The following is a 57671-nucleotide window of genomic DNA, read 5'->3' on the forward strand; positions in this document are numbered from 1 at the left end:
CGATGTGCTGTTCGGCGGACGGGTGTCCTACGTCGCGCTCGCGGTGCTCGCCGTGCTGGCCCTGCTGATCGGTCTGGTCGGCGGTGTGGTCGGACGCAAGACCGCGGAGGTCGTCGAAGCCTTCACCACGTCGAAGGTGACGCTGTCGACCAACGGCAACAGTGAGGCTCCGGCCGGCAGGTTCGCCAAAGTGGCTGCCGCGGTGGCAGATTCGGTGGTGACGATCCAGTCGGTGTCCGACCAGGAAGGCATGCAGGGGTCGGGCTTCGTGGTCGACGGCCGCGGTTACATTGTCACCAACAACCACGTCATCTCCGAGGCGGCCAACAACCCGAGTCAGTTCAAGACCACAGTGGTGTTCAACGACGGCAAGGAAGTTCCCGCTCACCTGGTGGGCCGCGACCCCAAGACCGACCTGGCTGTGCTGAAGGTCGACAACGTCAACAATCTCTCGGTCGCCAAGCTCGGCGACTCCGACAAGGTTCGCGTCGGCGACGAGGTGCTGGCCGCCGGCGCCCCGCTCGGCCTGCGCAGCACCGTCACGCACGGCATCATCAGCGCGCTGCACCGCCCGATTCCGTTGTCGGGGGAGGGTTCTGACACCGACACCGTGATCGACGCGGTCCAGACCGATGCCTCGATCAACCACGGAAACTCCGGTGGTCCGCTGATCAACATGGACTCTCAGGTCATCGGCATCAACACCGCCGGCAAGTCGCTGTCCGACAGCGCCAGCGGCCTAGGCTTCGCGATCCCGGTCAACGAGGCGAAAGTCGTTGCGCAGACGCTGATCAAGGACGGCAAGATCGTCCACCCGACGCTGGGGCTGAGCGCCCGGTCGGTGAGCAACGCCGTCGCACAGGGCGCGCAGGTCGCCAACGTCAAAGCAGGCGGCCCCGCCGAGAAGGGCGACGTCAAGGAGAACGACGTGGTGGTCAAGGTCGGCAACCGCGGCGTGGCCGACGCCGACGAGTTCGTGGTCGCGGTGCGGCAGTTGACCGTTGGACAGCCCGCCCCGATCGAGGTGGTCCGCGACGGCCGCCACGTCACGCTCACTGTGACCCCGGGGCCGGACGGCGGCTAATGTTCGCCAACGTCGGCTGGGGTGAGATCCTGGTCCTCATCGTCGTCGGCTTGGTCGTCCTGGGGCCCGAGCGTTTGCCCGGTGCCATCCGGTGGACGACGACGGCGCTGCGGCAGGCGCGCGACTACCTGAGTGGGATGACCACCCAACTCCGCGAGGACATGGGTCCGGAGTTCGACAACCTGCGCGAGCCGCTCTCAGAGTTGCAGAAGCTGCGTGGCATGACGCCGCGGGCGGCGCTCACCAAGCATTTGTTCGACGGGGACGATTCGCTGTTCACCGCCTTCGAACAGCAGATCGGTAGCGCACCGGAAGTACCCACACCGAATGGGCCTGTGGTGCAACCGATCACCGCGCATCAGGCGAAGCCCGCTACGGGTCCGGCGCCGTTCGATACCGACGCCACCTGAGCTCAGCGCCGGCTGGTGTCCAGTCCCAGTGACATACCGGCCAACCCGCGACGCCGCGCCGACAGCGCGTCCGCGACCTTGCCCAGTTCTTTGCCGACGGGCGAATCGGGTGCACTGAGCACCACCGGCAACCCGGCGTCCCCGGCGGCGACCAGCGCGGGGTCCAACGGGATCTGCCCGAGCAGCGGCACATCGACACCCATTGTGCGGGAAAGTCTTTCGGCGACCTGAGCACCGCCGCCCGCGCCGAACACCTGCATCGTCGAACCGTCCGGCAGCAGCAGCCCGGACATGTTCTCCACCACGCCGATGACGCGCTGCTTGGTCTGCAGCGCAATGCTGCCGGCCCGCTCGGCGACTTCGGCCGCCGCGAGTTGTGGTGTTGTGACAACGATGATTTCGGCGTTGGGAATCAACTGTGCGACCGAGATCGCGATGTCGCCGGTGCCCGGTGGCAGGTCGAGCAGCAATACGTCGAGGTCGCCCCAATAGACGTCAGCCAAGAATTGTTGCAGCGCCCGGTGCAGCATCGGCCCGCGCCACACAACCGGGGTGTTCTCCTGGGTGAATTGGGCGATCGAGATGACTTTGACCTCGTGCGCGATCGGCGGCAGGATCATCGACTCGACCTGGGTGGGCCGGTCGGTGGTGCCCATCATGCGCGGGATCGAGTGGCCGTGGATGTCGGCGTCGAGCAGGCCGACCGCGATGCCGCGCGCGGCCATCGACGCCGCCAGGTTGACCGTCACCGTCGACTTGCCAACGCCGCCCTTACCGGAGGCGATGGCGTACACCCGGGTCAGCGACCCGGGCTGGGCGAACGGAATGACCGGCTCGCGGGAGTCGCCGCGCAACTGCTTGCGCAGCTCGGTGCGCTGCTCGTCGTTCATCACGTCGAGGCTGACCCGGACCGAGCCGGTCCCCGGGACGTCGGCGACGGCCTGGCGCACCCGGTCGGTGATCTCGCTCTTCTTCGGGCATGCCGCGGTGGTCAGGTAGACCTCGACGTGCACGTCACCGTTGGGGTCGATCTCGATACTTTTGACCATCCCGAGTTCGGTGATAGGCCGGCGCAGTTCGGGATCGATCACCTTGGCCAGCGCGGCACGAATGTTCGCAGTCGGATCAGACATCACGGTTGAGTCTAGTGCTGCGACGATGCAGGCGGATAACGCGCTTGGTCAGGCCGGGGGGCCTGGCGGCGTGCCGACGGGTTGCGCGGGTGCCGGGACCACCGCTGCAGCCGGGGGCACGGCGACGGGGGGCATCGGGTTCCCAGCAACGGGCGCCGGCACGATGGGCGCCGGCGCGGCGGGCTGAACAAATGCCGGCGGAACGAAAGCCGGCGGAACAAAGGCGGGCGGCGGGACCTGCGGGGGCAGGAACGCGGGGCCGAACGTCGGCGGCACCATCCCGGCCGGGGCCTGCGGTGCCAGCGCATCGGGCGTCGGGACGTTGATCTGGGCAGGTCCCGGTGCTTGCTGGCCGATGCAGATGACCGTGCACGACGGGCCGTAGCCGACCGGGCCCTGCGCCGCCCAGGGCTGGCCGCTGCCGGCGTTGCCGCTGAGATCGATCAACGGCGATCGGGCCATCGGGTCGCTGCCCGACAGTCCGTGCATGTTCAACGGCAGGTTGGGCCCGAGGCCTTCGGCGTGCTCGAGGTGCGCGTCGCCCAGTGGCGGCGCCGGCCCGGTCAGCGGCGGCAGGTCGACCGGCACGACGCCGGTGGCGTACGCCGCGGCCCAGCCGAGCACGTTCTGCGCGTAGGGCATCGAGTTGTTGTAGCGCAGGATCGACGACAGCACCTGTGACTGGTCGCGCAGGTTCAGCCCGCCGCTGCACAGGTAGCGGGCCGCCGCCAGGGTGGCGTCGTAGAGGTTCTGGGGATCGGCCGTACCGTCGCCGTCGCCGTCGGAGGCGTAGCGCGCCCAGGTGCCCGGCAGGAACTGCATCGGCCCCATCGCGCGGGCGTAGTTGACCCGGCCCTGCGCGCTGCTCTGGACGATCACCTCGTTGCCAGGCAGCGTGCCGTCCAGCGTCGGCCCGTAGATCGGCCGGACCGCGGTGCCGCGCGCGTCGGTGGCGCCGCCGTTGGCATGGCCCGACTCGATGCGACCGATACCCGCGAGCAGGTTCCAGCTGATGCCGCAACCCGGTTCCGAGGTGGCCAGCATCCGCTCGGCGTTGCGGTACGCGGTCAGCGCCATCGACGGAATACCCAGCGTCCCAGGCGTATTCACCACCAATGTCGGCGGCGGCGCCGACGCGGCGGCTTCGGCGACGTGGAAGCCGACCTTGGGATGCTCGACCGCGACGACCAGTGGGCCGGTCGGGTCGGTGGATGCCCGCGCCACCGCGGCGACGGGGGTGATCGCGGCGTCGCGCACCGTCGACTTGGTCAGCGGGAACGGCGGTGCGCCGGCCCCGTCGACGCTGGCGTAGACCAGGCAGGCGATCATCGCCACGCCGAACGCCGGTGACTTGGCGCCGCTGGCCAGTGATCGTTGGACGGTCGAGGTGGCGGCCCGTGCGGCGAACGCCACGGCGTCGTAGCCGTCCACCATCAGGTCGTAGGCGTAGAGGATGCGCAGGTTGTCCGCCGTGCGGAAAAGCACTCCGCCGACCGTTGAGGCCGTATTCCCAACGGCGGCAGGCATTTTCGGGGCTTTTGGCATGCGAAGGACTGGCTTTCGCATCTTTGCAAGGGCTGGACGTAAGCCCATGCGTCCCCCTACCCGCCTCGACCTGTCTTGTGCTCGAGAGCCTCGTGAACTACGTCACCATACATAACAGTGGTGACTCCAGTGACAACAATGACGGACTCGCTACCTGTGAAAACGCCGTGTCCGCGCCGCGGTGTCAATAAGCGGACTTGGCCCGCCGATCGGCCTCGTCGCCGGTGTCTTTCGGACCTTTCGAGACCCGCTCCTGCAAGAGATCGCGCAGGTCTTCGATCTCGCGGCGCAGGGACTCCCGGTTCTTGGCCACATCCCCGATCGCCAATCGCAGCGCGGCCAGCTCGCGCGCCAGGTATTCGGTGTCGGCCTTGGTTTCCTCGGCGCGTCGCCGATCCTGTTCCAGGGTGACCCGGTCGCGGTTCTCCTGACGGTTCTGGGCCAGCAGGATCAACGGGGCCGCATAGGCGGCCTGGGTGGAGAACGCGAGGTTGAGCAAGATGAAGGGATACGGGTCCCAGCGCAGGCTGACCGCGAAGACGTTGAGCAGAATCCACACCATCACCACGATGGTCTGGATCAGCAGATAGCTGCCGGTGCCGAAGAAGCGGGCGATCGACTCGGTGAAATTCCCGACGGCTTCGGCGTCCAGCCGCGGCGCCGAGAGCCGTGAGATGCGCGGGGTGTAGAGCCGCGAGCGCGGCGCGGACGACTTGCTCACGTCATGCCTCCCGCCCCGAGCGCCGGTTCCTCGGTGGAGTCGCGCCAGTCGTGCGGCAGCAGGTGGTCGAGCACATCGTCGACGGTCACCGCGCCGAGCAGGTGATGCTGTGCGTCCACCACCGGGCCGCAGACCAGGTTGTACGCGGCGAAGTAGCGGGTCAGCACCGGTAGCGACGTGTCGGGCTCCAGCCATGGCAGATCCGCGTCGACGATGCCGCCGACCAGCATCGACGGGGGTTCGCGCAGCAGGCGCTGCAGGGCGACGCATCCCAGGTACTGCCCGGTCGGAGTGGCCGTCGGCGGTCGGACCACCAGCACCAGCGACGACAACGCGGGCGTCAGATCCGGATCGCGGACCCGGGCCAGCGCCTCGGCGACCGAGGTGTCCGGCGTCAACACCACCGGCTCGGACGTCATCAACCCGCCCGCGGTGTCCGGAGAGTGCTTCAACAGCCGTCGCACCGGGTCGGACTCCTCGGGATCCATCTGTCGCAGCAGCCGCTCGGCCAGCGTCGGCGCCATCGTGCCGAGCAGGTCGGCGGCGTCGTCGGGGTCCATCTCCTCGAGCACGTCGGCCGCCCGCTCGTCGCCCAGCTGCATCAGCAGCTCGGCCTGCTCCTGTTCGGGCAGCTCTTGCAGGACGTCGGCGAGCCGGTCGTTGTCGAGGGCGGAGACCACCTCGTACCGCCGCTTGGGCGGCAGCTCGCGCACCGCGTCGGCCACCTCGATCGGCCGCCACTTCTCGAACTGGTGCAGCAGTTGGGCGACGCCCTGGCCGGGCATCGCCAGCGCCGACGGGGTCAGGCCGGACACGTTGCGCCAGCCGACGATGTGGGTGGCGCTGCGCCGGCCGAGCTTTCGCGGCATCCGCACCGAGACGCGGGTGGCCAACCAGTCCCGGGTGCGGGTCTGCTCCAGACCCAGGTCGGTGACGACGACGTCGACGTCGGCGAGCTCGGGCAGTTCGGGATCGTTGACCCGCACCTTGGTGTCGACGATCTGGCCCAGCACCAGGACTTCACCGGGCCGCTGCTGGAATCGCAGCATCGATACGTTGTTGGTGGTCAGCGTGACCGCGTTGGGCTCGATCGAGGACACCCGCAGGATCGGCACGAAAATTCTTCGGCGCGAGGCCATTTCGACCACGAGCCCGAGAACCCGAGGTTGCTGGCGAACGATGCTGATGCTGACCACGACGTCGCGTACCCGGCCGAGCGACTCGCCCATCGGTCCCAGGACCTGCATTCGCGCCAGTCGCGCGGCGTACACCCTGTTGATCGAGGCCATGGTTGAACAGGGTAGGAGTGAGGTGTGAACAACGCGTACCGGCCCCGTCGCACCTGCCTGTCCGTGCCGGGGAGTAGCCAGAAGATGATCGACAAGTCCAAAAGCCTTCCCGCCGACGAGGTGTTCCTCGATCTGGAGGACGCGGTGGCCCCGGACGCCAAGGCCGACGCCCGCGGCCGGGTCGCCGCCGCGCTGGCCGCGCCGGGTTGGGCCGGTCAGCTGCGCGGGGTGCGGGTCAACGACTGGACCACGCCGTGGACGCATGCCGACATCATCGAGGTGGTGTCCGCCGTGGGTGCGGCGCCCGACGCCAGACTCGACGTGGTGGTACTGCCGAAGGTGTCGGACGTCTCGCACGTTCAGGCACTCGGCCTGCTGCTCACCCAGTTGGAGACCGTGCACGGGCTGCCGCTCGGCGAGATCGGCATCGACGCGCAGATCGAGGACGCCCGGGGCCTGACCAACATCAACGCGATCGCCGCCGAGCCGCGGGTCCAGGCGCTGGTCCTGGGACCTGCGGACCTGATGGCGAACCTGAACACCCGCACGCTGGTGGTCGGCGAGCAGCCGGAGGGCTACGACGTCGGCGACGCCTATCACCACGTGCTGATGACGATCCTGGTGGCCGCGCGCGCCCACGGCAAAGCCGCCGTCGACGGCCCGTATCTCAAGGTGCGCGACGTCGAGGCGTTCCGGCGGGTGGCCGGCCGGTCGGCGGCGCTGGGCTACGACGGCAAGTGGGTGCTGCATCCCGACCAGATCGCCGCGGGCAACGAGATCTTCAGCCCGCGGCAGGCCGATTACGACCACGCGGAGCTGATCCTGGAGGCCTACGAGTGGCACACCTCGGCGGCGGGCGGTGCCCGGGGCGCGGTGATGCTCGGCGACGAGATGCTCGACGAGGCCAGCCGCAAGATGGCGCTGGTGATCGCCGCGAAAGGACGCGCGGCGAGTATGGAGCGTAAGTCCGACCCGTTCGAGCCGCCGACCGGTCAGGTCTAGCGGACGAACACCGGGATGTGCAGCGCCGCGGCGGTGTACATCGCCATGAACAGCAGCAGCAACGCTGCGGTGCCGGCGCCCACGACCACCGCGGCGATGGCGAGCCCCCGGCCCTCCTGACCCGTGCGCTTGATCTGGCTCAGCGCGACGGCGCCCATCACTGCCGCGGCGACCGGAATCAGCCAGCCGACAAAGCAGAAGATGGCCAGCGGAATGCCGAGCACCACGCCCGCGATCGAGGTGATCAGCGACGCCACCGCCAGCCCGTTGGTTGTCCGCGGGTTGGCGCCGTAGGCCTGGTACGGGTCGTACGAGTAGGGCGGCGGCGTGCCGTATCCGCCCGGGCTGCCATACGGCGACGGCGGCGGAACGCCGTAGCCACCGGGGCCGCTATACGGCGGTGGTGGCGGATAGCTGTACGGCGACTGCGGGCCTGGGTAAGGCGGGGCCGGCGGGTAGTCCGGGTAGTTCACCGGCTCCTGGGGATCGACCGGCGGATGCTGGTACTGCTGCCAGGGGTCCGGCTGATTGCGGTTGGGGTCACCGCCACCCGGAGCTGTCATGCTCTTCAACCTAGCGTGGCGGAACGCGTTGAGCCTGCGTGTGTCAGCTACGCGCGGTTCCGCGCCGCGGAGTCAGAGTCGACGGGTCGTCCGCGGGTGTTTGCGCAGGTGGCGGTCGGAGTTTGCCGGTGGCGCAGCTCCCGCGGCGGCCCAGCGCGCACAATGTAAGCCATGAGCAGCCCTTTTCAGCCCGGACAGGTTCCCGGTGCCGCCCCCGGCACCCCGGCCGGGAGTAAGCGTGCCCCGGGACTGCCGACGCCACCCAGAGGCTGGCCGGTCGGTTCGTACCCCACCTACGCCGAAGCGCAACGCGCCGTCGACTATCTGTCCGACCAGCAGTTTCCGGTGCAGCAGGTCACCATCGTCGGGGTCGACCTGATGCAGGTCGAGCGGGTGACCGGTCGGCTGACCTGGCCGAAAGTACTAGGCGGCGGCGTGGTCAGCGGGGCGTGGCTGGGCCTGTTCATCGGGCTGATGCTGAGCCTGGTGTTCTCCAACCCGCACCCGTTGGGGGCGCTGACCACCGGCCTGGTCGCGGGGGTGTTCTTCGGGTTGATCAGCTCCGCGATCCCGTACTCGATGGCGCGGGGCACCCGCGACTTCAGTTCGACGATGCAGTTGGTCGCCGGCCGCTACGACGTGCTCTGTGACCCGAAGAACGCTGAGCAGGCACGGGATCTGCTGGCCCGCCTGGCCATCTGAGCGTGCATCGCCGGTGGGGCGCGATCGCCGCTGCGGTGCTGACGGCCGCGTCGGTGCTGTCGGCGTGCGGCTCCCGCGACGACGGCCGGGTGGTCGGCTTCTACACCCCGGCCGGGGACGCGGCGGCGTTCGCCGCGCTGGCGCAGCGCTGCACCGATCAGCTCGGCGGCCGGTTCAGGATCCGGCACTTCAGCCTGCCGCGGTCTACCGACGATCAGCGCATCCAGTTGGCCCGCCGGCTCAGCGCCCATGACCACACCGTCGACATCATCGCGATGGACGTGATCTGGACCGCCGAGTTCGCCGAAGCGGGCTGGGCGGTGCCGCTGTCCGACGATCCGGCGCACCGCGCCGAGGACGATGCCCGCACCGACACGCTGCCGGGGCCGCTGTCCACCGCGACGTGGAAGCAACGGCTGTTCGGGGCGCCGGTCACCACCAACACCCAATTACTCTGGTATCGACCGGATTTGATGGACAAGCCGCCGACCACCTGGGACGGGGTCATCGCCGAGGCCACCCGCCTGTACGCCGGCGGCGGGCCCAGCTGGATCGGTGTGCAGGCCAACCAGAACGAGGCCGTGATGGTGTGGTTCAACACCCTGCTGGAAAGTGCCGGCGGACAAGTGCTTTCCGACGACGGCGGCACGGTCACGCTCACCGACACCCCGCAGCACCGCGCCGCAACGGTCAAGGCCTTGCGGATCATGAAGTCGGTGGCCGACGCGCCGGGTGCCGACCCCTCGGTCATCCGGTCCGACGCCGGCACCGCGCGGCTCGCGTTCGAGCAGGGCCGCTCCGCGCTCGAGGTCAACTGGCCCTACGCGCTGGCCTCCATGCTGGAGAACGCCGTGAAGGGGGGCGTGCCGTTTCTGCCGCTGAACCGTCGGCCGGATCTGGCCGGCAGCATCAACGACATCGGTTCGTTCGCTCCCACCGAGCAGCAGTTTCGCGAGGCAGATGAAGCCAGCACAAAAGTTTTCGGCTTCGCCCCCTACCCGATGGTGCAACCGGGTCAGCCCGCCAAGGTGACGATCGGCGGGCTCAACCTCGCGGTGTCCGCGACCAGCCGGCGTAAGGCCGAGGCGTTCGAGGCGATCCGGTGTCTACGCAGCCCGGCCAGCGAGAAGTTCGTCTCGCTCAGCGGCGGCCTGCCCGCGGTCCGCGCGTCCCTGTACACCGACCCGCAGTTCCAGGCGAGGTACCCGATGTACGACATCATTCGCCGGCAACTCACCAGCCCCGCGGTCCGGTTCGCGACACCGGCCTACCAGTCGGTCTCGACCCGGATCGCCGCGACCCTGGCCCCGATCACCCGGATCGATCCGGAGCGGACTGCCGACCAGCTCGCGGTGCAGGTGCGCAAGGCGATACAGGGCAAGGGTCTCTTGCCGTGAGCGGACATCGTTCGGGTGAAAAGAGATTGGCGTTCGCCCTGATCGCGCCCGCCGCGGTGCTGATGCTGGCCGTCACCGCGTACCCGATCGGTTACGCGGTCTGGCTGAGCCTGCAGCGCAACAACCTGGCCACCCCGAACGACACCCGCTTCGTCGGTCTGGGCAACTACCAGACCATCCTCACCGACCGGTACTGGTGGACCGCACTCGCGGTGACGCTGGCGATCACGGTGGCCTCGGTGTCGATCGAATTCGTGCTCGGCCTGGCGCTGGCGCTGACGATGCATCGCACGGTGATCGGCAAGGGTCTGGTGCGCACCGCGGTGCTGATTCCGTACGGCATCGTCACGGTGGCCGCCTCGTACAGCTGGTTCTACGCCTGGACACCGGGCACCGGGTATCTGGCCAACCTGCTGCCGCACAGCAGCGCGCCGTTGGCACACCAGTTTTCGGCACTTGGGGTGGTGGTGGTCGCGGAGGTGTGGAAGACCACCCCGTTCATGTCGTTGCTACTGCTGGCCGGTCTGGCGCTGGTGCCGGCCGACCTGCTGAAGGCGGCCGAGGTGGACGGGGCCGGCGCGTGGCGGCGACTGACGAAAGTCACGTTGCCGTTGATCAAGCCGGCGATCCTGGTCGCACTGCTGTTCCGCACGCTGGACGCATTCCGCATCTTCGACAACATCTACGTGCTCACCGGTGGCACCGGCAACACCGGCTCGGTGTCGGTCCTGGGCTACGACAACCTCTTCAAGGGGTTCAATGTCGGCCTGGGATCCGCGATTTCGGTGTTGATCTTCTGCTGCGTCACGCTGATCGCGCTCGTCTTCATCAAGTTCTTCGGCGCGGCGGCCCCGGGCGGCGGCGATGGCCGCTGAACGGATCGGCGCCCGGCGCGCGGCGGGCTGGTTGCTCGCTGACGCGCTGGTGCTTGCCTACGCGCTGGTGCCGGTGCTGTGGATCCTCAGTCTCTCGCTCAAGCCGACGTCAATGGTCAAGGACGGCAGGCTGATTCCGTCACACCCGACGTTCGACAACTATCGGGGCATCTTCCGCGGCGACTACTTCAGCGCGGCGCTGCTCAACTCGGTCGGCATCGGTGTGCTCACCACGGTGATCGCGGTGGTCATCGGCGCGATGGCGGCCTACGCGGTGGCGCGGCTGGAGTTTCCCGGGAAGCGGCTGTTGATCGGTGCGGTGCTGTTGATCTCGATGTTCCCGGCGATCTCGTTGGTCACGCCACTGTTCACCATCGAACGCCGGATCGGGCTGTTCGACACCTGGCCCGGGCTGATCATTCCTTACATCACGTTCGCGCTGCCGCTGTCGATCTACACGCTGTCGGCGTTCTTCCGGGAGATCCCGTGGGATCTGGAAAAGGCGGCCAAGATGGACGGTGCCACCGCGGCCCAGGCCTTCCGCAAGGTGATCGTGCCGCTGGCGGCGCCGGGAATCGTGACGACGGCGATCCTGGTCTTCATCTTCGCCTGGAACGACCTGCTGCTGGCGTTGTCGCTGACCGCCACCAGGGCGGCGGTCACCGCGCCGGTCGCGATCGCGAACTTCACCGGCAGTTCGCAATTCGAGGAGCCCACCGGTTCGATCGCCGCGGGCGCCATGGTGATCACGGTGCCGATTATCGTTTTTGTTCTAGTCTTCCAACGACGGATCGTCGCGGGGTTGACGTCCGGTGCGGTGAAGGGATAGCGGATGGCCGAGATTGTGTTGGACCGGGTGACCAAGAGTTACCCCGACGGCGCGCTGGCCGTGCAGGAGTTCAGCCTCACCATCGCCGAGGGTGAGTTCATCATCCTGGTCGGGCCGTCCGGCTGTGGAAAGTCGACGACACTGAATATGATTGCCGGGCTTGAGGATATCTCTTCCGGCGAGCTGCGCATCGGCGGTGAACGGGTGAACGACAAGGCGCCCAAGGATCGCGACATCGCGATGGTGTTCCAGTCGTATGCGCTTTACCCGCACATGACCGTGCGCCAGAACATCGCCTTCCCGCTCACGCTGGCGAAGATGAAGAAGGCGGACGTCGCCAAGAAGGTCGAGGACACCGCGAAGATCCTCGACCTGACCGAGGTGCTCGACCGCAAGCCCGCGCAACTGTCCGGCGGCCAGCGTCAGCGGGTCGCGATGGGCCGCGCGATCGTGCGGCATCCCAAGGCTTTTCTGATGGACGAGCCGCTGTCCAACCTCGACGCGAAACTGCGTGTGCAGATGCGTGGTGAGATCGCGCGACTGCAACGGCGGCTGGGCACCACCACCGTCTACGTCACCCACGACCAGACCGAGGCGATGACGCTCGGCGACCGGGTGGTGGTGATGCGCGCCGGTGTGGTGCAACAGATCGGCACGCCTGACGAACTGTACGAGCGGCCGGCCAATCTGTTCGTCGCCGGTTTCATCGGATCGCCGGCGATGAACTTCTTTCCCGCCACCCTGACATCGACCGGGCTGCGCCTGCCGTTCGGCGAGGTGACGCTGACCCCGCCCGTCCTCGAAGCGCTGGCCGCGCACCCGGCGCCGGAGAACGTGATCGTCGGCGTGCGTCCCGAGCATCTGAAGGACGCGGCACTGATCGATGCCTACCAGCGCATCAGCGCGCTGACCTTCGAGGTCAAGGTCGACATGGTCGAGTCGCTGGGTGCCGACAAGTACGTCTACTTCACCACCGAGGGATCCGCCGTACACGCCGAACAGCTGTCCGATCTGGAAGACGAATCCGGTTCGGGGGAGCACGAATTCGTCGCCAGGGTGCCGGCCGCGTCCAAAGCCGCCAAGGGCGCCACGATCGAGCTCGCCTTCGACACCACGCAGATCGCCGTGTTCGACCCCGACACCGGGGCCAACGTGACACTCGCGCCCGTGGCCACGTGACCCAGCCGTTGGACCGGGTCCGCGCCCACCTGGACGCGCACTTCGATGGTGCCGAACCCGACGTCGCCAGCGTGACCTTCCTGGGTGCCGACGCCATCGACGTGCTGCGGTATCGCCTCGACGACACCGTGCACTACGTCTCGCTGGGGTGCTCGCGCCGGCCGATGGTCGACCCGACGACGATGGTCGCCGACCCCGAACTCGGCCCGCGGGCCGAAGTCGTTCTGCGACTGCGCAATACCGAAGCCATCACCGGGCTGGCCCGCAGTCTGGCGATCGTGGCGGCAGCACCGGCCGTCGAGGGTCTGGTGTTGGTGCCGGACGCGCTGGTCGACCTCAGCGGTCCGCTGTGGAGCCACCCGTCGGCGAGGGTGCCGTTCACCGCGGTGTTGCTGGGCGACAGCGACATTGCCGAGCTGTCGCTGGAGCCGCCACGCGACCCGGTGCGCTTTCTGGCCGCGACGCCGATCACCGCAACCGAGGCCGCCTGGGTCCGGCTCAAGGGCGCCGACGCGATGCGGGAGGCCTGGCGTACCGACGGGGTCGACGTACTGGACCCCAATCGACCTGCCGCGCAACCGCATTGAGCGTCAACTCAGAAATGCGCCTGCTACAGCCAATCGTTGCGCCGGAAATTGCGGTGCAGCAGTAGACAGATCAGCGCGGTGCCGATGATCGTCGTCGGGTAGCCCCAGTGCCATTTCAGCCCGGGCATGTACTCGAAGTTCATCCCGTAGATGCCGGCGACCATCGTGGGGATCGCGAGCAGCGCCGCCCACGCCGACATCTTGCGCATGTCGGTGTTCTGCTGCATCTCGACCCGGGCCAGCGCCGCCTGGACCAGCGAGCTGAGGTTCTCGTCGTAGCTGGCGATCTGGTCAGCCGCGTGCGAGTGGTGGTCGCCGACGTCGCGCAGATAGCGCCGGACCTCTTTGGAGACCAGGTCCTTGTGTTCGGTCTGCAGCCGCGCGAACGGCACCGACAACGGGTTGACCGACCTGCGCAGCTCCACCACCTCGCGCTTCATCTGATAGATCGGCTCGATCTGGGTGCGGTGGTCGGGCGCGAAGGCCTCTTCCTCGATGGTGTCGATGTCGCCCTCCATCAGCTGGGTGACTTCGAGGTAGTGGTCGACCACCGAGTCCGCGATGGCGTGCATCACCGCGAACGGGCCAAGCCGCAAGTGGTCCGGATCCGAATCCATCCGCTTACGGACGTCCGACAGCCGCCCGTGATCGCCGTGCCGGATCGTCACCACGAAGTCGCGGTTGACGAAGACCATGATCTCGCCGGTCTCGACGATCTCGCGGGCCAGCAGCGTCGACTCGTGGGGCACGTAGTTCAGCGTCTTGAGCACCAGGAACAGCGACTCGTCGTAGCGCTCGAGCTTGGGACGCTGATGGGCGCAGACCGCGTCCTCGATGGCGAGTTCGTGCATGCCGAACGCGTCGCCGACCTCCAACATCTGATGCTCGGTCGGAGCGTGCAGCCCGATCCACGCGAAGGCCATCTGGCCGTCCAGCTGCAGGTCGGTCACCTTCGCCCGGGCTTCGGCGTACCCGAATGACCCGGGAAGTCGCACACCGTCGACGTAGATCCCGCAATCCACCACCGCGAGGTCGGCCGGCGGGTCGAACGGCGGGGGACTGGGAGGCTCGTCCCGTTCAGGCCGTGCCAGAGGACGCAGCGTTTCCGGGATATCGCGGAACGAAGGCATCCTTCACCTCCCGTCGCAGCTCGGATCGGATAAAGCCTCGGTCATGCTACGCCCGCTAAATGGCAATCGCCTGCCAGCAGATGGCGCAGCTCACAGCGAGGTGGGGTAGGGATTTCCCAGGTGCGCCGGTGCGCTAGTTTCGACGCGACGCATAGCGCATCAAGCTGCCCCACACTCCACTTAAGGAGCGAAAGCCCGTGAGCACTACACCCCTGAAGGTCGCCGTCACCGGCGCCGCCGGCCAGATCGGCTACAGCCTGCTGTTTCGCCTGGCCAGCGGCTCGCTGCTGGGCCCCGACCGCCCGATCGAGCTGCGGCTGCTGGAGATCGAGCCCGCGCTCAAGACGCTCGAGGGTGTGGTGATGGAGCTCGACGACGGCGCGTTCCCGCTGCTGTCCGGCGTTCAGATCGGCGCCGACCCGAACAAGATCTTCGACGGCGTGAACCTGGCGCTGCTGGTCGGCGCCCGTCCGCGCGGCCCGGGCATGGAGCGCGGCGACCTGCTGGAGGCCAACGGCGCCATCTTCACCGCTCAGGGCAAGGCGCTGAACTCCGTCGCCGCCGACGACGTCCGCATCGGTGTCACCGGCAACCCGGCCAACACCAACGCGCTGATCGCGCACAAGAACGCTCCCGACATCCCCAAGGAGCGGTTCTCCGCGCTGACCCGCCTGGACCACAACCGGGCCATCTCGCAGCTGGCCAAGAAGACCGGGGCGAAGGTCACCGACATCAAGAAGGTGACCATCTGGGGCAACCACTCGGCCACCCAGTACCCGGACATCTTCCACGCCGAGATCAACGGCAAGAACGCCGCCGACACGGTCAACGACGAGAAGTGGATCGCCGACGACTTCATCCCGACCGTTGCCAAGCGCGGCGCGGCGATCATCGACGCGCGCGGCAGCTCGTCGGCCGCGTCGGCCGCGTCGGCCACCGTCGACGCCGCCCGTGACTGGCTGCTGGGCACGCCGAAGGACGACTGGGTGTCGATGGCGGTCGTCTCCGACGGCTCCTACGACGTCCCGGAGGGCCTGATCTCGTCGTTCCCGGTGACCACCTCCGGTGGCGACTGGACCATCGTCCAGGGACTGGAGATCAACGACTTCTCCCGCACCCGCATCGACAAGTCGACCGCCGAGCTGGCCGACGAGCGCAAAGCCGTCACTGAGCTGGGCTTGATCTGACGCATCCGGTCACGTCGTCGATTAGGGCTACTAATGAGTAGTCAGTACGCTGGGCAGCGTGTCTGAGTTGGTTGAATCGATACAGACCCGCAACGACGAGGGTGCGATCACCGATGCGGAGATCTTCGAGGCGCACTCGGGCGGCAAGCTCTCCGTCGGCTTGACGACGGCGCTGGACACCCAACGCTCGCTGTCGATCGCCTACACCCCCGGTGTGGCGCAGGTGAGCCGCGCGATCGCCGGCGATCACACCCTGGCCGCCCGCTACACCTGGTCGGGCCGGCTGGTCGCGGTGGTCAGCGACGGCAGCGCGGTGCTCGGCCTGGGCGACATCGGTCCGGCCGCGTCGCTGCCGGTGATGGAAGGTAAGTGCGGGCTGTTCAAGGAGTTCGCCGGCCTGGACGCCATCCCGATCGTGCTGGACACCAAAGATCCCGATGAGATCGTCGAGACGCTGGTTCGGCTGCGCCCGACGTTCGGAGCGGTGAACCTCGAGGACATCTCGGCGCCGCGCTGCTTCGAGATCGAACGCCGCCTCATCGAGGCGCTGGACTGCCCGGTGATGCACGACGATCAGCACGGCACCGCGATCGTGGTGCTGGCCGCCCTGATGGGCGCCGCAACCGCGCTCGACCGCGACATGACCGCGCTGCGTGTGGTGGTCTCCGGTGCCGGAGCCGCCGGTGTGGCATGCGCGAATCTGCTTCAGACCAAGGGCATTTCGGATATCACTGTGCTCGACTCGCAAGGCATCCTGCACCACGAGCGCCCCGGTATGAACAGTGTCAAGGCCGAGCTCGCCGGGCGCACCAATCCGTTGGACCGCACCGGCGGCATGGTCGAGGCGCTCGAAGGCGCCGACGTCTTCGTCGGCGTGTCCGGCGGCGTGGTTCCCGAGGAACTGATCGCCACCATGGCGCCGCGGAGCATCGTGTTCGCATTGTCGAACCCCGACCCTGAGGTGCACCCGGACACCGCGGCCAAGCATGCCGCGATCGTGGCGACCGGGCGCAGTGATTTCCCGAACCAGATCAACAACGTGCTGGCTTTCCCCGGCGTGTTCCGCGGCGCGCTGGACGCCGGTGCCCGCCGGATCACCGAAGAGATGAAAGTGGCTGCGGCCGAGGCGATCTTCTCCATCGCCGCCGACGATCTAGCGCACGACCGGATCGTTCCGAGCCCGCTCGATCCGCGGGTCGAGCCGGCGGTTGCCGCCGCGGTGGCGGCCGCCGCCGATACGGCGGAGTGACGCGCAGCCGGCTCGGCGCGCTTGCGCTGACGGCTGTGCTGGCGACGGCGGGATGCGGCCACGCCGCTCATCGTCCGGCCGAGTTGGTGGTCGGAGCGCGTGCCGGTGTCGAGTCGACGGTGCTGGCCGACGTCTACACCGGGGCGCTGCGTTCCTACGGATTTCCGGCCCACACCGAGCAGGCACCAGACCCGTTGTCCAAGTTGGACTCCGGCGCGTTCGTGGTGGTTCCCAGTCTGACCGGCCGGGTGCTGCGGACCTACCAGCCGGAGGCAAAGGTGTGGTCCGACGCCCAGGTGTACAAGGCGATGATCGGCGCGCTGCCGGAGGGTATCGTCGCCGGCGACTACGCCACCGCCGCCGAGGACAAGCCCGCGCTGGCAGTGGCCGCCGCGACGGCGAAAGACTGGGGCGCAACCGATCTCGGCGTGCTGACCAAGCATTGCGACGGCTTGACGGTCGGAACACTCGCCGGCGCCGTGACGCCCACGGCCGTCGGTAGCTGCCGACTGCCCGGTGCGCGTGAATTCCCGGACGATGCAGCGCTTTTCGCGGCGGTGCGATCCGGTGAGGTGACGGCGGCGTGGACCTCGTCGGCCGAGCCGAACGTGCCTGTCGACCTGGTGGTGTTGAACGACGGCAAGCCGGCGCTGGTGCAGGCCGAGAATGTGGTTCCGCTGTACCGCCGCAATGAGTTGAGCACCCGCCAGCTACTGGCAGTCAACGAGGTGGCCGGTGTGCTGGACACCGCCGCACTGGTCGACATGCGCCGTCAGGTGGCCGCGGGCGCCGATCCGCAGGCGGTGGCCGACGCGTGGCTGAGCGAACACCCGCTCGGCCGCTGACGACGATGCAGACCGGGGCGGTCTGAGGAGGAGCAGCGTATTGGGTCCCGCTGACGACGATGCAGACCGGGGCGGTCTGAGGAGGAGCAGCGTAGAGAGTCCCGCTGACGACGATGCAGACCGGGGCGGTCTGAGGAGGAGCAGCGAAGAGGGTCCCGCTGACGACGATGCAGACCGGGACGGTCTGAGGAGGAGCAGCGAAGAGGGCCCCGCTGACGACGAGGGTCCCGTTGACCGCGCCGCGGAACGCCTAGCGTGACGGCGGCTTGAGTCTCGCGATGACGGGGGCGAACAGCCGCTGGTAGTTGGGGCCGCTGAGCCGCACCAACGCGTCGAGGACGACCGCATCCGGCCCGACCAGCACCCGCACCTTCTTCTTGCGAACGCCGTCCAGGATGATCTCGGCGGCCCGTTCCGGGGTGGTGTTGGCCAGTCGACGGTCGAACAGCTTCGCCGTCTTCTCGGCGTCCACCCCCTCGGCGGCCAGGCCATTGCGGGCGATCGCAGTCTTGATGCCACCGGGATGCACCGAGGTGACCCCCACCGGGTGGCCGTTGTGCGCCATCTCCTGGGCCAGCGATTCGGTGAACCCGCGCACGGCGAACTTGGCGGCGTTGTAGGCGGCTTGGCCCGGCATCGACATCAGCCCGAACAGGCTGGAGATGTTGATCACGTGGCCGTCACCCGAGGCGATCAGGTGCGGCAGAAAAGCCTTGGTGCCGTTGACAACTCCCCAGAAGTCGACGTCCATCACCTTTTCGATTTCTTTGAACTGGGTGATTTCGACGTCGCCGGTGAACGCGATGCCGGCGTTGTTGTAGATCTGGTTGACCGTGCCGTAGTGCTCTTTGATGTGGTCGGCGTAGACCTGGAAGGCTTCACGCTCGGTGACGTCGAGACGATCGGAGCGCACCGGCGCCGAGATCGCCTTGAGTTGTTCCTCGGTGTGTGCCAACCCTTCGAGGTCGACGTCGCTGATCGCCAGCGAGGCGCCCGAGCGGCCGAGTTCGATCGCCAGTGCCTGACCGATTCCCGAACCGGCACCGGTCACGACGGCTACTTTGCCGGCAAAGCCTTCCATGGACGCTCCTTGTCATGCGGTTGCCGTTCAGGCTAGCCGGTACCGGCGGTAACGCTCGCGTGCGGGTCGCCGCGGCGAGCTTTCACCTGACCCAGGGTCGTCGGAAAGCCGGCCGTCAATGGGGTAAGACGCGAAAACGCCGGCAGATCCGCGTGGTGCGGACGCTGCCGGCGTCTCGAAAGCCGTTCAACGCCAACGCAGTTGGCGCTGTGCGGGTGTCAGGCCCAGCTACCGCCGACGGCGGCGTCGGTGCTCGACATGTTGTTGCCGGCGGTCTGGACCTTCTGGCCGTGGCTGTTGGCCTGCTCGTAGATCACCTGGAAGTTGCGACCCAACGAGGTGATGAACTCCTGGCAGGCCACCGAACCCGAGCCGCCCCAGAAGTCACCGGCAGCCAGCACATCGCGAACGATGGCTTGGTGCTCGGCCTCCAGAGAAGCGGCCTGGGCGCGGATCAGCGCGCCGTGGGCGTCGACATCGCCGAACTGGTAGTTGATCGACATGACTTGTTCTCCTATGACGTTTCGTTGATCGGCTAGCTGGACAGGATCTGCTGCGAGGCCTGCTCTTGGCTCTCGTAGTTGTTGGCGTCGCGGATCAGACCGTCACGCACGCTGTGCAGCATGTTCACGATGTTGCGGAAGGCCGTGTTCATCTGGCCCATGGTGTCGTAGGAGGTGGCCTGAGCCATGCCGCTCCAGCTGGCCCCGGCGATGTTCTGGCTCGAGGCCCACATCTTGCGGGCTTCGTCCTCGACGGTCTGGGCGTGGACGTCGAAACGGCCTGCCATGGCCCGCATCTCGTGCGGGTCGGTCATAAAGCGTGTGGGCATGATTTTCTCCTTGTTTTAGGCGTGTTGGCAGTTATTACGTTGTGGGGCAGTGCTATCCGCCGGCTGGCGAACGCGGCATCACTTTGGCGGCCACCTTCGAACCCATGGCACTCATGCCGCGGCCGGCCAGTGCGCCCATCAGGCCCTGCGAGAACGGGCTGGTGGGCAAGCCGGTCGACATGCTGGGCGCGGCGACGCTGTTGGTCGGCAGCAGCGGAGCGGCACGGCTGAGCTCTCCGCCCGACGCGCCGGTGTGCCATCCGTGCGGCACCGAGAGTCCGCCGGCGTGCAGGGCATTGGACATCTGCGCCTGGATGCCGGCCTGAATTCCCGAGCCCCACTTGGACAGCTGCCCGGAGACACCGCTGAGCACCTGCTCGCCCTTTTGGTCGACCAGCTTGCCGACGTTGTCGAGCAGCGAGCCCTTCATGGTTTCCAACGTGTCGGCGAGACCGCCGCCGGCGCCGCTGCCGCTTCCTCCGCCGTTCATGAACATACGAGCGGGCGTGCTGCCCAGCATGCCCATGTAGTACGTGGCCTGAACGGGAAGCAGCGCGGCTGATGGGTTGGCCGCAAGAGCCGTGCCCACCGCCGGGAGAAAGGTCGACAATCCGGAGAGCGAAGTCAGCGTGCCACCTGGGGTGGCTGCTGTGATCCCGAACAGGTTGGCGACGCCCTGGATGGCCCCCACCAACACCGATTCCAGGCCGTTCGCCGCCGCAGGCGCTGCTGCCGCAGCAGCCGCCGGCGTCGGGTCGGCACCCGACGCCACCAACGGGGCCGCGGTTTGCGCGGGCAGTGCCCCGGCGGCACCGGTGGAATTCAGCTGGTAGGTGTCCATGCCCAAGGCGTCCTGGATCCACATCTCCAGGTACTCGGCCTCGTTCTGGGCGATCGCCCCGGTGTTCTGACCGAGGAAGTTGTTGGACACCAGCGTGGTCAGCGCGGCCCGGTTGGCTTCGATGATCGGCGGCGGGACCATGGCCGAGTACGCCGTCTGGTAGGCCGCAGCCGCAGCCTTCGCCTGAGCGCCGGTCTGTGCGGCCTCGGCCGCCGTGCTCTGCAGCCAGGCGATGTACGGCTCGGCGGCGGCGGCCATGTGCGCCGACGACGGGCCGAGCCACGTGCCGGTGGTCAGATTGGTGACCGCGGTCTGGTACTGGGTCGCGGTGGCTTCCAAATCGGCAGCCAACTCGTCCCAGGCCGTCGCGGCCTCCAACAACGGACTGGACCCCGCGCCGGAGTACATCAGCGCGGAGTTGATCTCCGGAGGTATCAGCGAGAAGCTCATCGACCTGCGCCCCGCCTAGTCGGCCGACGCCGCGTTGGCCGCTTCGGTCAACGCGTAGGCGCTGGCGCCGGAGCGCAGCGCGGCCACCAACTGCTCATGCACCTCGGCGGCCTGAGCGGCGATCTGCTGGTACGTCGCGCCATGCGTGGTGAACTGCGCCGCCGTCATCGCCGAGACCAGGTCGGACGCCGCCGGCGGTAAGCCCGTCGTCGCCCCGGCCGCAGCCGTGTTACGCGCGATCATCGCGTCACCGATCCCCGACAGCGTGCCTGCAGCCCCCTGCAACACCTCTGGCTGTGTGGTTACGAACACTTTCCAACCTCCTCCAACAACCGCGCCGAGACCGAAGACAACGTTACTTCAGACCGGGCGTTTGGATTGACCTCCCCTAGAGCGAATGCCACACGTGGTGGCGGGGAAATCGTAAGGCTTTTTCGTGATTTGCGATAGCCAAATCGAGAAACCGTGTCGGCGGCAAACGGCACAGCGTTTTCTTGGGTTTTTCACAGGTTTTATAGACGACAACTGAACAACGTTAACTCATATCGGTCACCGGGGCGCTCGACGCGCCCTTCCGGAGCCGGCCGGCGGGGGACTGTATCGTTGCCGCGTGACTGAGCAGCCACCAAAGCTCTACATCTTTCCGCATGCCGGGGGATCGGCCGAGTTTTATGTTCCCTTCGCCAAAGCCTTTGCCAGCGATATCAAACGCGTCGCCGTTCGGTATCCCGGGCGCGGTGGTAATCACGACCTCGGGTCATTCACCACCATCGGCGATCTGGCCGACAAGGTTTGCCAGATGATCAAGCCGCCGGAAGCGGGCGGCGAGAAAATCACCTTCTTCGGTCACAGCATGGGCGGGCTGCTGGCCTTCGAGGTCGCCCGGCGGTTCGAGCAGGCGGGCAGTCCGATTGCCGCACTGTTCGTCTCGGCCGTCGCCGCTCCGGGCCACGTCGGGTACGAGCACATCCCCGAGTCGGACCGCGGACTGCTGGACGCTGTGAGCGAGATGACCGGGGTCAATCCTGAGTTCCTGGAAAACGAGGAATTCGCGGCGAGCATCCTGCCGACCCTGCGGGGGCTCAAGGCGATCTCCAAATACGATTGCCCGCCCGGTGAGAAGTTGTCCTGCCCAATCGCGGCGTTTCTCGGCGACGACGACGAAGTGGCCACCCCGGAGAAGGTCCGGCCATGGGTCGATCGGACGACATCGGAGTTCACTATGAAAGTGTTTCCTGGCCATCATTTTTATCTGACCGATCACATCGCCGAGTTGGTCGGCGAGATCGAACCCAAGATCTTGTCCTCATGTAGAGGTTGAGCAACTCTCTATTGAAACGATTTGTCGCTAAATCCAACGTCCAAATCGGCGCTGAAAGTGGCAACTTCTTTAATTAGTTGAATGACTGGAATAGCCAATTAATTGGACCTCACTACCAATAAATCGGACGGCCTGGCTGCCCGGTACGGGTTAGGGGTACTCCCGACCTCCGGCGCGGCCGCTCAACTGGGGATCTTCGAAACAGAGTGAATAACGCCACACCCCGGCTTCGGTGCGGCGAAACCCAGCAAACCCCCTCTTGGGCGGAGGTTTCGCCGGTTCTGCGGCGTGCCGCATGGTGGCCTCGTCATGGTGACGTCCGCGGCGGCCAGCCGGCCCTGTTCCCAGCCCGCCGGCACCCCTGTCACCACGTAAAAGTCGCCACGAAGCGTTTAAGTATTCGGAGTTATGCGTTTCATCTGACCGTCCGGTAAGGTGAAGACGTCGTGACCAGGGACTGGACGCCTCTGGACGCGAGCTAGTTAGCAAACGAGCAGCCCCAGCAATGACGCTGGCGCGAACGGGTCGTCCGTTTGGTACACGTATTACATTCTTGGGTTTTTGGTCCGGGAAGTACGTGGCCCCTGTTAATCTCCTGCATCACAAGCGCCCGTCTAGTTTTTGTCCGGGGCTCTAGATCTTTAAGGGGTGGTGTCCCGATGGCCGTAACCGAAGCTTCTATTGCCGCACTACTGCGGGAATGGGCCCGGCAGCAACCGGATGCACCGGCTTACACGTACATCGACTACGACGTGGATCCGGCCGGGTACAGCCAGACGCTGACCTGGTCCGACCTCTTCGGCCGTGCCCAGGTGCTGGCGCGCGAGATCGGAACCGTGAGCGCACCGGGGGACCGCGCCGCGATTCTGGCGCCGCAGGGCCTGGAGTACATCGTCGCGTTCTACGGCGCACTGGAGGCCGGGCTGGTGGCGGTGCCGCTGCCGGTCCCGCAGTTCGGTGCCCACGACGAGCGGGCGTCCGCCGCGCTGCAGGACTGCGCTCCGACCGTGCTGCTGACGACCTCCGCTGTGGTCGACGACGTCGTCGGATGCGCGCGTTCGCTGCCCGGCAAGACTCCGGCCCTGATCGAGGTCGACAGCCTGGACCTCAACGCCGAGCCCGACTTCGACGCCGCTCCCGCGCCGCGCACCAAGAACGCCGTACTGCAGTACACCTCCGGCTCGACGCGTTCGCCGAAGGGCGTCGTGGTCAGCCACAAGAACATCCTGGCCAACTGCCAGCAGGTGCGTGACGACTACTTCCAGGAGGAAGGCGCGATGCCGCCGTCGGACACCACCCTGGTGTCCTGGCTGCCGGTTTATCACGACATGGGTCTGTTGCTGGGCGTCACCGGCGCGCTGACCATGGGTCTGCACTCGGTGCTGATGAGCCCGCTGTCGTTCCTGCAGCGGCCGGCCCGGTGGGTGCAGGCTTTGGCCACGAACACCCGCGTCTTCACCGCCGTGCCGAACTTCGCGTTCGAGCTGGCGGCCCGGCGCACCACCGACGAGGACATGGCCGGGCTCGACCTGTCCGGCGTCCACACCATCCTGTCCGGCAGCGAGCGCGTGCACGCGGCCACCATCCGGCGCTTCATCGACCGCTTCGCCGAGTTCGGCTTCCCGGCCAGTTCGCTCAAGCCGTCCTATGGGCTGGCCGAGGCCATGGTCTACGTCAACTCCTCAGGCCCGGGCCGCCCCCCGACCGTCGCCACGTTCGACTACGAGAAGCTGTCCGCCGGCCATGCCGAGGCCTGCGACAACGAGAGCGGCGTCGAACTGGTCAGCGTCGGCGTCCCGCGTGCGTCGACGATCCGCATCGTCGACCCCGAGACCCGCACCGAGAACCCGGCCGGCATGGTCGGCGAGATCTGGCTGCACGGCGACAACATCGCCTCCGGATACTGGCGCAAGCCGCAGGAAACCCAGAAGGCATTCGGTGGCCAGCTGGTCGACCCGTCCAGCGGCACTCCGCTGGGCCCCTGGCTGCGCACCGGTGACCTGGGCACGATCCACGACGGCGAGCTGTACATCATCGGTCGCATCAAGGACCTGCTGATCGTCGACGGACGTAACCACTACCCCGACGACATCGAAGCCACCACGCAGGAGATCAGCGGCGGCCGGGTCGCGGCCATCTCGATCGAGGACGGCCGCACCGAGCGCCTGATCGTCATCGCCGAGATGAAGGACAAGGGCAACACGTCGGAAATGCAGGAGCGCCTCCGTAACGTGAGAGCGCAAGTGACGTCTGCCATTTCGAAGTCCCACGGGCTGCGGGTGGCCGACCTCGTCCTGGTTCCGCCCGGCTCGATCCCGATCACCACCAGTGGGAAGATTCGCCGTTCTTCGTGTGTTGAGGTCTACCAACAGGACGACTTCAGCCGTTTGGATTCCACCGCTTAGTGGGGTCCCGACGGCTTTGCACCGCAGCGGGAGTAAAGCCAGTGTTGCCTGACGAATTCTTGATGTTCGCTGCACAGGGGGGGAGCGTTCGACACCGGTCATGTGGCGGTAACATCAGTCACTTCGGCTGGGTAGGACGTTGTGGGCGCGACGAGGCGAACCGACTGGACGCGCCCGGATGACACCGGTTGGCGAGGCTGCGGCTCTCGCGCCCGGTTCAGAACGACAACAACTTTCCGACAGACCGGGGGGAGCGCGATGACGGCTGCACCGTCGGATCGTCGAGCCATCATCACCGAGGCGTTGCGCAAGATCGACGACCTGACCGCGCGGCTGGAAATCGCCGAGCAGGGTGACACCGAGCCGATCGCGGTGATCGGTATCGGGTGCCGGCTGCCCGGTGGCGCTGACAGTCCCGACGCGTTCTGGCAGATGCTGCAGGACGGCGAGAGCGGCGTCGTGGAGGTTCCGGCGGACCGCTGGGACGCCGACGCGTTCTTCGCCGACGACCACTCCATTCCCGGGACGATCGTCAGCAAGCAGGGCGGTTTCCTCACCTCCTGGCAGCCGGACGAGTTCGACGCCGACTTCTTCGGGATCTCGCCGCGCGAGGCCGCGGCGATGGATCCCCAGCAGCGGCTGCTGCTCGAAGTCACCTGGGAGGCACTGGAAAACGCGGGCATCACCGCGCCGATGATCCGCGGCTCCCAAACCTCGGTCTTCGTCGGTATGACCACCCACGACTACGGGTTGTCGCTGTCCGGCCGGCTGCCACCCGAAGAGGTCGACCCGCACGTCCCGTTCGGCAACGCGGCGAACTTCGCGGCCGGCCGGTTGTCGTACTTCCTGGGTGCGCACGGACCGGCGGTGGTGCTGGACACCGCGTGCTCGTCCTCACTGGTGACCGTGCACCTGGCCTGCCAGAGTCTGCGGCGGCGTGAGAGCGACCAGGCGCTGGCGGCCGGTGTCAACCTGATGCTGAGCCCGGAGAACAGCGTGGCCACCTCGAGGTGGGGCATGCTGGCTCCCGACGGACGATGCAAGACGTTCGACGCCAGCGCCGACGGTTACGTCCGCAGCGAAGGCTGCGGCGTCGTGGTACTCAAACGGCTCAGTGACGCTGTGCGCGACGGTGATTCGGTGTTCGCGGTGGTTCGCGGGTCGGCGGTCAACCAGGACGGTCCCAGCAGCGGTCAGACCGTGCCGAGCGGTCCCGCCCAGCAGGCGGTGCTGCGGTCGGCGCTGAGCGCCTCCCGGCTGACCCCCTCGGACGTCGACTACATCGAAGCCCACGGCACCGGGACCGCACTCGGCGATCCGATCGAATTGGGCGCGCTGCACCAGGTTTTCGGCGAGCGCGACGGGTCGGCGCCGCTGGTGCTGGGGTCGGTCAAGACCAACGTCGGCCACCTGGAGTCGGCGGCCGGTATCGCCGGTTTCATCAAGACCGTGCTCACGGTCCAGCACGGTTACATCCCCCGGCACCTGCACTTCACCGAGTTGACGCCCAACGCGGTCGAGGGCGCGTCGGAGTTCACCATCGCCGCCGACGGAATGGACTGGCCGAAGGTGGGTCGTGCCCGCCGGGCCGGCGTCTCCTCGTTCGGGGTCAGTGGCACCAACGCGCACGTCGTGATCGAGCAGGCGCCCTTGGCGGAACCAGCGAAAAGCACTGCGCCGCAACCGGAACCGGCTGTCACCACGCTGGTGGTCTCGGGCAAGACCCCGGCCCGCGTCGCCTCCACGGCGGCGACGCTCGCCGACTGGATGATCGGAGCCGGCGCCGCGGTGCCGCTGGCCGACATCGCCCACACGCTCAACCACCACCGGACCCAGCACAAGAGTTTCGCCACCCTGGCCGTGCGTGAACGCGCCCACGCGGTCGCCGGTCTGCAGGCGCTGGCCGCCGACCAGTCGGCCATCGGCCTCGTCGCGCCGCACGAGGGATTGTGCAAGCCCGGAACGGTTTTCGTGTATTCCGGGCAGGGTTCGCAATGGCCCGGAATGGGCCGGCAGCTGCTGGCCGACGAGCCGGCATTCGCCGCGGCGGTCGAGGAGTTGGAGCCGCTGTTCCTCGAGCACATGCGGTTCTCGCTGGCGCAGGTGTTGACCGAGGGCCAGCGGGTGGCCGGTGACGCGCGCGTGCAGCCCGTGCTGATGGGTCTGCAACTGGCGTTGACCGCGCTGTGGCGCTCCTACGGTGTGGAACCCGATGCCGTGATCGGACATTCGATGGGGGAGGTGACCGCGGCCGTGGTGGCCGGGGCACTCACCCCGGAGGAAGGTCTGCGAGTGATCGGGATCCGGTCGCGGCTGATGTCGCGGCTGGCCGGTCAGGGCGCGGTGGGTCTGCTGGAGCTGGACGCCGAGACGGCCGAGACGTTTCTGGCCGACTATCCCGAGGTGAGTCTGGCGGGGTTCCTGTCGCCGCGCCAGACCGTGATCGCCGGCGAGGCGGCTCAGGTCGACGCGGCCATCGAAGCGGCCAGCGCGCAGGAGCGGTTCGCCCGACGCGTCAACATGGAAGTTGCCTCGCACACCTCGCTGATGGACCCGATCCTGTCCGAATTGCGTTCGGCGCTTGTCGATCTCGAGCCGAAGACACCTACCATCCCGTTCATTTCGACCGTCGCCGACCCGAACTCGGTACCGATCCTGGACGCCGACTACTGGGTGGACAACGTGCGCCAGCCGGTGAAGCTGCACCAGGCCGTCACGGTCGCCGCCGCGCAGCACGCCACCTTCGTCGAAGTCAGTCCGCACCCGTCGCTGACGCACGCGATCAGCGAGACGCTGGAGGCGGTGCACCACCACAGCGTCGGGACTTTGTCGCGCAAGGGCGATGACGCGGTGAGCTTCCACACCAACCTCAACGCGACGCACGTCATGCGGCCGCCGACCTCGGCCCACCCGCCCGAGCCGCACCCGGTGTTGCCGAGCGCGCCGTGGCACCACAGCAGGCACTGGATCGACGCCGACGAATTCGTGACCACCGCCGACTCGGCCCCGCAGCGCGGCACCCTGCTCGGACAGCACATTCCGGTCGCCGCGACACCGCCGACGCACCTGTGGCAGGCGCGGCTGACCTCCACCACCAAGCCGTATCCGGGCTCGCACCACAACAACGGTGTCGAGATCATCCCGATTTCGGTTCTGCTGCAGACGCTTTCACTTGCCGCTGACGAGTACGACGCGCCGGCGCTGTCCGACATCCGATTCGACTACCCGATCGTCGTCGGGGAACCGCGCGTCATCCAGGTGGTCGCCGACGGTGGCTCGGTCACCGTGTCGTCCAGCGCCGCGGGGCAGGGCGGCGCGTGGATCCGGCACGCCACCGCGCGCATCGCCCACGAAGGCGCCGCGGCCGGCCCGTCGGACGCGGTAGCCGCCCCGGGAGCTGCGGACGCCGACTTCACCGACGAGTCGGTGACCTCGCTGTGGCAGACCTGGGGCAGCGAGGGCCGGCCGTTCGGCTGGTCGATCGGTTCGGCCCACGCCAAAGCCGGCGAGCTGCACGCCGATGTCGAGCTGACCCAAGCCTCACCAGTTGCGTTGCTGGACGCCGCGATTCACATCGCTCGGTTGCTCGACAGCGACAACCCCCGGCTGATGGTGCCGGCCGCGGTCGCCGGCGTGCGGTTCGACGGTGAGCTCGCCGACCCGAGCGGCCGCGTCGAGGTACGCCGCCGTGGCGGCACCGACGAAGAGCTCGTCGTCGACATCGTGGCGACCGGCTCGGACGGCAACCCGTGCATCGAGGTGCGCGGACTGCGGTTCGCCGCGGTGGACTCGACCGCCACCGCCGGCCGCGGTGACGACCCCGCCGCGATGGTGCACGCCATCGACTGGCAACCGTTCACCCCCGACGAGAACCTCGACGGCCACACCGTCGGTGCGAGCACCCTCGCGGTGCTGGGCGACGACGACGTCGCCGGCGGGCTGCGCGACGGGCTGGCCCAGAGCGGTTACTCCGCGGCCGCCGTCGCCGACGCCCGCTACGTGCTGTACGTCGCCGAATCCCGTTCCGGTGAAAGCGATGTCGACGCCGCGGTGCGGATGTCGATGGAGCTGGTGGACCTGGTCCGCGGCCTTGCCGAGCGCGAGGAGAGTCACCCGGCCACGTTGTGGATCATCACCCGCGGTGTGCGCGAAGGCAGCTCGGACGCCGCCGTCACGCAGAGCCCGCTGTGGGGCACCGCCGGTGTGATCCGGGCCGAGCAGCCGCAGCTGTGGGGCGGCCTGGTCGACCTGCCGGACGACGCGTCGATCGGCTCGCTGGTGCCCGCGCTGGCCCCGCTGCTGCGCACCCCGGCCAAGTCGATCCTCTCGCTGCGCGACGGCGAGTTCAGCGCCCCCGGTCTGGCGACAGTCTCCGGTGCGCCGGTACGCGAGCCGCTGCGCTGCCGCCCGGACGCGGCCTACCTGATCACCGGTGGTCTGGGGGCGCTCGGTCTGCTGACCGCCGGCTGGCTCGCGGACCGCGGGGCCCGACGGGTGATCCTGGCCGGACGGACCGCACTGCCGCCGCGTCGCGACTGGGACAGCGACGGCAACGACGCCGCCACCCAGGGCAAGATCGACGCAGTCCGCGCGCTCGAAGCCCGCGGTGTGGCCGTCGAAGCCGTGGCACTCGACATCGGCTCGCTCGAGGCGATGCAGGCCCTGCTGGCCAAACGCGACGACGAGGGCGCGGTCCCGATTCGCGGTGTGGTCCACGGCGCCGGCATCACCGACGCCGAGCTGTTCACCGAGCTGGAGCAGACCCGGCTGCGGCGCACCGTCTGGCCGAAGATCGCCGGGGCGCAGGTGCTGCATCAGACCTTCCCGCCGGGCAGCCTCGACTTCCTGTTCCTGACGGCCGCGGCCGGCGCCGTGTTCGGCGTTCCCGGTCAGGGTGCCTACGCGGCGGCCAACGCCTACCTCGACGGCCTGGCCCAGGCACGCCACCGGCAGGGCTGCCACACCGTCAGCCAGGACTGGGTGGCGTGGCGCGGGCTCGGCTTCGGCGCCGAAGCGCAGATCGCGCTGCAGGAACTCGAGCGTCTCGGGTCCCGCGCGATCACCGCCGAGGAGGCCTTCGCCGCGTGGGAGCACCTGTCTCGTTACGACGTCGCGCAGGCTGTGATGGCGCCGATGGCTTCGAGTTCAGCCGCCGACGGATCAGATGCCGCCGAGCCGCACGCCGCGACTCCGGCCTGGTCGGAGATGCCGGCGGACGATGTCCGAGAGCAGCTGCAGACCGGGTTGCGGGCCATTCTGGCCCGCGAGCTGCACCTGGCCGAATCCGAGCTCGACCTCGACCGGCCGTTCGCCGAATACGGGCTGAACTCGGTGATGGCGATGTCGGTGCGCCGGGATACGGAATTGTTCGTCGGAATCGAGCTATCGGCGACCATGCTGTTCAACTACCCGACTATCGTTGCGCTCGCGGAGCACCTGGCGAAGAAGGTCTCGCCGCAGCCGGAATCCGACCGCGACATCGACATTCTGGACGATTCGGACGGCGGTGTGTTGAGTGAGCTGTTCGACAGCGTGGAGTCGGCACCAGCTGGCAGTGAAAGGGGCATCTGATGACGTCCTCGTATGACGAGGAAGCGCTACGGCACTGGCTGGCCGATTACCTTGTGACCACGGTCGGTTGCAGCCCGTACGACATCGACTTCGACGCCCCGATGAGCGACCTGGGCCTGGGCTCGCGTGACGCCCTGGTGCTCTCCGGCGAACTGTCCGAACTGCTCGGCCGCAAGATCTCGCCCGTCGAGTTCTGGCAGCACCCCACGATCGCCGACCTGGCCCGGTTCCTGACCGGCACCGAGTCGCTGGCCGCCGAGGCCGAGGTCGAGGCCAACCGGGGTCACCTCGACGAGCCGATCGCGGTGATCGGCCTGGGTTGCCGGCTGCCCGGCGGCATCTCCGGCCCCGACGAGTACTGGCAGTTCCTCTCCGAAGGTGGCAACGCCGTCACCGAGGTGCCGGCGGACCGTTGGGCGCCGTTCGACGACGGCACCCCGGAGGTCGCGGCGGCGCTGGCGACAACCACCCGCTACGGCGGTTACCTGGACAACCTCGACGCCTTCGACGCCGACTTCTTCGACATCTCCAGCCGCGAGGCCGCCAAGATGGACCCGCAGCAGCGCATGCTGCTCGAAGTCGCTTGGGAGGCACTGGAACACGCTGGTATTCCGCCGAGTTCGCTGCGCCGCTCGCAGACCGGTGTGTTCGCCGGGGCCTGCTACAACGACTACGGCGTCGTGGCTGCGCTGGACTTGCCCAACGTCGACGCGTGGAACAACTCCGGTGGCGCAATGAGCATCATCGCCAACCGGCTGTCCTACTTTCTCGACCTTCGAGGACCTTCGGTCACCGTGGACACCGCGTGTTCGTCGTCGATCGTGGCCCTGCACCTGGCTTGCCAGAGCCTGCGCATCGGCGACTCCGATGTGGCCCTCGCCGGCGGGGTGAACCTGATGCTGGCGCCCGCGGTGGTCCGCGCCTTCGATCAGACCGGTGCCTTGTCGCCCACCGGCGCCTGCCACGCGTTCGACGCCAGTGCCGACGGGTTCATCCGGGGTGAGGGCGCGGGCATGATCGTGCTCAAACGGCTGAGTGATGCTGTGCGAGACGGTGATCGGGTGCTGGCGGTAGTCCGAGGCACGGCGGTCAATCAGGACGGTCGGTCCAACGGTCTGCTGGCGCCCAACCCCGCCGCCCAGATGGCGGTGCTGCGCACGGCCTACGCGAACGCGGGCCTGCAACCGCAGGAGGTCGACTATGTCGAGGCGCACGGCACCGGAACGCCACTCGGCGACCCGATCGAGGCCCGCGCACTCGGCACCGTGCTCGGCCGCGGCCGAGCCGAAGACGCGCCGCTGCTGATCGGTACGGTCAAGACCAACATCGGCCACCTCGAAGGTGCCGCGGGGATCGCGGGTCTGATCAAGACTGTGCTCGCGGTGCACGCCGGAAGCATCCCGGCGAACCTGCACTTCGACGCCCCCAACCCGCACATTCCGTTCGATCAGCTGCGGCTGAAAGTTGTTGCCGAACAACAGGAATGGCCAGAGACCGGCCGGCCTCGCCGGGCCGGTGTCTCGTCGTTCGGGTTCGGTGGGACCAACGCGCACGCGGTGATCGAGCAAGCGCCCGCCGCGCTGCCGGTGATCCGCGAGGCCGATCCGGCGGTGACCACCCTGGTGCTGTCGGGCAAGTCGCCGGAACGGATCGCCTCGCAGGCCGCGTCGCTGGCGGCGTGGCTGCAGGGCGAGGGTGCCGACGTGCGGCTGGCCGACGCGGCGCACACGCTCAGCTACCACCGCGAGCGGCACGCCCAGTTCGCCACCGTGTGTGTCCGCGACCGCGAGCAGGCGATCGCCCATTTGCAGGCGCTGGCCGACGGCCGGACCGCCGAGGGTGTGGTGGGTCCGCACAACGGGCCGTGCAGCCCCGGAACGGTTTTCGTCTTCTCCGGGCAAGGCTCGCACTGGGCCGGCATGGGCCGGCAGTTGCTCGCCGACGAGCCGGTGTTCGCCGAAGCGATCGCCGAGTTGGATCCGATTTTCGTTGAGCAGGTTGGCTTTTCGCTGCAGAAGATCATCGCCGACGGCGACGCGATCAGTGGTGACGCGCAGGTTCAGCCGGTGCTGATGGGCCTGCAGTTGGCGCTGACCGAGCTGTGGCGTTCCTACGGTGTGCACCCGGACGCGGTGATCGGCCATTCGATGGGCGAGGTCACCGCGGCGGTGGTGGCCGGGGCGCTCAGCGTTGCCGACGGCCTGCGGGTGATCGCCATCCGGTCGAAGCTGATGTCCAAGCTGGCCGGTCAGGGTGCGGTGGCGCTGCTCAAGCTCGACCCCGAGGCAACCGAGGAGCTGCTCGGCGGATACGCCGAAGTCAGTGTGGCGGGCTATATTTCGCCGCGCGAGACGGTGGTCGCCGGACCGGTGGACCAGGTCGACGCGGTGATCGCGGCGGTGAGCGCACAGAACAAGTTCGCCCGCCGGGTCAACATGGAGGTGGCGTCACACACCGCGTTCATGGAGCCGATCCTGGGCGAATTGCGCACGGCGCTTTCGGATCTCAGCCCGGAGATCCCGACCATCCCGTTCTACTCGACGGTGCTGGAGGGCTTTCAGTCGCCGATGCTCGACGCCGACTACTGGGTGGCCAACGTGCGCCAGCCGGCGCTGCTCAGCCAGGCCGTGGCCGCGGCAGCCGAAGAACATGGCACCTTCATCGAGATCAGCGCGCACCCGATCCTGATGAATGCCGTCGGCGACACGCTTGATCCCGCCGAGCATCACCACAGCGTCGGAACGCTGTGGCGCGACGGCGACGACGCGGTCCGGTTCCACACCAACCTGAACACCGTTCACACCAGCCATCCGCCTCAGACGCCGCACCCGGTCGAACCGCACCCGGTGTTGCCGACCACGCCGTGGCATCACGACCGCTTCTGGCTCAACCCACGTGCGATCAAACCGTTCAGAAGCGTTGCCGACTCCCGCGGCGCCGTCCCGCAGTCCGACGGCCCGATCCCGTCGGAGTGGTACCTCGACCTGGCCTGGCCGGCCCGCCCGGTGGCCGCCACGTCGGCCGACGCCGACGCCTCGTGGCTGGTCATCACCGACTCCGGTCTGGGCGACGAGATCGGCCGCGTCCTCGACGACGAGTTCGCTGCGACCGTGGAGCCGACGTCGCTGCTGGCCGAGGGCGCCGACCCGTCGGCGATCACCGATGCCCTCGCCGGGGTGACCCATGTGCTGTACGCGCCACCGGTCACCGGCGGCCAGTTCGATTTCGCAGACGGCTACCAGCTGTTCAACGCCGCCCGACGGTTGACCGCCGCGATCGCCGAGATCGGGGTGCCGCCGAAGCTTTACCTGCTGACCCGCAACGCGCAGCCGGTCAGCGACGGCGACCGCGCCATCGCGTCGCAGGCGGTGCTGTGGGGCCTGGGCCGCACGCTGGCGCTGGAGCACCCCGAGTTCTGGGGCCGCGTCATCGACCTCGACGAGTCGGTGCCCGATGGTCTGGCCGCGTCCTACGTGGTCGACGAGTCGCAGGCCGACGACGACGAGGACCAGGTGGTCTACCGGGCCGGTCAACGTCGGGTTCCGCGGCTGCAGCAGGCCTACCCGCCGTCGAGTCCGCCCGCTGAATTGTCCTCTGAGCGTAGCTATCTGGTGATCGGTGCGACCGGAAACATCGGTCCGCACCTGATCCAGCAACTGGCCGACTCGGGTGCCGGCACCGTGGTCGCGGTCTCGCGCAACCCCGGTTCCAAACTCGACGAGCTGACGGCCCGGCTGGCGCCGTCCGGCACCACGCTGGTGACCGCTGCCGCCGATGCGGCCGACGAGTCCGCGTTGAGCGCGGTGTTCGACCGCTTCGGTGACGACCTGCCGCCGCTGGCCGGTATCTACGTCGCCGCGTTCGGTGGTGGTCCGATCACGCTGCTGGAGATGACCGAAGACGACGTGACGGCGATGTTCCGGCCGAAGCTCGACGTGGTCTCGGTGTTGCACCGGCTTTCGTTGCGGCACAACGTCGAGCAGTTCGTGCTGTTCTCCTCGATCTCCGGGCTGACCGGTTCACGCTGGCTGGCGCACTACACCGCGACCACCACGTTCCTGGACACCTTCGCGCTGGCCCGCCGGGCCGCCGGCCTGCCGGCCACCGCGATCAACTGGGGCCTGTGGAAGTCGTTGTCCGACGGCCAATCCGAGGAAGAGCGCCAGGTGACACTGGCCTCGGGTCTGGAGCCGATGGCCGACGATGTCGCGATCCAGGCGCTGCCGTTGCTCACCGGGCCGGGTGCCGCGTCGCGACCGACCGTTGTCGCCGCGGACTGGCCGTTGCTGGCCGTGGCCTACCGGACCCGGGCCGCACTGCGCATCGTCGACGATCTTCTCGACACCGGCGCCGGTGCCGGCGAAGCGGACGGCGCTGCCCGTAGCACCGAGTTCCGCGATGCGTTGCGGGACGCCGACCCATCGCGTCGCCGCGGCCTCCTGGTCGACCACGTCACCGCGCAGGTGGTCGGGGCGATGGGATTGGCGTCGGCGCAGTTGCTCGACCCGACCGCGGGCTTCTTCCAGTCCGGCATGGACTCGCTGATGAGCGTGACGCTGCAACGTGCCCTCTCGGAAAGCCTCGGCGAGACGCTGCCCGCGTCGGTGGTGTTCGACTACCCGACCGTCGAGGCGTTGTCGGAATACCTGGCCACCCTCCTTCCCGAGGTGGCCGAGGCCGCCGAGGACGACGGCGCCGACGACTACGACGACTTCAGCGATGACGAACTGCTCAAAGAGCTTTCGGAAAGGCTCGGTTGATCGGGATGAACGCACCGCCAGATCGTCGGGCGATCATCACCGAGGCGCTCCGCAAGATCGATGACCTGACTGCCCGGCTGGAGATCGCCGAGAAAGCCGACCTCGAACCGATTGCCGTGGTGGGCATGGCCTGCCGGTTGCCGGGTGGAGTCGACACCCCCGCCGACTACTGGGATCTCCTCGAGCAGGGTCGCAGCGGGGTGGTCCGGGTCCCGGCGGATCGCTGGGATGCCGATGCCTATTTCTCCGAAGACCACACCGTGCCGGGCACCATCTGCAACCGGGACGGTGGCTTCCTCACGTCCTGGCAGCCCGACCAGTTCGACGCCGAGTTCTTCGGCATCTCTCCGCGTGAAGCGGTGGCGATGGACCCGCAGCAGCGGCTGCTGCTCGAAGTCGCTTGGGAGGCACTGGAAAACGCCGGTGTCACGCCGAAGTCGGCCCGTAACAGCCAGACCGGTATCTATGTCGGGTTGACCACCTACGACTACGCACTGATGGCTGCCGACGGTCCGGCCCACGAGATGGACCCCTACATTCCGTTTGGCAGTGCTTCGAACTTCGCCGCCGGCCGGCTGTCGTATTTCCTCGGCGCGCACGGGCCGGCCGTGGTGGTCGACACCGCGTGCTCGTCGTCGCTGGTCGCAATTCACCTCGCCTGCCAGAGCCTGCGCCGCCGGGAGACCGATCAAGCACTGGCCGCCGGTACCAATCTGATTCTGACGCCGCACAACAGCTTCGCCTGCTCGCGATGGGGAATGCTGGCCCCGGACGGTCTGTGCAAGACCTTCGACGCCACCGCCAACGGGTATGTGCGCAGCGAGGGTTGCGGCGTGGTCGTACTCAAGCGGCTCAGCGACGCCGAGCGCGACGGCGACACCGTGCTGGCATTGGTGCGCGGATCGGCGGTCAACCAGGACGGCCCGAGCAGCGGGCAGACGGTGCCTAGCGGCCCGGCTCAGCAGGCGGTCATGCGTGCCGCCCTGGCGTCGGCGCGGTTGCAACCGTCGGAGATCGACTACATCGAGGCGCACGGCACCGGCACCGCGCTCGGCGACCCGATCGAACTCGACGCGCTGAGTGCGGTTTTCGGTCAGCGCGACGAGTCGGCTCCGCTGGTACTCGGTTCGGTCAAGACCAACCTGGGCCACCTGGAGAACTCCGCCGGCATCGCCGGCTTCATCAAGACCGTGCTGAGCATGAACCACGGCTTCATCCCGCCGCACCTGCACTTCACCGGCCTGACCCCGAACGCCGGCGCCGGCGCGTCGAAGTTCACCATCGCCGCCGACGGCATGCCGTGGCCCGAGGTCGGCCGGCCCCGCCGCGCGGGCGTCTCGTCGTTCGGCGTCAGCGGCACCAACGCCCACGTGGTGATCGAGCAGCCACCAGTCGTGGAAGCGGTTGGCGCGCAACCGGAGCCGGCGGTCAGCACGCTGGTGATCTCCGGCAAGACCCCGGCCCGCATCGCGCCGATCGCCGGGATGCTGGCCGACTGGATGTCGGGCGTGGGCGCGGACGCGCCGCTCGCCGACGTCGCGCACACCGTGAACAACTACCGCGGCCGCTACCGCAGCTTTGCCGCCGTCGCCGCGCGCAGCCACGAGCAGGCCGTCGCCGGTCTGCGGGCGCTGGCCGCCGGAGAGCCCGCGACCGGTGTCGTGGAGCCGACCGAGAAGCCGCACGGCTCGGGCACGGTGTTTCTGTATTCGGGTCAGGGTTCGCAGTGGGCGGGCATGGGCCGGCAGTTGTTGGCCGATGAGCCGGCGTTCGCTGCGGCGGTGGCTGAGCTGGAGCCGGATTTCGTTGCGCAGGTCGGCTTTTCGTTGCGCGAGGTGTTGCTGTCGGGTGAGCCGGTGGTCGGTATCGACCGGATTCAGCCGGTGCTGGTCGGTATGCAGTTGGCGTTGACGGCGTTGTGGCGGTCTTACGGTGTCGAGCCGGATGCGGTGATCGGTCACTCGATGGGTGAGGTGACTGCGGCGGTGGTGTCGGGTGCGTTGAGCCCGGCCGACGGGCTGAAAGTCATTGCGACGCGGTCGAAGTTGATGTCGCGGCTGTCCGGTCAGGGTGCGATGGCGCTGGTCGAGCTCGACGCGGCCGAGGCGGAAAAGTTGGTCGGGCAGTACCCGGACGTCACGGTGGCGGTGTACGCCGCGCCGCAGCAGACGGTGATCGCCGGGCCGCCCGAGCAGATCGACGCCGCGATCGCCGCGGTCGACGGCCAAGGCCTGCTGGCCCGCCGCGTCGAGGTGGATGTGGCCTCGCATCACCCGACCGTCGACCCGATCTTGGCCGAGCTCAAGGACGCGCTGGCCGACTTGAAGCCGCAGACGCCGCGAATCCCGTTGATCAGCACGGTCGGTGAGAGCGCCGCAACGCCGAAGTTCGACGCCGAGTACTGGGTGGTGAACCTGCGCAACCCGGTGCGGTTCAAGCAGGCCGTCACCACGGCGGCCGACACTCACACCACGTTCGTCGAGATCAGCCCGCACCCGCTGCTGACGCACGGCATCGGTGAGACGTTGGACGCGGTCTCCTCACGCGACCAGTTCGCCGTCACCGCGGCGATGAAGCGCGGCGACGACGAAACCCTGTCCGTCCACGAGCAACTCGCCACGATCGGCGTGACCGGTGAGCCGGGCGACGGCCGTCGTCGCGTCGAGATCCCGGCGTCGCCGTGGCTGCACGCCAGTTACTGGCAGGAAAAGAAGCCGACCGGCCGCACACCGGCCAACGTCCACCCGCTGTTGGGCGTCCACGTCGAGCTGCCGTCCGGTGACGAGCACGTGTGGCAGACCGACATCGACGTCGCGACGCTGCCGTGGCTGGCCGATCATTCCGTGCACGGCCAGGCGGTCCTCTCGGCGGCCGGCTTCGCCGAGATGGCCCTGGCCGCCGCCACCCAGGCGCTCGGCGAGGGCGCCGAGGTCAGTGCACTGACCATCGAACGACCGTTGGTCCTGGACGCCCAGACCCGCGTCACCACTCAGCTGTCGCTGGGCGCAACGGTGAATCGCGTTGAGATCCAAGCCCGTTCGGGCGCCGGCAAGTGGACGCGTCACGCCGTCGCCGACGTCGAGGTGACCCGACCGGTCGCTTCCGCCGTTCAGACCTCCGGATCGGGCAGCGAGATCACGCTGCCCGAGCACGTCTCCGACCACCCGGAGTACCGCATCCACCCGGTGCTGCTCGACGCGGCGCTGCAGCAATTGGCGGCCCTGGTCCCGTCCGAGGCCGAAGACGCGTCCTACCAAGCTGTTTCGGTGGCGGCGCTACGGGTGTTCGCCCCGATCCGCGGCCGGGCCCACGCGCATGTGGAATTGGCCGACGAGCGCGGCAGCGTCGTGTTCACCGACGCGGCGGGCACGGTGTTGGCCGAGCTGACCGGCATCGAGCTCGCGCCGGTCGACCTGGCCAGCGTGCCGTTGTCGCTGGAGCAGAAGATCTTCGATGCCGCCTGGGTGCAGAGCCCGGCGGCGCAGGGCGGCACCGTGCCGGACGGCACCTGGGTGGTGCTGGCCGAAAGTGGCCCCGACACCACCGCTCTCGCGGCGCAATTGACGGACAAACTCACCTCGGCGACCCGGCGCGCGGTCAGCGCGACGCTCGGCGACGAGTCGGCGGTGGCGGAGGTGTTCGCCAAGACCGCGGCCGACCCCAAGCCGGTCGGCATCATCGTGCTGCTGGCCGACCGCCCGTTCGACGGTGTCGACACCGAGGCCGCACTGCACCGGGCCCACGACCTGGTGGTGGATATCACGGCCGCGGCGCATGCGGCCGTCGACGCCTGGCCGAACGCCTCACCGAGGCTGTGGCTGGTCACCCGTGACGGACTGTCGGTCCACGACGACGAGCCGGGCGATCCGGCGATCGGCGCGCTGAAGGGCCTCATCCGCAACTGGCGGTTCCCGGGCGAGGCGGCCCGCGTGCTGGCCGGCGAACCAGACCTGGGCGCCACCCTGCTCGACGTGGGCAGCACCGACGTCGTGACGGCGCTGACCAACGAACTCGCCGCCTCGACCGGCGACGATGTGGTCGCCCTGCGCGAAGACGGCCGGCACGTCGAACGCCTGGTGCGCGCGACCCTGGACGCCGGACACGAAGCGGTGGTCCGCGCCGACGGCTCCTACATCATCACCGGTGGTCTGGGTGGCCTGGGCACCGTCGTCACCCGCTGGCTCGTGGAGCGCGGCGCGGGTCGCATCGTGCTCAACGGCCGCAGCGAACCCTCGGACGAACAACGCGAATACCTCGGCAACCTGGGCACCGATGTCGTGTTCGTGGCCGGCGACATCGCCGCCGCGGGCGTGGCGGAGCGCCTGGTGGCCGCGGCCGAAGAGACCGGGCACCCGCTGCGCGGGCTGGTCCATGGCGCCGGCGTGACCGGCGACGGCCTGGTGAGCGCGCTGACCCGGGAGGGTCTGGAGCGGGTCTGGGCGCCCAAGGTGGCCGGTGCCCTGCGGCTCAACGCGGCGACCGCCGACACCGAGATGGACTGGTGGGTCGGCTTCTCCTCGATGGCCACCATGCTGGGCCTGCCCGGCCAGCTGGCCTACACCACCGGTAACGCCTGGGTCGACGCGCTGATGACGTGGCGACGCGCGTCCGGCCGACCGGCCACCGCGATCAACTGGGGACAGTGGTCGGCCGTCGGTATGAGCAGCAAGCTGACCTACAGCGTGCTCGACCCGATCACTCCCGACGAGGGCACCGAGGCGCTGCAGCGGCTGGTCGGCGGTCCGCTGAGCAGGGTCGGCGTCGGCCGGCTGCGGCTCGACCGCGCGGTCGCCGCGACCCCTGAGTTCCGCGAACTCGACTACTTCGAGCGGATCGCCTCGGAATTCGAGGCGACCATCGCGGTCGTCGAACACCAGGCCGTCATCGAGGACGCCGCGGACGCGGTGGCCGAGGCGCCAGACTGGTCGACGCTGTCCACCGAGGACCGCCTCACCGAGCTGCAGACCCGTCTGCAGGCCATCCTTGGCCGCGAACTGCGGATGTCGCCGTCGTCGATCAAGCTCGACGCGCCGTTCCCCGAGCTGGGCCTGGACTCGATGATGGCCATGACCGTGCTCAAGGAGACCAAGAAGCTGGTCGGCCTGGACGTGTCGGCGAACATGCTGTTCAACCACCCGACCATCGCGTCGCTGGCCACCTACGTGGCCGGTCTGCTTGCACCGCCGGACGCGCCGGAGGAAGATACCGCCGAGCTGGCGGCCGACTCGGCGAGCAGCGTGTTGGATGAGCTGTTTGACAGCGTGGAGTCGGCTTCGGCCGGCAGTGAGAGCGGTCTTTTTTGATGGGAACCTTCCTCTGATGGCGACGATTTACGACAGGGTCTCGGCGATGCCCGGCGACAAGCGGGACGCCCTGACGCAGCAATTCGACAAGGCGTCGCGAATCGCCGCCGCCGAGCCGATCGCGGTCGTGGGGATGGGCTGCCGCTTCCCCGGTGATGCCAACGGCCCCGAGGGCTACTGGGACTTCCTGACCAAGGGCGGCGACGGCATCAGCGAGATCCCGGCCGACCGCTGGAACGCCGACGAGTTCTACGACCCCGACCAGTTCGCGCCCGGTCGGATGTCGTCCAAGTGGGGCGGTTTCCTGTCCGACGTCTCCGGATTCGACGCCGACTACTTCGGCATCTCTCCGCGGGAGGCCGAGGCGATGGACCCCCAGCAGCGGTTGATGCTGGAAGTGGCCTATGAAGCACTCGAGCACGCCGGTATCGCCACCGAAGATCTGTCCGGTGTCCGCGCCGCGGTGCTGATGGGCGTGTATTACGGGGAATACCAGACGATTTCGGCGGCCAACCCGGACGCCATCGACGCCTACTCCGCGACCGGCAACGCGCACGCCGTCGCCGTCGGGCGTATCGCGTATCTGCTGGGGCTGCGCGGGCCGGCCGTCGCCATCGACTCCGCCTGCTCGTCATCGCTGGTGACGATCCACCTGGCCTGCCAGAGCCTGCGGCTACGGGAGAGCGATCTGGCACTGGCCGGCGGGGTCAGCCTGATCCTGCGGCCCGAGACCCAGATCGCGATGGCCAAGTGGGGCATGCTGTCCCCGAACGGCCGGTGCTACTCCTTCGACTCCCGCGCCGACGGCTTCGTCCGCGGCGAAGGCTGCGGCGTGGTGGTGCTCAAGCGCCTGACCGACGCGGTGCGCGACGGAGACCGGGTGCTGGCGGTGGTGCGAGGTTCGGCGGTCAACCAGGACGGCCGCTCCAACGGCCTGACCGCACCCAACACCATTGCGCAGCAAGACGTCATCAAAGCCGCGCTGCGGAGCGCCGACGTGACCGCCGGCTCGGTGAACTACATCGAGGCACACGGCACCGGCACCGGGCTCGGCGATCCGATCGAATTCGAGGCGCTGGCCGACCAGTACGGCCGCGGCGAAGCCCAATGTGCATTGGGCGCAGTCAAATCCAACTTCGGTCACCTCGAGGCCGCCGCGGGTATCGCCGGCTTCATCAAGGCCGCCCTCTCCGTGCAGCGGGCGCAGGTGCCGCCGAACCTCAACTTCTCTCAGTGGAATCCGGCGATCGACCACAAATCCACCCGGCTTTTCGTGCCCACCGAGCCCATCCCGTGGCCGCTCGAGCAGGGCCCGCGCCGCGCGGCCATCTCGTCGTTCGGCATCGGCGGCACCAACGCCCACGTCGTCATCGAGCAAGGCCCGGAAACGGTTTCGGTCTCGAGCGTCGACGCCGCGCCACCGGTCACCACACTGACCGTCTCCGGCAAGAACGAGCAGCGGATCGCCTCGTGGGCAACCGCGCTGGCCGACTGGATGACCGGCCAGGGTGCCGAGGCGCCGCTGGCCGACATCGCGCACACGGTCAACCTGTACCGCAGCCGGCACAACAAGATCGCCACCGTCTCCGCGCGCGACCGCGCCGAGGTGGTGGCCGGGCTGCGGGCGCTGGCCGCGGGTCAGCCGACGCCGGGAGTCGTTGCCCCGCACGATGTCCCGCGCGGTAAGGGCACGGTGTTCCTGTATTCGGGTCAGGGTTCGCAGTGGGCGGGCATGGGCCGGCAGTTGTTGGCCGATGAGCCGGCGTTCGCTGCGGCGGTGGCTGAGCTGGAGCCGGATTTCGTTGCGCAGGTCGGCTTTTCGTTGCGCGAGGTGTTGCTGTCGGGTGAGCCGGTGGTCGGGATCGACCGGATTCAGCCGGTGCTGGTTGGTATGCAGTTGGCGTTGACGGCTTTGTGGCGGTCTTACGGAGTCGAGCCGGATGCGGTGATCGGTCACTCGATGGGTGAGGTGACTGCGGCGGTGGTGTCGGGTGCGTTGAGCCCGGCCGACGGGCTGAAAGTCATTGCGACGCGGTCGAAGTTGATGTCGCGGCTGTCCGGTCAGGGTGCGATGGCGCTGCTGGAACTGGGTGCCGCGGACGCCGAGAAGTTGGTCGGGCAGTACCCCGACATCACGGTCGCGGTGTACGCCGCACCCCAGCAGACGGTGATCGCCGGCCCGCCCGACCAGGTCGATGCGGCCATCGCGGTCGTGGACGGGCAGGGCAAGCTGGCCCGCCGCGTCGAGGTGGATGTGGCGTCGCATCACCCGACCGTCGACCCGATCCTGGCCGAGCTCAAGGACGCGCTGGCCGACTTGAAGCCGCAGACGCCGCGAATCCCGTTGATCAGCACGGTCGGTGAGAGCGGCGACGTGCCGAAGTTCGACGCCGAGTACTGGGTGGTGAACCTGCGTAACCCGGTGCGGTTCAGCCAGGCCGTCACCGAGGCCGCCAAAGCCCACTCCGCCTTCGTCGAAGTCAGCCCGCACCCGCTGCTCAGCCACGCCATCAACGGCACGCTGGAGTCGGCCAAGCCCCGTGGCGGTGCCCAGGTGTCGGGAACCCTGACCCGCGACAACCCCGAGACGCTGGCGTTCCACACCGCGCTGGCAACGGTTCGTCCGCCGTCGATTGCGGCCGCGCAGAACGTCAGCGGCCCAAAGAAACTCATCGATTTGCCGCCCACGCCGTGGCATCACGTCCGGTACTGGGCGGCGCCGACGGCGACCAACCGGCAGCCGGCCAGCGCCCACCCGCTGCTCGGCACGCACGTCGAGCTGCCGTCCGGTCGCGACCACGTCTTCACCGCCGACGTCGGGACCGACCTCGTGCCGTACATGCTCGACCACAAGGTGCACGGCCGGCCGGTCATGCCCGGTACCGGTTTCGGCGAGATCGCCTTGGCCGCGGCCAGTGCGGCGCTCGGCCTACCCGCCACGTCGGTGTCCGTCGGCGTCGAAGTCGAGCAGATGCTGCCACTCGGTCCCTCGACCCAACTCACCACCCAGCTCAGCCGTGGCGAGAAGGACGGCGACGAGATCCGCGTCGAAATCCACTCACGATCGGCCAGCGGTGCCTGGATTCGTCACGCCGTGGCGAAAGTCGAAGTGGGACAATCGCAATCACCGAGCGTGCCCGCCGCGTCCTCGGAGCCCGGCACCGTGCTCTCGCCCGCGGACCTCTATTCCGCGTTGCGTGCCACCGGTCTGCACCACGGGCAGGCGTTCGCCGCACTGACCCGCATCGTCCGGCGGCCCAATGGCACATCGGAGACCGAGATCGTCCTGCCCGACGAGGCGACCGGCCACCGCGGCTACCGCATCCATCCGGTGCTGCTGGACGCGGCGCTGCAGGGTCTGGCGGCCGCGCTGTCCAGCGAATCGTTGGCCGAAGCCGATGAGGCGACCTATCTTCCGGTGTCGTTCGAGAAGATCCGGGTGTTCGGTGAGGTGGGCCGTCGCGCCCGGTGCCGCGCCGAGCTGGTCAACCCCGGCGGTGACGGCGCCGGCATCAACGGCCGCGTCCTGATCACCGACGAGTCGGGCACACCCACCGCCGAGATCAGCGGCATCTACCTGCAGCGTGTCCAGCGCCGCAGCGTGCCACTGCCGTTGGAGCAGAAGATCTTCGACACCGAGTGGGTCGAGACCCCGGTCGACACCGCCGCGTCAGCGCCCGACGGCAGCTGGTTGGTGCTGACCGACGGCGCGGAGTCCGAAGCGGTTGCCAAGGAATTCACCGCCGCCTTCGCCGGCTCGACCCGTCGGGTGCTCAGTGCCGACCTGGGTCGTGAATCGGCGGTGCTGGAAGCATTCTCGCAAGTCGCTGGGGATGCCGACCTGCCGCCGGTGGGCGTGGTGGTGTTCGCTGCCCGCCAGTCGTTCGACGGCTCGGAGTCCGGTGACGCGCCCGGCCGCGGTCGCGACCTGACCTGGGGCGTCGCCTCGACGGTGCGGACGATCCTCACCGGGTGGCACGGCAAACCGCCACGGCTGTGGGTGGTTTCCCGCGACGGACTGGCCGTCGGCGACGGCGAGTCGGGCGACCCGTCGATCAGCGCGCTGAGTGGCCTGGTTCGCGTGCTGGCCTACGAGCACCCCGACTTCCGCACCACGCTGGTGGATCTCAGCGGCGACAGCGCCGCTCCGCTGGTCGGCGAGTTCGGACTGACCGGCGATGACGTGATCGCATGGCGGGGTGAAAAGCGTTACGCCAAGCGGCTTTCCCGCGCGACACTGGCCGCGGTCAAGACCGACGCCGCCGTTCGTCCGGACGGCTCCTACATCATCACCGGTGGTCTGCGCGGCCTCGGCCTGTTGATGGCACGCTGGCTGGTCGACAGCGGTGCCGGCCGCGTCGTGCTCAACGGCCGATCCGAGCCGTCCGACGAGGCTCGGGCCGCGGTCGAGGAACTGCAGCAGCGTGGGCAGGTTGCCGTCGTCCTCGGAGATATCGCCGCGCCCGGCGTCGCCGAGAAACTCGTCGATGCGGCCGAGGAGACCGGCCTGGTGCTGCGCGGCGTGATGCACAGCGCCGTGGTGCTCGACGACCAGATCGTCGCCGGCCTCAGCCAGGACAGCCTCGAGCGGGTGTGGGCACCGAAAGCCCATGGCGCGCTGCGCCTGCACGTCGCGACGGCCGGCAAGGAACTCGACTGGTGGCTCGGGTTCTCGTCGACGTCGTCACTGCTGGGCGCGCCGGGACAGGGTGCCTACGCCGCGGCCAGCGCCTGGCTGGACGGGCTGGTCGACTGGCGACGCGCATCGGGATTGCCCGCGACCACCATCAACTGGGGCCAGTGGTCCGACATCGGTGTGGCCCGGTCATTGACTTTCAGTGCGCTGGACCCCATTTCACCGGCCGAGGGCATCGAGGCGCTCGAAGCGATCCTGGCCGGCAACCCCACCAACATCGGGGTGGCCCGGCTGCGGCTGGACCGGGCGGCGGCCGCGTTCCCGGAGATCCAGCAGCTCGGCTTCTTCTCGAAGCTGGCCGAAGAACTGGACATCGACGACGAGGACGACGACTGGGCCGGCCCCGACGCGCTGCGCGAGCTGGACCCGGCCGAGGTGAGCCGGGTCGTGATCGGACGACTCGCCGCGCGCATCCTGGCGATCATGGGTTACCCCAAGGGGAGCACCCTCGACGCCGAGCAGCCGCTGACCGAACTGGGCATGGATTCGCTCATGGCGGTGCGAATCCGTAACACTGTTCGTGGCGACTTCGGTGTGGAACCGCCGGTGGCCCTGCTGTTGCAGGGCGCCTCGTTGACCGCGCTGACAACCGACTTGATCCGCCAGCTGGGCCTCGAGACCGACGACAAGGCCGACAGCGGCGGAGTGCGTGATCGAGCCAAGCAGCGTGCCGCAGCCCGGCAGCGAGCCGCGGCTCGGCGAAAGGTAGGAGATCGAGTGTGACCAGCAACAGCGAACTGCCGCCCAACGCGATCGCGGTGGTCGGCATGGCGGCCCGCTTGCCCGGCGCCAACACGCTGTCGGCATTCTGGGACAACCTGTGCCGTGGCGAGGAGTCGATCGTCACGCTGGCCGAAGACGACCTGCTGGCCGAGGGCATTCCCGAGAAGACCCTCTCGAACCACGCCTACGTCCGGCGCGCCGCACTGATGGACGGCATCGACGAATTCGACGCCGACTTCTTCGGATTCACTCCGCAGGCCGCGCGCTCGACGGACCCGCAGCACCGGCTGTTCCTGCAGACCGCGTTCCATGCGATCGAGGACGCCGGCTACGACCCGGCCGACATCGAGGGCACGGTGGGCGTCTACGCGACCAGCACCACCAGCGGCTACCTGTTGCACAACATCATGTCCAACCGGGACCCGAATGTGGTCATGGGACAAGGCATCACGTTCGACATGGTCGAACTGTCCATGCAGAACGACAAGGACTATCTGGCCACCAAGGTGGCCTACGCGCTGAATCTTCGCGGCCCCGCGCTCTCGGTGCAGACCGCCTGCTCGTCGGCGTTGGTCGCGGTGCACCTCGCCTGCCAGAGCATTCTCAACGGCGAGTGCGAGCTGGCGCTGGCCGGCGGTGCGTCACTGCGCATCCCGCATCACGTCGGCTATTGGTACGCCCCGGGTTCGATGGTGTCGCCGACCGGTCACTGCCGGCCGTTCGACGCGCGTTCCGACGGCACCATCTTCGGCAGCGGTGTCGGGGTGGTGGTGCTCAAGTCACTGCAGGACGCCGTCGACGACGGCGACCGGATCCACGCCGTGATCCGCGGTTCGGCGTTGAACAACGACGGCTCGACGAAGATGACCTACGCCGCCCCGACCGCGGCCGGTCAGGCCGACGTCATCGCCGAGGCACACGCGATCGCCGAGGTGGACTCCAGCGAGATCAGCTACATCGAGACCCACGGCACCGGCACCCCGCTGGGCGACCCGATTGAAATCGAAGGCCTGCGACAGGCTTTCGAGGTTTCCGAGGAGACCCGCTCCGGCCCGTGCTACGTCGGCTCGGTCAAATCCAACATCGGTCACCTGGAGTCCGCCTCCGGTATCGCCAGCCTGATCAAGGCAATCCTGTGCCTCAAGCACCGGGCCATCCCCGCAACCCTGCACTACACCAGCCCGAACCCCGAATTGCACCTCGACCGTGGACCTTTCAAGGTGCGCAGCGAATACGGCCCGTGGGAATGGGACGGCGTGCTGCGCGCCGGAGTCAGCTCGTTCGGTGTCGGTGGCACCAACGCGCACCTGGTGCTCGAAGAGGCCCCCGCCGTGGCGACACCGGCCTCGCCGGCCGTGTCGGGTCCGCAGGTGCTGCTGATGTCGGCGCGTAGTCCCGAAGCGCTCGAGCAGTCACGCAAGTCGCTGGCCGCCGAGATCTCCGGCGACGATGCGCTGAGCCTGGCCGACGTGGCCTACACGCTCGGCCGGCGCCGCAAAGAAAAGATCCGGATGGCCGCCGTCGTCAACGACGAGCAGCACGCCCGAACCGTGCTCGAGACGCTGGAGAACGACAACGTCGTCATCGGCGAATTCGCCGGCAGCGCCGACCATTCCGATCAGGTGGTCTTCCTGTTCCCCGGTCAGGGCGCGCAGCACATCGGGATGGCGCGCGGGCTCTACGACCACGAACCGGTGTTCGCCGAGCACTTCGACCAGTGCGCCACCGGGTTCGGCGACGAACTCGGCATCGACCTGCGGGCCGAGATCTTCGAGGGCACCGCCCGCAACCTGGAGCGCACCGACCGCACCCAGCCCGCGCTGTTCACCGTCGAGTACGCGTTGGCCAAGTTGGTCGAAAGTTACGGCGTCCAGCCCGCTGCGCTGGCCGGCCACAGCATCGGTGAATATGTCGCCGGCACCATCGCGGGGGTCTTCGACATCGAGACCGCTGTCAAGGTGGTGTCGATGCGTGCCCGCCTGATGCACGCCGCACCGCGCGGCGTGATGGTCGCGGTGGCGCTGAGTCCCGAGGCCGTCGCCGAATACCTGAACGGTGACGTCGACATCGCCGCGATCAACGAGCCCGGTGGCTGTGTCGTCGCCGGCTCCGAGGACGGTATCCGTCAGTTCAGCGAACGCCTCACCGAGAAGGGCATCGTCGCTCGCCGGGTCCGCACCTCACATGCGTTCCACTCGCGGCTGATGGACTCGATGATTCCGGAGTTCACCGGCTTCCTGTCCCGCCAGACGCTGCGCGAGCCGACGATTCCGTTGCTGTCCAACGTGACTGGAACCTGGCTGGCCGCCAGTGAGGCCACCAACCCGTCGACGTGGGCCCGTCAGGTGCGCTCGACGGTGCGGTTCTCCGACGAGGTCGACGTGTTGCTCGGCGAGCCGAACCGCATCCTGGTCGAGGTCGGCCCCGGTGGGACGTTGACGTCCTCGGCCGGCCGGCACCCCCGCTGGTCGAGTGGCCACCGCGCGGTGCGGTTGATGCGCCATCACGCGCAGAACCGCGACGACCGCGACGCTTTCCTGCTCGCGCTGGGTCAGCTCTGGTCGGCCGGCGTCGAGGTGGACTGGTCGCCGCTGCGTGGCGGACAGACCGGCAAGCTGATCACGTTGCCGGGATATCCCTTTGAGCGGCAACGGCATTGGATCGAGCACCGGACCAACGTGTGGACCGGTGATGCGGCAGCGACCAACGGTGCGGCCGGCGCGGCTGCGGCCGACGCCACCTCGGCCGCCAAGAGCGGCCAGTCGCCGATGGAGGCAGCGCTGCAGCGCATCTGGAGCCAGTGCCTGGGCCTGCCCACCGTCGAACGCAACGCGAACTTCTTCGAGCTGGGTGGCGATTCACTGGTCGCGATCAGCGTCGCGATGACGGCCTCCAACGAGGGCCTGGACCTCACCCCGCAGGATCTCTACGAGAACCAGACGGTCGCCGCGCTGGCCAGGGCGCTGACCGCCCGCTACACGGCAGGCGGCCTGGCCCGGCAGTCGCCCGGCGATGCGACGCATCCGCCGGTGCCGCCGAACATCTCGTACTTCCTCGAGCACGGCGTGCGTGAGCACGAGCAGTGGCGGGTCCCGCTGATCCTGCAGCTTCGCTCCGATGTGAAGGTCGAAGACATCTGCGCGGTGCTGACCGCGCTGCGCAACCACCACGAGGTGCTGCGGCTGCGACTGGTCGAGCGTGCGGGCACCTGGGAGCAGGTGATCGCCGATTCCGGCGACTTCGACGATCTGGCCACCCGCTCGCTGCCCGAGGACATCAAGCCGGGTACGCCGCAGGAACGCGACGCACTGCTGTCGACGCTGATCGACGTTGTGCGCCAACAGGATCCGTCCAACCCGCTGATCGCGACCTACGTCAGCGGAGTTCCGGGTGGCGCGTCCTACCTGGCGATCAGTGTGCGGGCCATCGTGGCCGACAACGCGTCGCGCGACATCCTGTTGACCGACATCTTCACCGCGTTCGGTCAACAGCTGGCCGGTGAAGAGATTGCGCTGCAACCGGTGACGACGCCGTGGACCGAATGGTCGCAGCGCTGTGCGGCTTTGGCGGTCCACCCGGCGGTCGTGGAGAGCCGGGAGTACTGGCTCGACACCGCAACCGCGTCGACCTTGAGGGTGGCGCGCGAGCAGACCGACGGGGCGCCGGGCCTGCCGGATCTGGCCCGCAGCGCGTCGGCGCTGACGGTCGCTGAGACCACCGAGATCGACGATGCCCGCCGCCGGCTCCGGGTGCCGATCGACGAGATGCTGTTGGCCGCACTGGGTCGCACGATCGCTCACCAGTTCGGCGACGGGACCATAGCCGTCGACGTCAACGGCGAGGGCCGGTCGGTGCTCAAGCCCGACGTCGATCTGCGCCGCACCGTCGGCTGGTTCAACACCATCTATCCGATCCCGCTCGCCTGCGCCGAGGACGACGGTGCCAAACAACAGCTCGACGACGTCCACACCACGCTGACCGCCGTCCCGCACTACGGAATCGGCTACGGGCTACTGCGTTACCTGTATGCCCCGACCGCGCGGCAACTCGGCGCAGCGGGTCCGGCCGACATCTACTTCTCCTACATCGGCACGATCCCCGATCTGCCGCCGCTGGGCGAGGACGTGGCGATCCGGTTCGACTCCGACACCGCATTGCCGGTACGAGAAGCGATTCCGGGACTAGGCCACGGCATCGAGTTGCGCGTCTTCCGCACCGCCGGTGTGCTGCATCTGGACTGGTGGTACGACATCCGCCGGATCGATGCGACCACCGTGCAGGCGCTTGCCGGCGGATTCTCCCGGAACCTGCTGGAGCTGATCCGGGAAGCGCTCGAAGCGGACGAGGTGGACTCCGGCAGTGACGAGATGGAACTCGTCGACCTGTCGTAGACCAAGCTAGAAAGGCACACGTGTTTCCATCGTCGGTCATTCGCAAGCTCGCGCTCAGTGAAGAGATGCTTGCCGAGACCCATAATTTCGTCGGTCTGTCCGCTCATCTCGAAGGTCCCATCGACGTCGACGCCCTGACTGACGCCTTCGACCTGCTGCTCGAGGCGCATCCGGTGCTCACCGCCCGGCTGGAGCGCGGCGCCGACGGTCGTCACGAACTGGTCGCCGACGACCTGATGCACTCCGGACTCGAAGTGCTGGAGGTCGATTCGTCGCGAATCGACAATCCGCCGCCGCACTTCGACCAGGGCGAGGCGCTGGTACATCTGCGGCTGTTCAACCGCGACGGGCAGGCGCACCCGACGCTCTACGTGCACCACGCGCTGGCCGACGGTCACCACATGTACGGGCTGATCGAGGAACTGCTGTCGTTCTACACCGATCTCGTCACCAACGGGAAGACCGGCCCGGTCACTGCGCAACCCGCGCCGGAGTCGATCGAGACCGTGCTGGCCGACCGGGGCATCCAAAAAGGGCCGCGCTCGGGCATCGAGAGGTTCATGCCGGCGCTGTTCGCCTACGACCTCCCGCCGTCCCGGCGGGGCGAGACCGGCGCCAAACCCGCGTCGCCCGTACGGGTTCCGATGGTGTCGTGCCGACTCAGCGAGGAACAGACGCTGTCCATCGTCGACCTGTGCCGTGCTGAGAAACTCGGTCTGCACTCGATGTTGTCCGCCGCGATCTTGATCGCGGAATGGCAGGTGCGCGGCCGGCTGAACATCCCGGTGCCGTTCATCTACACCGTCGACCTGCGCTACTTCCTGTCGCCGCCGGTGTCGGCGACCGGGTGCACCAACCCGGTCGGGCTGGGCACCTACCTCGCGGAGATCAACCACAAGACCACTGTGGTCGAACTCGCCCGCGACATCGCGGCGACGTTCAAGGGCGACCTGGACACCGGTGTGATCCAGCAGTCCCGGCTGCACTTCAGCCCGCAGTACGTGGGCAACGCACCGGGCATGCCCGACGTTGTGTTGTTGTCCGACAACGGTTTGGTGCCCCCGCTGCGCACGCCACCGGGTGTCGAGGTGACCGCCACCCACGGCGAGCTCTACTTCCAGGTGAGCGCCGGCATCGAGATCTACTTCACCCAGATCTACGCCGAACAGCTCAACGTCGAGTACCACTCGCACGGACCCGAGCCGGAGAAGTCGATCGAGGCGATCCGCGCGCTACTGGTCGAGGTCGCCGAGCAGCGCGCGAGCGTCAGCTGAGCGGTCCGTAGGCGTAGCGGTGGTACTGAAAGGTTCGGCGCAGCGGGGGCAGCGCACGGACCAACCGCCTTGCCAACCGGAAGGCCCCCGATGTGCGGTCGAACGTGCCGGCGTCGAAGAAGGTCACGCCGTCCACCAATCGGGCCCCCGACAGCCGGTCGAGAACATCGGACGGCTTGTTGACCGCCCAGTACAGCGTCGAGCCCGACTGTCGTTGCAGGCGATGGGTTTTCTGCGACCGGACGATCAGCGTGCTGTAGTAGTCGATGTCGATCTCGCCGGTCTTGAACCGGTCGATGACGTGCTGCAGCAGCTCCACACCGTCGTCCTCGGTCAGGTACATGCTGATGCCCTCGGCCAGCAGCAGCGTCGGCTTGTCGGCCGGGATCTGGTCCAGCCAGGACGGGTCGGTCGCCGGCGTGGCCACCAGATGGTAGTTCGGTCGGCTCGGAAAAACCTTCTCGCGCAATGCGATTACCGACGGAAAGTCGACGTCGTACCAGTCGACGCCGGGCCCGGGGTCCAGCCGGAACACCCGGCTGTCCAGACCGCAGCCGACGTGGATGACAGTGGCCTCGGGATGGGCGGCCAGGAACTCGGCGGCCCACACGTCGAATTGAGCGGTGCGCACGGTGACCAGCGGCGTCCAACGGTTCGCGACCTTGAGTGTGTCCCAGTCGTAGTCGATTCGGGCCACGGCGGCCTTGGCGAAGTCGTCACCCAGGATCGGCCGGTCCCAATCGGCGTCCAGTGCCTTGCAGTACAGCGTGGTCAGCATCGTCTGCGAAGGGCCGCTGAGGTCGATGGAAACTTTGTCGCTCACGGGGGTCAACCCTAATGGTGATCGCAAGCGCTGCGGAGCAGGGCGCAGCGGGTCACCCCTGTGACTACTGTTCAAGATGTCGATGATGGAGGAACGATGACGGATACGACCGCACGCCCGCCGCGGGTTCTGCTGCTGTACTACTCCTACACCGGGCAGGCGCACAAAGTCCTCGATGCCGCGGGCGAGGTCTTCCGCAGCCGGGGCTGCGAGGTGAGCGAAGCCGAGATCAAGTTCACCGACCCGAAGTACTCGCCGAAGTTCTCCCGCTTCCCGATGCGCCGGGTCTGGCCCGACATGCTCAGCGTGATCGGCGCCCAGAAGCGCAACGAGACCGGTGCCATCGAGACCCCCGATACCGTGCGCGACAGCGACTACGACCTGATCCTGATCGGTTCGCCAACCTGGTGGGACAACGTCAGCATGCCGCTGCGTTCTTTCTTGAAGTCCGATGAGGCCCGTAACTTGTTGTCGGGCAAGCCGTTTGCGGTGTTCGTGGTGTGCCGGACGTTCTGGCAGGCGAATCTCGAGGGGGTGCGTGAGCTTGCCGAGCAGCAGGGCGGCCGCTACGTCGACGAGATCCACTTCACCTATCCCGGTGACAATGTGCGGTCGATGCTGGCGCTGACCAGCTACCTCGGCACCGGGGAGTACCGCAAGAAATCCATGGGCGTCACCCTGCCGCCGACCAACGTCCAGCCCGAACAGCTGGAGCAAACCCGGGTCTTCGCCGGCCGCCTTGCCGACCGGTTGCTGGCCAAGAGCTCGGCGCTGCCGGGCCAGGAACCCGTTTAGGACCACCATGCCGCGTCCGTTCGATGTCTCGGTCTCCTCACCCGTCAGCGTCGACCAGGTCCACGCCGCGTTCAGTACCGAGGACTACTGGCTCGCCCGACTCGGGAACATGAGTGGTGGCACCACGCTGGAATCCCTCGTCGTCGACGACGATCGGACCGTGCGGGTGACCACTACCCAGGACCTGGGCCGTGACCTGCTGCCCGGCATCGTGTCGAAGTTCTACCGCCGCGACATCAGCGTTCGGCACAGCGAGACCTGGACGCCGTCGGGCGACGAGCTGCGCGGCGAGATCACCGTCGAGGTCACCGGGGCGCCGGGAGCCGGTTCGGCGGCCGCGACGGTCACGCCCATCGTGGACGGTTCGGTGCTCGCGCTGAAGGGCACGGTGGAGTTCAAAGTCCCGCTCGTCGGCGGGACGGTGGAGAGCTTCATCGCGCGCGAATTCGCCCAGGGGATACCCGACGTCCAGGATTTCACCGCTCGGTGGGTCAGCGAGCACGCCTGAGCTCATGAGTGACACGCCGAGTCCCTACGCCGACGCCTTCCGGGTGGCGCCGTCCACCTCCGAGGCGCTCGACGGCCTGAACATGCCCCTACAAGAGGCGATGCTGACCCAGCGGGCGGTGCGACGGGTGCACGCGGAGCCGGTCGACGACGCCGTGGTGCTGAAGTGCATCGAGTTGGCGCTGCGCGCGCCGACCGGCGCCAACGGCCAGAACTGGGAGTTCATCGTCGTCAAGGACCGCCGGTTGATCAAAAAACTGGCCGGGCGGTACCGCAAGGGCTGGAAATTCTCCTACGGCGGACTATTGAGCAGTGCCGGCGACGACGACCCGTCGCTGGCCAAGGTCATCCGCGCGGCCCAGTGGCAGGTCGACCATTTCACCGAGATCCCCGTTCTGGTGGTCGCGTGCCTGCGCCTGACGGTTCGAGAAGGCCGGGCGCCGTATTCGCTGATGCCGCACGCCGCGGTCTCCGGATACTGGGGCTCGATCTATCCCAGCGTCCAGAACCTGCTGCTGGCGGCCCGGTCGATGGGCCTCGGCGCCTCATTGATCACCCTCCCGCTGTGGGGGGTGACACGGGCCCGCAAGATTCTCGGTCTTCCGCGCTATGTGACGCCGTGCTGTGTGGTGGCGCTCGGCTGGCCGCGCGGGCGTTACGGCCCGACGACCCGGGTTCCGGTCGAGCAGGTCGCGCATCTGGATACCTACGGCAACCGGGCTTGGTTGAACCGATAAGTGCGTCGGAATTGTGCCGCAAGCGGTCACACATTCAACACAGTTGTAAATATGAAATCGAAATGAAACACCTGCGCGCTGGGACAGCTGAGGGTTTCTGAGTTTAACGTCAGCAGCTGTTCAGCTAATTCGATTTTCTAGGGGGGTTCGCGTGATGCAGGTTGCTGCGCGTCCATTTGCCGTGGCAGCCGCCGCGCTGGCGGCTACCAGTCTGGTCGCCGTCACGCCGTCGGCGACCAAGGTCGCGACAGAGACCGCGCAGCGCGTGGTCCGCAGTTACGAGACCAATCTGGTCGACTCGTCGATCTTCAACATCCCGTTCAACCTGTTCCAGGAAGTCTTCAACATCCCGAACAGCGAACTCGGCGCGCTGGACTACCTCTCGCAGTCGCTGTTCAACAGTGGCCCGTGGTTCGTGGTCAGCCCGACCAACCTGTGGGGGGTTGACCCGGGCGACCCGAGCAAATTCATTGGGCTGACCAGCATATTGGTTCCGTTCCAGGGTCTGAACGGGATCAATGAGGGGATGACCGACTTCAACGCCGGCCTGGGCCAGCAGTATTGGGGGCTGATCGCCACCACCCTGCCGACCAGCGGATTTTGCGATGCGGAGAGCTGTCTGCCGGTCTCGCCGACCAGCCCGGTCACCGGTATCGGCGGCGTCGACTGGTTCATCCGGCTGAACGACATCCTGAGCGGCAAGCAGGAGTTTCCGCTGTTCGACAACTGGTTCAAAACCGGTTTCGACGACATTTTGCCGTCGGAGTCAGGCGGGCCCAGCGACTTTGTCTTCCCGGACGAGTGGACAACGGCTCCCAGTGGCCCCGTCTACACGATCTTCCCCAACCTGCCCGGCACCACCATCGATCCCGTGACCGGCGAAAACGTCTACCCCTGGGCAGGTGAAAACTACACGTTGCAGCCGTGGGTGCCGTTCCAGAACTGGATCGAACAGTTGATGGAGGATCCGGACTACACCGGCAGCGGCTTCGAATTCCCGTCATTCGAGGAGATCGGTCGGACGTTCCAGTCGTTCCTGGCCTCCTCGGCGATGTTCACCCCGTTCACGCCGGGCAGCCCGTTCTGCCCCGGTGAGTGCGAGTTCATCACCGACAACAACCTCGATTACCCGGACCTGATCCGTTACGTGGACCAGGCCTGGCCGGGCAACGACAACATCGAGGCGTGGCTGACTGCCTACGACGCCGGCGAGGCCAACGTGCCGACCGCGGAGCAGATCCAGAACTCGATCAACATCCTGCAGCAGGGCTTCTGGAGCTTCGGCAACCCGGTTCCCCAGGACGAGGGACTCGAGGGTCCGGACTACACCCAGACCATTGCCGATTTCCGGGAGTTCTGGGAGTCGCTGGGCTTCGATCCGACCAACAACCCGGCTCCCGGCGACTTCGAGGGTCAGTTGGCTCCATTGCTGGCCGCGTTCAGTCCGGAGCAGTTGACGGAGAACTTCGAGAATCTCGCCTACGCCTTCAGCGCAGAGGGACTGACGGAGAGCTACCAGAACCTGGTCGAGGCATTCAGCCCGGACGCGCTCGCCGATTTCTGGGCGCCTTTGCTGGACGCGTTCAACCCGGCGGAGCTCGCCGGTGACGCGGGTGCAGTTGCTGCCTCGACTGACTGGACGGCGCTATTGGCCGGCATCGGTTTCTAAAAACCTCACGACACAAGTAATGCCCCCGAGCCCTATGGCCCGGGGGCTTACTTGTGTCGCCGGCAGACGCTGTCGGGCCATTCATTGCGCATTATGCAGATCGATGACCAACAATTCACACCATTTACCAAATACGAATTCGGACCTTCAGTCCGATGAATTGGACGAAATGTCCAACCATTGTAAGAAATTGCCCTCATTTGTGACCTGAGTCACGGTCGTACTGATTGGTGATTGGTATGTACTTAGAAATCCTTAGTGTAAGTTCAGCTGGCCGAGTCACTTACACACCATCGGGAAAGGGGGCGCAGTGCAGGCTGTGAAGCGTCCATATGTCATGGCAGCTGCCGCGCTCGCGGCGACAAGCTTGTTCTCCGTCACTCCGATGGCGTCCCAGGTGACTCGAGAGACCGCGGACCGGGTCGTCCGCAGCTTCGAGACCAACCTGGTCGACTCGTCGATCTTCAACATCCCGTTCAACCTGTTCCAGGAAATCGTGAACATCCCGAGCAGCGAGATCGACGCGGTGAACTATGCGTCGCAGTCGCTGTTCAACAGTGGTCCGTGGTTCGTGGTGAGCGCCACCAACCTATGGGGTGTGGATCAGGGCGACCCGAGCCACTTCATGACGGTGATGAACTTCCTGGTTCCGTTCGAGGGGCTGAGCGGCATCAACGCTCCCGAAACGGACTTCGACGGGGGTCTGGGTCAGCAGCTGTGGGGCCTGGTGGCCACCACCTTGCCCACCAACGGGGCCTGCGACGCGATGGACTGCCTGCCGGTCTCGCCCACCAGCCCGATCACCGGAATCGGCGGCGTGGACTGGTTCCTGCACCTGGACGACATCCTCGACGGCAAGCAGCCGTTCCCGCTGCTGGAGAACTGGTTCCAGACGCCGCTGGACCAGCTGTGGCCTGGTGCCGAGGGCTACACCTGGGAGCCCGGCGCCGAGGGTGCCTACGACCCCAGCGGTCCGGCCTGGACGATCTTCCCGAACATCCCCGGAACGGGTGCCGGCGACGCGTATCCGTGGGAGGGCTTGACGTATCACCTGGAACCGTGGGTGCCGGTCCAGAACTGGATCAACGGCCTGATGGCCGACCCGGACTACTCGAATTTCCAGTTTCCCAGCTTCGAAGAGGCCGGTCGGGCCTTCCAATCGCTGCTGGCGGCCTCGGCGGTGTTCACCCCGTTCACCCCGGGCAGCCCGTTCTGCCCCGGTGACTGCTCGATCATCACCGACAACCACCTCGACTACCCGGACCTGATCAAGGACATCGGCAACCTCTGGCCGGGCAACGACAACATCGACACCTGGCTGGCTGCCTACGCTGCCGGCGAGGCCAACGTGCCGACTGCGGACCAGATCCAGAACTCGATCAACATCCTGCAGCAGGGTTTCTGGGACTTCGACAACCCGAGCCCGACGGACGGTCCGGACTACTCCGCGACGATCGCGGAGTGGCAGAACTTCTGGACGTCGCTGGGCTTCGACACCACCAACAACGTGGCGCCCGGCGATTTCGCAGGGCAGTTCGCGGGTCTGGCGAATGCCTTCAGCCCCGAGCAGTTGACCGACAATTTCACCGCGCTGGCCAACGCCTTCAGTCCGGAGCAGCTCACTACGGACTTCGCTGCCCTGGGCACCGCGTTCAGCCCGGAGCAGCTGACGGCCGACCTGACCGCGTTGCTGGGCTCCTTCGACACCGGCGCCTTGGCCGGTGCCGCGGTCGATCCGGGCGTCCTGGCGACGGCTCTCGATCCC

Annotated in this window: 37 protein-coding genes (2 of these 37 only partly in view); 25 read left to right on the forward strand and 12 right to left on the reverse strand. The window is 67.7% G+C overall.

Annotation, left to right across the window (positions count from 1 at the left end):
• A protein-coding gene (gene htrA / locus ACZYW1_RS17720) for a serine protease HtrA (protein WP_463787485.1) crosses the window boundary here: on the forward strand, positions 1-1084 show its 3' portion. 419 nt of this gene lie to the left of the window's left edge; the window shows 1084 of its 1503 coding nt (coding positions 420-1503); its start codon lies beyond the left edge, outside the window; it ends in the stop codon at positions 1082-1084.
• Positions 1084-1494 (forward strand): Sec-independent protein translocase protein TatB, encoded by a 411-nt coding sequence (tatB, locus tag ACZYW1_RS17725; RefSeq protein WP_463787486.1) that lies wholly within the window; start codon positions 1084-1086, stop codon positions 1492-1494. The genes htrA and tatB overlap by 1 nt, the downstream gene beginning before the upstream one ends.
• A gap of 2 nt (positions 1495-1496) precedes the next feature.
• Here the strand turns inward: tatB and ACZYW1_RS17730 are convergent, their stop codons facing one another.
• The 4 genes from ACZYW1_RS17730 to ACZYW1_RS17745 all read right to left on the reverse strand — a co-directional run bounded on the left by ACZYW1_RS17730 (position 1497) and on the right by ACZYW1_RS17745 (position 6182).
• The gene (locus ACZYW1_RS17730; protein WP_463787487.1) at positions 1497-2627 is read right to left on the reverse strand and encodes an Mrp/NBP35 family ATP-binding protein; all 1131 of its coding nucleotides are present in this window, start codon (positions 2625-2627) and stop codon (positions 1497-1499) included.
• A gap of 48 nt (positions 2628-2675) precedes the next feature.
• Positions 2676-4061, reverse strand: coding sequence for a lytic transglycosylase domain-containing protein (locus tag ACZYW1_RS17735; protein ID WP_463787882.1), 1386 nt, complete (start codon positions 4059-4061; stop codon positions 2676-2678).
• Positions 4062-4356: 295 nt separating this feature from the next.
• On the reverse strand, positions 4357-4893 hold the full coding sequence (locus ACZYW1_RS17740; protein WP_463787488.1) for a DUF1003 domain-containing protein: 537 nt from the start codon (positions 4891-4893) through the stop codon (positions 4357-4359).
• The gene (locus ACZYW1_RS17745; RefSeq protein WP_463787489.1) at positions 4890-6182 is read right to left on the reverse strand and encodes a magnesium transporter MgtE N-terminal domain-containing protein; all 1293 of its coding nucleotides are present in this window, start codon (positions 6180-6182) and stop codon (positions 4890-4892) included. Before ACZYW1_RS17745 ends, ACZYW1_RS17740 begins: the two co-directional genes overlap by 4 nt.
• Positions 6183-6206: 24 nt before the next feature.
• Here ACZYW1_RS17745 and ACZYW1_RS17750 point away from each other — a divergent pair, with 24 nt between their 5' ends.
• Entirely contained in the window at positions 6207-7184 is a 978-nt protein-coding gene (locus tag ACZYW1_RS17750; protein ID WP_463787490.1) for an HpcH/HpaI aldolase/citrate lyase family protein, read from the forward strand.
• On the opposite strand, the gene ACZYW1_RS17755 is transcribed toward ACZYW1_RS17750, so the two are convergent.
• On the reverse strand, positions 7181-7747 hold the full coding sequence (locus ACZYW1_RS17755; protein WP_463787491.1) for a DUF4190 domain-containing protein: 567 nt from the start codon (positions 7745-7747) through the stop codon (positions 7181-7183). The two genes, ACZYW1_RS17750 and ACZYW1_RS17755, sit on opposite strands and share 4 nt — an antisense overlap.
• Positions 7748-7918: 171 nt before the next feature.
• Between ACZYW1_RS17755 and ACZYW1_RS17760 the strand changes: the two genes are divergently transcribed.
• The 6 genes from ACZYW1_RS17760 to ACZYW1_RS17785 are packed head-to-tail and all read left to right on the forward strand — an operon-like array spanning position 7919 to position 13316.
• Entirely contained in the window at positions 7919-8449 is a 531-nt protein-coding gene (locus ACZYW1_RS17760; protein WP_463787492.1) for a YflT domain-containing protein, read from the forward strand.
• Positions 8446-9846: an extracellular solute-binding protein gene (locus ACZYW1_RS17765; protein ID WP_463787883.1), complete on the forward strand. Its 1401-nt coding sequence runs from the start codon at positions 8446-8448 to the stop codon at positions 9844-9846. Before ACZYW1_RS17760 ends, ACZYW1_RS17765 begins: the two co-directional genes overlap by 4 nt.
• The gene (locus tag ACZYW1_RS17770; RefSeq protein WP_463787493.1) at positions 9843-10721 is read left to right on the forward strand and encodes a carbohydrate ABC transporter permease; all 879 of its coding nucleotides are present in this window, start codon (positions 9843-9845) and stop codon (positions 10719-10721) included. Before ACZYW1_RS17765 ends, ACZYW1_RS17770 begins: the two co-directional genes overlap by 4 nt.
• 4 nt (positions 10722-10725) lie before the next feature.
• A complete protein-coding gene (locus tag ACZYW1_RS17775; protein WP_463787884.1) occupies positions 10726-11550 on the forward strand; it encodes a carbohydrate ABC transporter permease in 825 nt (274 codons plus the stop codon).
• A 3-nt stretch (positions 11551-11553) separates the two neighbouring features.
• On the forward strand, positions 11554-12729 hold the full coding sequence (locus tag ACZYW1_RS17780; protein ID WP_463787494.1) for an ABC transporter ATP-binding protein: 1176 nt from the start codon (positions 11554-11556) through the stop codon (positions 12727-12729).
• The gene (locus ACZYW1_RS17785) at positions 12726-13316 is read left to right on the forward strand and encodes a suppressor of fused domain protein (RefSeq protein ID WP_463787495.1); all 591 of its coding nucleotides are present in this window, start codon (positions 12726-12728) and stop codon (positions 13314-13316) included. The genes ACZYW1_RS17780 and ACZYW1_RS17785 overlap by 4 nt, the downstream gene beginning before the upstream one ends.
• A gap of 23 nt (positions 13317-13339) precedes the next feature.
• Here the strand turns inward: ACZYW1_RS17785 and ACZYW1_RS17790 are convergent, their stop codons facing one another.
• The gene (locus ACZYW1_RS17790; protein ID WP_463787496.1) at positions 13340-14446 is read right to left on the reverse strand and encodes a magnesium and cobalt transport protein CorA; all 1107 of its coding nucleotides are present in this window, start codon (positions 14444-14446) and stop codon (positions 13340-13342) included.
• A 197-nt stretch (positions 14447-14643) separates the two neighbouring features.
• On the opposite strand from ACZYW1_RS17790, the gene ACZYW1_RS17795 reads away from it, so the two are divergent.
• From ACZYW1_RS17795 to ACZYW1_RS17805, 3 genes are read left to right on the forward strand one after another with little or no spacing between them, the layout of a single operon-like run.
• Positions 14644-15633, forward strand: coding sequence for a malate dehydrogenase (locus tag ACZYW1_RS17795; protein ID WP_463787497.1), 990 nt, complete (start codon positions 14644-14646; stop codon positions 15631-15633).
• A 58-nt stretch (positions 15634-15691) separates the two neighbouring features.
• Positions 15692-16882, forward strand: a complete 1191-nt coding sequence (locus ACZYW1_RS17800) for an NAD(P)-dependent malic enzyme (RefSeq protein ID WP_463787498.1) — start codon at positions 15692-15694, stop codon at positions 16880-16882.
• The gene (locus ACZYW1_RS17805) at positions 16879-17727 is read left to right on the forward strand and encodes a glycine betaine ABC transporter substrate-binding protein (RefSeq protein ID WP_463787499.1); all 849 of its coding nucleotides are present in this window, start codon (positions 16879-16881) and stop codon (positions 17725-17727) included. Before ACZYW1_RS17800 ends, ACZYW1_RS17805 begins: the two co-directional genes overlap by 4 nt.
• A 250-nt stretch (positions 17728-17977) precedes the next feature.
• Here the strand turns inward: ACZYW1_RS17805 and ACZYW1_RS17810 are convergent, their stop codons facing one another.
• From ACZYW1_RS17810 to ACZYW1_RS17830, 5 genes are all read right to left on the reverse strand, one after another.
• Complete coding sequence (locus ACZYW1_RS17810) at positions 17978-18808, reverse strand: SDR family NAD(P)-dependent oxidoreductase (RefSeq protein WP_463787500.1); 831 nt, start codon at positions 18806-18808, stop codon at positions 17978-17980.
• A 218-nt stretch (positions 18809-19026) separates the two neighbouring features.
• Complete coding sequence (locus ACZYW1_RS17815; RefSeq protein WP_463782736.1) at positions 19027-19311, reverse strand: WXG100 family type VII secretion target; 285 nt, start codon at positions 19309-19311, stop codon at positions 19027-19029.
• Positions 19312-19343: 32 nt separating this feature from the next.
• Complete coding sequence (locus ACZYW1_RS17820) at positions 19344-19640, reverse strand: WXG100 family type VII secretion target (protein ID WP_463787501.1); 297 nt, start codon at positions 19638-19640, stop codon at positions 19344-19346.
• A 52-nt stretch (positions 19641-19692) separates the two neighbouring features.
• Entirely contained in the window at positions 19693-20931 is a 1239-nt protein-coding gene (locus tag ACZYW1_RS17825; RefSeq protein ID WP_463787502.1) for a PPE family protein, read from the reverse strand.
• Positions 20932-20946: 15 nt separating this feature from the next.
• Positions 20947-21243 (reverse strand): PE family protein, encoded by a 297-nt coding sequence (locus ACZYW1_RS17830; protein ID WP_293004135.1) that lies wholly within the window; start codon positions 21241-21243, stop codon positions 20947-20949.
• A gap of 298 nt (positions 21244-21541) precedes the next feature.
• Between ACZYW1_RS17830 and ACZYW1_RS17835 the strand changes: the two genes are divergently transcribed.
• The 8 genes from ACZYW1_RS17835 (at position 21542) to ACZYW1_RS17870 (ending at position 51375) form a co-directional block, all read left to right on the forward strand.
• Entirely contained in the window at positions 21542-22252 is a 711-nt protein-coding gene (locus ACZYW1_RS17835; protein ID WP_463787503.1) for a thioesterase II family protein, read from the forward strand.
• Between the two features lie 659 nt (positions 22253-22911).
• Positions 22912-24657, forward strand: coding sequence for an AMP-binding protein (locus tag ACZYW1_RS17840; RefSeq protein ID WP_463787504.1), 1746 nt, complete (start codon positions 22912-22914; stop codon positions 24655-24657).
• Positions 24658-24915: 258 nt separating this feature from the next.
• A complete protein-coding gene (locus ACZYW1_RS17845; protein WP_463787505.1) occupies positions 24916-30228 on the forward strand; it encodes a type I polyketide synthase in 5313 nt (1770 codons plus the stop codon).
• Complete coding sequence (locus ACZYW1_RS17850; protein WP_463787506.1) at positions 30228-34988, forward strand: SDR family NAD(P)-dependent oxidoreductase; 4761 nt, start codon at positions 30228-30230, stop codon at positions 34986-34988. The genes ACZYW1_RS17845 and ACZYW1_RS17850 overlap by 1 nt, the downstream gene beginning before the upstream one ends.
• Before the next feature lie 5 nt (positions 34989-34993).
• Positions 34994-40291 carry an SDR family NAD(P)-dependent oxidoreductase gene (locus ACZYW1_RS17855; RefSeq protein ID WP_463787507.1) on the forward strand — a complete coding sequence of 1766 codons (5298 nt, stop codon included), beginning with the start codon at positions 34994-34996 and terminating at the stop codon, positions 40289-40291.
• 16 nt (positions 40292-40307) lie between these two features.
• Positions 40308-45710, forward strand: a complete 5403-nt coding sequence (locus ACZYW1_RS17860) for a type I polyketide synthase (RefSeq protein ID WP_463787509.1) — start codon at positions 40308-40310, stop codon at positions 45708-45710.
• A complete protein-coding gene (locus ACZYW1_RS17865; RefSeq protein WP_463787510.1) occupies positions 45707-50101 on the forward strand; it encodes a type I polyketide synthase in 4395 nt (1464 codons plus the stop codon). Before ACZYW1_RS17860 ends, ACZYW1_RS17865 begins: the two co-directional genes overlap by 4 nt.
• 20 nt (positions 50102-50121) lie before the next feature.
• The gene (locus tag ACZYW1_RS17870; RefSeq protein ID WP_463787511.1) at positions 50122-51375 is read left to right on the forward strand and encodes a phthiocerol/phthiodiolone dimycocerosyl transferase family protein; all 1254 of its coding nucleotides are present in this window, start codon (positions 50122-50124) and stop codon (positions 51373-51375) included.
• Here the strand turns inward: ACZYW1_RS17870 and ACZYW1_RS17875 are convergent.
• Positions 51368-52198: a class I SAM-dependent methyltransferase gene (locus ACZYW1_RS17875; RefSeq protein WP_463787512.1), complete on the reverse strand. Its 831-nt coding sequence runs from the start codon at positions 52196-52198 to the stop codon at positions 51368-51370. The two genes, ACZYW1_RS17870 and ACZYW1_RS17875, sit on opposite strands and share 8 nt — an antisense overlap.
• Before the next feature lie 96 nt (positions 52199-52294).
• Between ACZYW1_RS17875 and ACZYW1_RS17880 the strand changes: the two genes are divergently transcribed.
• The 5 genes from ACZYW1_RS17880 to ACZYW1_RS17900 form a co-directional block, all read left to right on the forward strand.
• Entirely contained in the window at positions 52295-52993 is a 699-nt protein-coding gene (locus tag ACZYW1_RS17880; protein ID WP_463787513.1) for a flavodoxin family protein, read from the forward strand.
• A gap of 7 nt (positions 52994-53000) precedes the next feature.
• Positions 53001-53501: a DUF2505 domain-containing protein gene (locus tag ACZYW1_RS17885; protein ID WP_463787514.1), complete on the forward strand. Its 501-nt coding sequence runs from the start codon at positions 53001-53003 to the stop codon at positions 53499-53501.
• A 4-nt stretch (positions 53502-53505) separates the two neighbouring features.
• Complete coding sequence (locus tag ACZYW1_RS17890) at positions 53506-54237, forward strand: nitroreductase family protein (RefSeq protein ID WP_463787515.1); 732 nt, start codon at positions 53506-53508, stop codon at positions 54235-54237.
• A gap of 154 nt (positions 54238-54391) precedes the next feature.
• Positions 54392-55906, forward strand: coding sequence for a hypothetical protein (locus ACZYW1_RS17895; RefSeq protein ID WP_463787516.1), 1515 nt, complete (start codon positions 54392-54394; stop codon positions 55904-55906).
• 337 nt (positions 55907-56243) lie between these two features.
• Positions 56244-57671: the 5' portion of a hypothetical protein gene (locus ACZYW1_RS17900; RefSeq protein WP_463787517.1), read on the forward strand. It continues 51 nt past the right edge of the window; 1428 of the gene's 1479 nt are visible here — the first part of the coding sequence; the start codon lies at positions 56244-56246; its stop codon lies beyond the right edge, outside the window.

The sequence above is a fragment of the Mycobacterium sp. IDUB_36 genome, from assembly GCF_055419225.1.

What these genes read in the sequence shown, in the direction of transcription:
- tatB (WP_463787486.1), top strand. Translation starts at nt 1,084, where the DNA reads ATGTTCGCCAACGTCGGCTGGGGTGAGATCCTGGTCCTCATCGTCGTC.
- ACZYW1_RS17730 (WP_463787487.1), bottom strand. Translation starts at nt 2,627, where the DNA reads ATGTCTGATCCGACTGCGAACATTCGTGCCGCGCTGGCCAAGGTGATC.
- ACZYW1_RS17735 (WP_463787882.1), bottom strand. Translation starts at nt 4,061, where the DNA reads ATGGTGGACGGCTACGACGCCGTGGCGTTCGCCGCACGGGCCGCCACC.
- ACZYW1_RS17745 (WP_463787489.1), bottom strand. Translation starts at nt 6,182, where the DNA reads ATGGCCTCGATCAACAGGGTGTACGCCGCGCGACTGGCGCGAATGCAG.
- ACZYW1_RS17755 (WP_463787491.1), bottom strand. Translation starts at nt 7,747, where the DNA reads ATGACAGCTCCGGGTGGCGGTGACCCCAACCGCAATCAGCCGGACCCC.
- ACZYW1_RS17760 (WP_463787492.1), top strand. Translation starts at nt 7,919, where the DNA reads ATGAGCAGCCCTTTTCAGCCCGGACAGGTTCCCGGTGCCGCCCCCGGC.
- ACZYW1_RS17780 (WP_463787494.1), top strand. Translation starts at nt 11,554, where the DNA reads ATGGCCGAGATTGTGTTGGACCGGGTGACCAAGAGTTACCCCGACGGC.
- ACZYW1_RS17790 (WP_463787496.1), bottom strand. Translation starts at nt 14,446, where the DNA reads ATGCCTTCGTTCCGCGATATCCCGGAAACGCTGCGTCCTCTGGCACGG.
- ACZYW1_RS17810 (WP_463787500.1), bottom strand. Translation starts at nt 18,808, where the DNA reads ATGGAAGGCTTTGCCGGCAAAGTAGCCGTCGTGACCGGTGCCGGTTCG.
- ACZYW1_RS17815 (WP_463782736.1), bottom strand. Translation starts at nt 19,311, where the DNA reads ATGTCGATCAACTACCAGTTCGGCGATGTCGACGCCCACGGCGCGCTG.
- ACZYW1_RS17820 (WP_463787501.1), bottom strand. Translation starts at nt 19,640, where the DNA reads ATGCCCACACGCTTTATGACCGACCCGCACGAGATGCGGGCCATGGCA.
- ACZYW1_RS17825 (WP_463787502.1), bottom strand. Translation starts at nt 20,931, where the DNA reads ATGAGCTTCTCGCTGATACCTCCGGAGATCAACTCCGCGCTGATGTAC.
- ACZYW1_RS17840 (WP_463787504.1), top strand. Translation starts at nt 22,912, where the DNA reads ATGGCCGTAACCGAAGCTTCTATTGCCGCACTACTGCGGGAATGGGCC.
- ACZYW1_RS17845 (WP_463787505.1), top strand. Translation starts at nt 24,916, where the DNA reads ATGACGGCTGCACCGTCGGATCGTCGAGCCATCATCACCGAGGCGTTG.
- ACZYW1_RS17850 (WP_463787506.1), top strand. Translation starts at nt 30,228, where the DNA reads ATGACGTCCTCGTATGACGAGGAAGCGCTACGGCACTGGCTGGCCGAT.
- ACZYW1_RS17855 (WP_463787507.1), top strand. Translation starts at nt 34,994, where the DNA reads ATGAACGCACCGCCAGATCGTCGGGCGATCATCACCGAGGCGCTCCGC.
- ACZYW1_RS17860 (WP_463787509.1), top strand. Translation starts at nt 40,308, where the DNA reads ATGGCGACGATTTACGACAGGGTCTCGGCGATGCCCGGCGACAAGCGG.
- ACZYW1_RS17880 (WP_463787513.1), top strand. Translation starts at nt 52,295, where the DNA reads ATGACGGATACGACCGCACGCCCGCCGCGGGTTCTGCTGCTGTACTAC.
- ACZYW1_RS17885 (WP_463787514.1), top strand. Translation starts at nt 53,001, where the DNA reads ATGCCGCGTCCGTTCGATGTCTCGGTCTCCTCACCCGTCAGCGTCGAC.
- ACZYW1_RS17890 (WP_463787515.1), top strand. Translation starts at nt 53,506, where the DNA reads ATGAGTGACACGCCGAGTCCCTACGCCGACGCCTTCCGGGTGGCGCCG.
- ACZYW1_RS17895 (WP_463787516.1), top strand. Translation starts at nt 54,392, where the DNA reads ATGCAGGTTGCTGCGCGTCCATTTGCCGTGGCAGCCGCCGCGCTGGCG.